This window comes from Delftia sp. WSY_12 (genome assembly GCF_043104645.1).
In the GTDB taxonomy this organism is placed as follows: Bacteria; Pseudomonadota; Gammaproteobacteria; order Burkholderiales; family Burkholderiaceae_C; genus Comamonas; species Comamonas tsuruhatensis.
In genome coordinates this window covers 225,982-283,233 of record NZ_JBICKW010000022.1, presented here as the reverse complement: position 1 = coordinate 283,233, position 57,252 = coordinate 225,982, and the positions used below count along the sequence as shown (strand labels likewise).

Here is a 57,252-nt window from a genome sequence, read left to right as displayed (position 1 = left end):
CATGAGCTGCAGCAGCGGGTTCACCAGGGCGGCAAAGCGCGCCTCGGCAGGCGGCGTGCCGGGAGCATCTTCGGGCAAGCCCAGCTTGCGCAGCATGAGAGAGCCATAGGCCTGCGGAAACACCTGCTTGTACGACTCCAGCGCCGCAATGGTCAGCTCCTCTTCGCCGATCAGCGGCAGCAGGGCCTGGCCCAGGCAGTAGAGGTTCCAGTACGCGACCTGGGGCTGGCGGTTGAAGGCGTAGCGGCCCTGGGTGTCGCTGTGGTTGCAGATGTGGCCGGGGTCGAAGGCATCGAGGAACTGGAAGGGACCGTAGTCGATGGTCAGGCCCAGGATGCTCATGTTGTCGGTGTTCATCACGCCATGGCAAAAGCCCACGGCCTGCCAGTGCGCCAGCAGCCGCGCCGTGCGCTCGCTCACGGCCTGCAGGAAGTTGGCGTAGGCGTTGCCGGCCAGTGCCTCGGCCGTGCGGCATTCGGGGTAGTAGCGGTCGATCACGTAGTCGGCCAGCTGGCGCAGCGGCGCCATCTGGTCGCGCGCCGCAAAGTGCTCGAAGTGGCCAAAGCGTATGAAGCTGGGCGCCACGCGCGCCACCACGGCGGCGGTCTCGATCTCTTCGCGGCGAATGGGGGCGGGCGATCCGGTCACGCTCAGCGCGCGCGTGGTGGGAATGCCCAGGGCGTGCATGGCTTCGCTGCACAGGAATTCACGGATGGACGAACGCAGCACGGCGCGTCCGTCGCCCATGCGCGAGTAGGGCGTGCGGCCCGCGCCCTTGAGCTGGATTTCCTGGCCCGAGGCGGTCTCGCCCAGCAAGATGGCACGGCCGTCGCCGAGCTGGCCGGCCCAGACACCGAACTGGTGGCCGCTGTAGACGCTGGCCAGCGGATGGCTGCCGGGCAGCACGGCATTGCCGGTGAGCGCCTGCAGGGCCTCATCGCAGGCCAGCCATTGCGGGTCCAGGCCCAGCAGCTCGGCGGTGCCGGTGCTGGTGGCGATCCAGTGCGGCTCGGGCAGCGGCGTGGGGCGCAGATGGGTGAAGAAGTCGGGGCCCAGGGCGGCAAAGCCATCCTGCCAGGAGATGGGAAGGCGCGGGGAGGTCGCCGGAGCCCGGCCTTCGGCGGCAGCGTGCAGGTTCATGCGGGAATTGTCCCCCAGCCCCTATGCCCCGTGGGGCGCAAGGTTCATGCGCGCATTCACCCCATGCATTCACGCACGCAGTTGCTGCCGGTACTGGCCCGGCGGCATGCCGAACCAGCGGCGGCAGGCGCGAAAGAGGTTGCTCTGGTCCACAAAGCCCAGCAGGTCGGCCACCTCGGCCAGGCTGCGGCGCGGCTCGCCCAGGTACTGCAGGGCCAGCTCGCGCCGGGTTTCGTCCAGCAGTTGCTGGTAGCTGGTGTCTTCGGCCTGCAGGCGGCGCTGCAAGGTGCGGTCGGTCAGGCCCAGCAGGCTGGCCACGTCTTCGCGGCGCGGCTCGCCCTGGGGCAGCAGGCGCGCAATCTCGTGGCGCACGCGCGCGCCCACGCCGGCCTGGCCCAGGTGGTCGAGTTCGGTTTCGACCAGCTTTTCGTGCAGTGCCAGCAGTTCGGGGTTGTGCGTGGGAATGGGGGCGAGCAGGTCGGCCTCGGACAGCAGGAAGCGGTTCGCGTCCTCGCCGAAGCGCGGCAGCAGTCCGAAGGCCGCGCGGTAGGCGGCCTCGTGCGAGGGGGCGGGCGCCTCGGCCATGAATTCCACGGCCAGCGGCCGGACATCGCGCCGCGTCAGCCAGTTGCACAGCACCAGCAGCGTGAGCACGGCGAACTCCACGCGCTGGCGCGGCACGGGCCGTGTGGCGCCGATGTGATGTATGGACAGCCAGTAGCCGCGCGCATCGCGCTCCAGCGTGAAGGACGTTGCGTCCGAGATCACGGCCATGTGGCGTTCCAGGTCGCGGAAGCCGGCCAGCAGGTGCGGGCCCGAAGCCAGCGAGTAGCCGACCAGATCGATGTTGCCGTGGCGCGCGGCCAGTTGCCGGTCCAGCCCCAGCGTGGGATTGGCGGACTGGGCCACGGCCAGCTCCCAGAGCCGGCTCACGCGGTCCACATCGGTACGGGCCTGCGAATGCTGCAGTGCGGCAAGGTCGATATCGGCTGCGGCGCACAGGCTTTGCGGGGCCAGCCCTTCGGTGGCCATCATGTCCAGGATGCCGCGCACCCAGGCGGCGGAGCTGCTGCGCTGCGTTGTCATGACCGGGTTTTCCTGGGCCATTCGGGGCGCTGTTTGCGTTCTGAAGTCACTGTTTTGGCGTGGTTGCGATAGCGGCGTTTTGCCGCGCTGTTCCTAGAATTTTTGCAGCGCGGCGAACGACTGCGCAGTGTGACCCATGGGCCCGGCGCGGCCCATACGGGAAACCCCAAAAACCATTCAGGAGACAAGCATGCGCACAGGACAGCGGTGGATGGCCGGCGGCATACGCCTGGCCGTGGCTTCAATGGCTTTGTGGCTCGCGGCCTGCGGCGGCTCGGGCGGCGGCGGCCCCGAGCTGCGCGAGACGGCCTACGGCCCCTTGCGCGGCGTGGACGACGGCGCCGCCACGGGCACCTATTACTGGAAGGGCGTGCCCTTTGCCCAGGCGCCCGTGGGCGCGCTGCGCTGGCAGCCGCCGGCCGAGCCCAAGGCCTGGGAGGGCGTGCGCGAGGCGCGCCAGTTCGGCAATGCCTGCCTGCAGATCGGGCGCATGTACGGCCCGGGCGCCAACAACCGCTTCGACGACACCATTGCCTCCACCCTGGGCCAGCCCGTGGGCAGCGAGGACTGCCTGACGCTCAACATCTGGCGCCCGGCCAGCGGCGCCGAGAAGCTGCCGGTGCTGGTGTTCATCCATGGCGGCAGCGCCATCTCGGGCTATACGGCCGATCCGCTGTATGACGGCGCGGCCCTGGCACGCGCTGCCAATGCCGTGGTGGTGACGGCCAACTACCGGCTGGACATCCTGGGCTACATGCACATGCCGCAGATGCAGGCCGGCGCGCCGGCCACGGGCAACTTCGCGCTGCTGGACAACCTGCAGGCGCTGCGCTTTGTGCAGCGCAATATCGCGGGCTTTGGCGGCGATCCGGGCAATGTCACGCTCATGGGCCAGTCGGCGGGGGCCACCAATGTGCTGGCGCTGCTGGCGGCCGAGTCGGCGCGCGGCCTGTTCCACAGGCTGGTGCCCATCAGCGGCGGGCTGTCGCTGCCGTCCAACCTGCCGGCCGGCGTGCTGGCCACGCTCAAGCCGGCTTCGGCCTACGCCACCCAGTCCGCGCTGCTGCTGGCCCATCTGATGGTGGCCGATGGGATGGCTGCCGATGTGGCGGCTGCGGCCACGGTGGCTGCCGGCTGGACACCGGCGCAGATTGCGGCCTACCTGCGCGGCAAGGATGCGCGCGTGCTGCTGCAGACCCTGGTGGCCAAGGGCCTGACGGGCGCGGGGCCGATTCCCGACGGCCTGCTGCTGCCCACCGACCCCATGGCCGCTCTGGCTGCGGGCCAATACAACCGCATGCCTGTGATGGCCGGCTACACGGCCGAGGAAGGCAAGCTGTTCGCACCCCTGCTGGCGGCGCTGGGCGGCAAGCCGGGCTTCAGGATCGATGATGCGGCGCGCTTTCGCATGATGCAGTCCTTCGACGCGCAGTCGCCCAACGCGCCGGGCCTGGCCGACATCATCGATGCCGCCTACCTGCCCGTCGATACGCCGGTCACCGGCTACAACGCCCGCATGGCGCAGCTGACCCATCTGTTCGCCGATCCCAGCCGCGACCAGTTGCTCAATACGCTGCGCACCCGGCAGGCCGAGGTCTGGAGCTACCGCTTCGACTGGGCGCGCCAGCCCGCGCCCTGGAACACGGTCTACGGTGCGGCCCATGCGTTCGATCTGCCGTTTCTCTTCGGCAACTTCGGGCCATCCGTGTTCTCCCGCGTGACCAACAGCACGGCCAATGCACCGGGGCGGCTGGCGCTGTCGAACGCCATGATGGCCAGCCTCAAGGCCTTCATGCAGACGGGCGACCCGCAGAACGCGGCCCTGGGCCAGACATGGAAGCCCTGGCCGTCAAGCCTGATCTTCGACGCCGAGCCGGGCGCGACCAGCATCCGGCTGCAGTGAGAGAGCCTATGAGCGAGTAGATGAGCGAGCAGATGAGCGAGCAGGGGCTTGCCGCGGCAAGCCCCGAGAGATAGCCAACAACAACGAAGGAGACAGGTACCCATGACAGCCAAGACCGTTTTCACACAGGCCTGGCGCTGGCCGCTGGCGGGGGCCATTGCCGCCGCCGCCGTGGGCCTGGCCGCCTGCGGAGGGGGATCGTCGGGCATGCCCGCGCCCATGGGGCCGGGCCAGCAATCGGGCTACATCACCCTGCCGGACGGCAACAGGATGCGCTATTCGCTGCTGCTGCCCGAGGGACAGGGTCCGTTCCCGCTGCTGGTCGAGTACGACGGCTATATCTCGGGCTCGTACCCCAACATCAGCAGTCCCTGGACCAAGGAAGGCTATGCGGTCATGGGGCTGAACGTGCCGGGCACGGGCTGCTCCACGGGGGATGACAAGGTGTTTGACGCCAGCGTAGGTGCGGCCGGAGCCTTCGCCATCGAGTGGGCCGGGCGGCAGGCCTGGTCCAACGGCCGCATCGGCATGATCGGCTACTCGTACTCGGGCTACAACCAGCTGTGGGTGGCGGCGCACCGGCCCAAGGGGCTGCTGGCGATCACGCCCAGCAAGAATGTGGGCGATCCCTACCGCGACGTGGGCTATCCGGGCGGCATTGCCAACATCGGTTTTCCGGCGCAGTGGTGGAACGGCTTCCCGCGCATCTGGCGCACGGCCGCCGACCTGGCGGTGAAGAACGGCGGCGACACGGAATGCGCCAAGACGGTGGCCGACAACATCGAGAAGATCAAGCGGCCCGAGCTGGACCTGATCAAGTGGCTGGACAACCCCTATGCCGATGGCCTGTACCTGGAGCGCAGCGCCATGCTGCAAAGCGGCAAGATCAATATCCCCACGCTGGGCACGCAGTCCTGGCAGGACGAGCAGATCGGCCCGCGCTCGGGCTACTACGAGGACACCATTGCGCCCGACAGGATGTGGCTGGTCAGCTCCAACGGCGACCACCACACGAACATCACCTCGGACCATATCGACCAGACGCTGAAGCACTTCCTGGCGCGCTTCGTCAAGGGCGAGGACAACGGCTTCGACAAGGAGCCGCGCGTGCGCCTGCTGCAGGAGATGCAGACCACGGACGCCAAGGCCCCCAATGGCGGCGCCAAGCTCATGCCCACGGGCGAGGCACGGTTTGACCGGCTGCCTGTCCAGGTCAAGCCCCTGCGCCTGTGGATGCAGCCGGGCCAGGCGCTGGGCGACAGTGCACCCACCTCAGGCACGGCTTCGTCCAGCTACCGCTATCCGGCCCTGAGTCCGCAGGTGAACAACCCGGCGGCCGAAGGCTGGCCCGCCGTGCCCGCGTCGGAAAAGGATGGCCAACTGGTCTTCACCACGGCAGCCCTGCCGCAGGACCTGAGTTTTTATGGCGAAGGCTCGGCCGACCTGTGGCTCAGCGCCACGGCAGCCAACACCGACATCCAGGTCACCGTGTCCGAGGTGCGGCCGGACGGGCAGGAGATGTTCGTGCAGCGTGGCTGGCTGCGTGCGTCCAAGCGTGCCCTGGACACGGCGCGCTCCACGACGCTGAGGCCGTGGGGCGCGTTCACGCGGGACAAGGACGTGCCCATGGTGTCGGGCAAGCCCGAACTGCTGCGCGTAGAGATCCAGAAATTCGCGCATGTGTTCCGCGCCGGCTCAAGCATTCGCGTGACAGTGGATTCGCCATCGCAGACCGGATACTGGATCTTCGGCAACGACAAGACGCCGTCCTCGAACACGCTGTGGCATGACGCGGCGCATGCCTCCAGCATCGTCCTAGGGTATATCCCATACGAGCATGCGAAGACGCTGCCGAGTTGCGACAAGACAATGCGTCAACCATGCCGGAAAAACGATGCGCCTGTCCCTGCGGGGATCGGACCCAGGGCGCCGGCCTGAGCCACCCTCCATGCGGGCAGCGGCATCGCGCACCAGGGCCTTGGCCTTGCGCGAATCCGCGGTCCGCAGTTCACGACGTTCACGAAGTTCAATCACCTTAGGAGCCTATAGATGCTGGGTCTGATGCAAAGCCAACCACTGTTGATCTCGTCGCTGATCGATTTCGCCGACCGCCACCATGGCGATGCGCAGATCGTCTCGCGCAGGGTGGAGGGCGATATCCATCGCTATACGTACCGCGACCTGGCACGGCGCTCGCGCCAGCTGGCGAACACGCTGGACGGCCTGGGCCTGCAGCCTGGCGACCGCGTGGCGTCGCTGGCCTGGAACGGCTACCGCCACATGGAGATGTACTTCGGCGTCAGCGGCTCGGGCCGCGTGCTGCACACGGTCAATCCTCGCCTGCACCCCGACCAGGTGGCGTGGATCATCAACCACGCGGAAGACCGCGTCATGTGCTTTGACCTGACCTTCCTGCCCATCATCCAGGCCGTGCATGCCAAGTGCCCCACGGTGCGCCAGTGGGTGGCGCTGTGCGATGCGGACCGCCTGCCTGCCGACAGCGGCGTTCCGGGCCTGGTCAGCTACGAGGCCTGGATTGCCGGCCAGTCCGACCAGTACCAGTGGCCCGAATTCGACGAGAACACGGCCTCCAGCATGTGCTACACCAGCGGCACCACGGGCAACCCGAAGGCGGTGCTCTACAGCCACCGTTCCACCACGCTGCACGCCTACGCGGCCGCGCTGCCCGATGTGATGTGCATATCGGCGCGCGACTCGGTGCTGCCCGTCGTGCCCATGTTCCATGTCAACGCCTGGGGCATTCCCTACTCGGCCGCGCTCACGGGCTGCAAGCTGGTGTTCCCCGGCCCGGCGCTGGACGGCAAGTCGCTGTACGAGCTGATCGAGGCCGAGGGCGTCACCTACGCGGCCGGCGTGCCCACGGTCTGGCAGATGCTGCTGGGCCACATCAGGCCGGGCGGCCTGCGGTTTTCCACGCTCAAGCGCACGGTCATCGGCGGCTCGGCCTGCCCGCCGGCCATGATCACGGCCTTCCAGGACGAGTTTGGCGTGGAGGTGCTGCATGCCTGGGGCATGACCGAGATGAGCCCGCTGGGCACGCTGTGCACGCTCAAGAACAAGCAGCTGCAGCTGCCCAAGGACGAGCAGATGAAGATCCTGCAAAAGCAGGGCCGCGCCATCTACGGCGTGGACATGCGCATCGTGGGCAGCGATGGAACGGACCAGCCCTGGGACGGCAAGAGCTACGGCGACCTGCTGGTGCGCGGCCCCTGGATCGTGGACAGCTACTTCAAGGGCGAAAGCCCGCTCATCAAGGACGCGCAGGGCCGCGGCTGGTTCCCCACGGGTGACGTGGCCACCATCGACCCGGACGGCTTCATGCAGATCACCGACCGCAGCAAGGACGTGATCAAGTCCGGCGGCGAATGGATCAGCTCCATCGACATTGAGAACATCGCCATGGCCCATCCGGCCGTGGCCATGGCCGCCTGCATCGGCATGCCGCATCCCAAGTGGGACGAGCGCCCCATCGTCGCCGTGGCGAAGAGGCCCGGTGCCGAGGTCACGCGCGAGGAACTGCTCAAGTTCTACGAGGGCAAGACCGCCAAGTGGCAGATCCCCGACGACGTGGTCTTCGTCGATGCCATTCCGCTGGGCGCCACCGGAAAAATGCTCAAGACCCGGCTGCGCGAGCAACTGGCCGGCTACCGGCTGCCGGGGCTGTGAGCCGCTGCGGGCCAGCCGCCGTGCCAGGGCATGCGGGGGCATGTGCTGATAGGGGCGGCCGGTCCGAGTCTCGTCGGCGATAGCCGCTAGGGGCAATCACCGATCGGTGCGGGGCAAGGGGACCATTACCCTGAGCCTCGCCCAGAAACCACCACAAGAGGAGACGCTTCATGAAGTTTGCGATCAAGGCATTGACGGCATCCCTGGCCCTGGCTTGCGCCACGGGCGCCATGGCCCAGAAGGGCGAGACGGTGAAGGTTGCGTGGATCGACCCGCTGTCCGGCCTCATGGCCGCGCTGGGTTCTAACCAGCTCAAGAGCCTGCAGTACATCGCCGAGGAGCTCAACAAGGGCACGGCCTCGGGCGTGAAGTTCGAGATCATCGGCATCGACAACAAGCTCAGCCCGCAGGAAACCACGGCGGCCCTGCGCTCGGCCATGGACCAGGGCGTGCGCTACGTCTTCCAGGGCAATGGCTCGGGCCCGGCCCTGGCCATCATGGACGCACTGGAAAAGCACAACGCGCGCAACAAGGGCAAGGAAGTCGTCTACCTGAACTATGCGGCGGTGGACCCGGACCTGACCAACAGCAAGTGCAGCTACTGGCACTTCCGCCTGGATGCGGACACCTCCATGAAGATGGAGGCCCTGACCACGTACATGAAGGACGTGCCCGAGGTCAAGAAGGTCTACCTGATCAACCAGAACTACTCGCATGGCCAGCAGGTCTCCAAGTACGCCAAGGAGATGCTCAAGCGCAAGCGCCCCGATGTGGAGATCGTGGGCGACGACTTCTCGCCGCTGGCCCAGGTGCGCGACTTCGCGCCCTACATCGCCAAGATCAAGCAATCGGGCGCCGACTCGGTGATCACGGGCAACTGGGGCTCGGATCTGGCGCTGCTGATCAAGGCCGCCAGCGACGCTGGCCTGAACAACGTCAAGTTCTATACCTACTACGCCATTGCCACGGGCGCGCCCACGGCCATGGGCGCGGCCGCCGCCGACAAGGTCTACATGGTGGGCTACGGCCACCTGAACCTGCCCGGCCCGCTGGACCGCATCACCAAGGGCTACAAGGCCAAGTTCAACGACGACATGTACACGGGCTCGCTGTACTCGGGCCTGACCATGCTGGACCAGGCCTTCCTGCGCGCCAAGACCACGGACCCGGCCAAGGTGGCGGCCACCATGGAGGGCATGAAGTTCAACAGCCTCAACGGCGAAGTCGAGATGCGCAAGACCGACCACCAGCTGCAGCAGGGCCTGTTCATCTCGCGCTGGGAAAAGGCCGGCGGCAAGTACCCGATGGACTCGGAGAACACCGGCTACACCTTTGTGCCCGTGAAATATTACGAGCCCTATGTGGCCAGTACCCCCACCTCATGCCAGATGAAGCGTCCTTCATGACGCCCAGGCAGGCAGGCTGACTTCGCAAGGGGCGCGAGGCGCCCCTTTCTTTTGCCTGAAATCGGTCAAAACACGGGTTCATGGGCTGATCGATGGCGATCTGTCGCCAATGTGTCCCGGACTGCGGCGAAGTCGCATGCGCGATAGTTTCTAAGGCATTCCCCGAAGGGAAATTGTCATTCAGGCGTTAGTCTGGCGCCAATACAGATATCCGAATCAACCGGAAAAAGGAGACAGAAAAATGAAGTGGATCGTGCATTCGGTGGCCGCCTCGGCCATGCTGGCCTGTGCCTCGGGCGCCTGGGCGCAAAAGGGCGAGACGGTGAAGATCGGCTGGATCGACCCGCTGTCGGGCCTGATGGCCGCCGTGGGCACGAACCAGCTCAAGACCTTCCAGCTGATGGCCGAGGAGTTCAACAAGAAAAATGCCTCGGGCGTGAAGTTCGAGATCATCCCGCTGGACAACAAGCTCAGCCCGCAGGAGACCACGGCCGTGCTGCGCTCGGCCATGGACCAGGGCGCACGCTACGTGGTGCAGGGCAACGGCTCGGGCCCGGCCCTGGCCATCATGGATGCGCTGGAAAAGCACAACGCGCGCAACAAGGGCAAGGAAGTCGTCTACCTCAACTACGCGGCCGTGGACCCGGACCTGACCAACAGCAAGTGCAGCTACTGGCACTTCCGCCTGGATGCGGACACCTCCATGAAGATGGAAGCGCTGACGACCTATATGAAGGACGTGCCGGAGGTCAAGAAGGTCTACCTGATCAACCAGAACTACTCGCACGGCCAGCAGGTCTCCAAGTACGCCAAGGAAATGCTCAAGGCCAAGCGGCCCGACGTGCAGGTGGTGGGCGATGACTTCGCGCCGCTGGCCCAGGTGCGCGACTTCGCACCCTACATCGCCAAGATCAAGCAATCGGGCGCCGATACGGTGATCACGGGCAACTGGGGCTCTGACCTGTCGCTGCTGCTCAAGGCGGCCAACGACGCGGGCCTGAACAACGTCAAGTTCTACACCTACTACGCCTTCGGCTCGGGCTCGCCCACGGCCATGGGCGCGGCCTCCGACGGCAAGGTCTACACCGTGGGCTACGGCCACTACAACATGGGGGGGCCCATCCAGCCGCTGATGGCCGAGTTCAAGAAGAAGATGAACGACGACCTCACGCAAAGCTCGATCTACCACGTGTTCGCGCTGCTGGATGCGGCCTTTGCCAAGACCGGCGGCACTGACCCCGTCAAGGTGGCCGCCGCGCTGGAGGGCATGAAGCTCAAGAGCTTCAACGGCGAAGTGGAGATGCGCAAGACCGACCACCAGCTGCAGCAGGGCCTGTACATCACGCGCTGGGAAAAGGCCGGCGGCAAGAACCCCTATGACGCCGAGAACACGGGCTACACCTTCGCCCCGGTGAAGTACTACGAGCCCTACGTGGCCAGCACGCCCACGTCCTGCCAGATGAAGCGCCCGTCCTGAGACCGGCACGCACCGCCTCCTGTCCCCAACGCACCGAAACCAAGGCCTTTCGATGACGCTTGAGTTCTTCACCATATCGCTGCTCAACGGCGTGAGCTATGGACTGCTGCTGTTCATGCTCAGCTCGGGGCTGACGCTGATCTTCAGCATGATGGGCGTGCTCAACTTCGCCCACACCAGCTTCTACATGCTGGGCGCGTACTTCGGATACACGCTCAGCGGCATCATCGGCTTCTGGGGCGCGCTGTTCGTCGCGCCCCTGCTGGTGGGCGCGCTGGGCGCCATGTTCGAGCGCTACAGCCTGCGCCGCGTGCACAAGTACGGCCATGTGCCAGAACTGCTCGTGACCTTCGGCCTGTCCTACCTCATCCTCGAGGTGGTGCAGCTGGTCTGGGGCCGGGGCACCGTGCCCTACGGCCTGCCGCCCGCGCTGCAGGGCCCGCTGTTCACGCTGTACGGCACGCAGTTCCCGCGCTCGCGCTCCTTCGTGATGCTGGTGGCAATGTTGATGCTCGTGGCCGTCTGGCTGCTGCTGACGCGCACGCGCATCGGCCTGGTCATCCAGGCCGCGCTCAAGAACCCCGAGATGGTGGAGGCGCTGGGCCACAACGTGCCGCGCGTGTTCATGATGGTGTTCGGCGGCGGCTGCGCGCTGGCGGGGCTGGCCGGCGTCATCGGCGGCAACACGTATGTGACCGAGCCGGCCATGGCCATGTCGGTCGGCTCCATCATCTTCGTGGTGGTGGTGGTCGGCGGCATGGGCTCGCTGGCGGGGGCCTTCGTGGCCTCGCTGCTGATCGGCGTCGTGCAGACCTTTGCCGTGGCCATCGACTGGTCGCTGGCCAGCCTGCTGACCTCGCTGGGCAGCCCGGTCGGCGAGCAGACCTTCGGCTGGCCGCTGCTCAAGCTCACCATTTCCCAGGTCGCGCCCATCCTGCCCTACCTGTTCCTGGTGCTGATCCTCATCTTCCGGCCCAAGGGCCTCCTGGGCACGCGGGGAGATTGACACCATGTCCTCGATCACCAAAACGACCATGACATCCACTGCCGCAAAAGGCGTTCCGGGCGCTTCGGGGGCTGCGGGCGCAGGGCGCCACTACAGCTTCCAGCCGCTCAACATCGGCCGCATCCTGATCTGGGGCGCCTTCGCCCTGGCGCTGATCGTCGCGCCGCTGGTGTTCACCAGCAGCCTGGCGCTGACCATGCTCAGCCAGATCGGCTATCTCATCATCATCTGCCTGTCCTACAACATCCTGCTGGGGCAGGGCGGCATGCTGAGCTTCGGCCATGCGGTCTACACGGGGTTGGGCTCGTTCATCGCCATCCATGCGATGAACCGGGCCAGCTCCGGCGACTGGGGCATTCCGCTGGTGCTGATTCCCATCATCGGCGGCCTGGGCGGCATGTTCTTCGCGGCCCTGCTGGGCTATGTGACCACCAAGAAGTCGGGCACCACCTTCGCCATGATCACCATGGGCATCGGCGAGCTGGTGGCGTCCATGGCGCTGATGTTCCCCGAGTTCTTCGGGGGCGAGGGCGGCATCACCACCGACCGCGTCTATGGCAAGCCCTTCTTCGGGCTGACCTTCGGCTCGGGCATGGAGGTGTACTACCTGATCGCCGCCTACTGCTTCATCTGCACGGCCGCCATGTTCGCCTTCACGGGCACGCCGCTGGGGCGCATGCTCAACGCCGTGCGCGACAACCCCGAGCGCGTGGAGTTCGTGGGCTACAACACGCAGCGCGTGCGCTACTTCTCCTTCATCATCGCGGGCTTCTTCGCAGGCGTGGGCGGGGGACTTGCGGCCATCAACTTCGAGATCATCACGGCCATGGACAGCGTGAGCGTGATGCGCTCGGGCTCGTACCTGCTGTTCACCTTCCTGGGTGGCGCCACCTTCTTCTTCGGACCCATCATCGGCGCCGTGCTGCTGGTGCTGGCCTCGGTGCTGCTGTCGGAGCTGACCAAGGCCTGGCTGCTGTACCTGGGCCTGGTGTTCCTGCTGATGGTGATGTACGCACCGGGCGGCGTTGCCAGCCTGATCATGATGAACCTGCGCGTGGCGCGCTTCGGCAAGTGGCGCCGGCTGGCCCAGCCCTACCTGGCCATCGCGGCCAGCGCCCTGGTCATGATCGTGGGCGGCGCGGCCATCGTCGAGATGATCTACCACCTGCAGCTCAATGCGGCCCTGGGTTCCCAGGTCTCGTTCATGGGCGTGCAGCTCGATACCAGCTCGGCCTCCACCTGGACTCTGGCCGTTGCCGTCTTCGTCGTGGGCCTGGGCCTGCTGGAAGTGGCCCGGCGCTGGTGCCTGCGGCGCTGGGAGCGTATCCAGGAAGAAATCGAAGAAGCCATCAAGCGCGGGGAGGGCTGAGCCATGTCCAGCATTGCAATCGAACGACCAGGCACTGCCGCCGCTGCCGCGACCGGCGAGGCCACCTACGCGCTGGAGCTGCGCGACCTGTACAAGCGCTTCGGCAAGGCCGAGATCATCCGCGGCGCCCAACTGGCCGTGAAGCCCGGCGAGCGCGTGGCCATCATCGGCCCCAACGGCGCGGGCAAGAGCACGCTGTTCAACCTGATCAGCGGCCGCTTCGAGCCCACCAGCGGCCAGGTGCTGCTCAACGGCCAGCGCATCGACGGCAAGAAGCCCTATGAAATCAACCGCATGGGGCTGTCGCGCAGTTTCCAGATCACCAACATCTTTCCCAAGCTCAGCGTGTTCGAGAACCTGCGCTGCAGCGTGCTGTGGAGCCTGGGCTACCGCTACAGCTGCTGGCGCTTCCTGTCCAAGCTGCGCGATGCCAACGCCCGCGCCGATGAGCTGATGGAGATGATCGGCCTGCACAGAAAGCGCGACACGCTGGCGGTGAACCTCACCTATGCCGAACAGCGCGCGCTGGAGATCGGCATCACCATCGGCGGCGGCGCCGGCGTCATCCTGCTGGACGAACCCACGGCCGGCATGAGCAACAGCGAAACGGCCCACTTCATCCAGCTGATCAAGAAGGTCACCGAAGGCAAGACGCTGCTGACCGTGGAGCACGACATGGGCGTGGTCTTCGGCCTGGCCGACAAGATCGCCGTCGTGGTCTACGGCGAAGTCATCGCCTACGACACGCCCGAGGCCGTGCGTGCCAATCCACGCGTGCAGGAGGCCTATCTGGGCTCGTCCGTGGCGGATCAACAAGCTGGTGCACATTGAGGAAGCCCGGATGCTGAACATCAACAACCTGCATGCCTATTACGGCAAAAGCCATGTGCTGCATGGCGTGGATTTCTCGGTGCAGCCCGGCGAGATCGTCGCGCTGCTGGGGCGCAACGGCTCGGGCCGCTCCACCACGGCCAAGGCCATCATGGGCCTGGTGCACTGGGAGGGCGCGCTGGAGTGGAAGGGCCAGAGCCTGACTGGCAGAAAGGCCTACGAGATCGCTCACCTGGGCCTGGGCTACGTGCCCGAGAGCCGCGACGTGTTCCCCAATCTCACCGTGCACCAGAACCTGCTGCTGGGACAGAAGGGAAAGGGCCGGGACAGCCGCTGGGGCTTCGACGACATGTACGCCATGTTCCCGCGCCTGAAGGAGCGCCAGCACACCGAGGCCGGTGTGATGTCGGGCGGCGAGCAGCAGATGCTGACCCTGTGCCGCACGCTGATGGGCGACCCCGACCTGATCATCATCGACGAGCCCACCGAGGGCCTGGCTCCCAAGATCGTCGAGCTGGTGGGCGAGTACCTGCAAAAGATCAAGCAGCGCGGCGTGTCCGTGCTGCTGATCGAGCAAAAGCTCACCATTGCCATGAGCATCTCGGACCGGGCCCTGGTCATGGGTCATGGGCGCATCGTCTTCGACGGCACGCCCGACGGGCTGCGCGCCGACCAGAAGGTGCGCAAGGAGTGGCTGGAGGTTTAAGAAAATCGCCTTGCGCCGGGTCTTCAATTGATGGCTTATGATGGATTTTCTGAAATGACATCCCCATGTCTATCAGGTTAAATTTAAAGAATCGACATCATGCTTTCAATTGAAGACTTGAAAAAGCTGCACGATGAAGCCAAGGCGGTTGCAGTGGATAGATCAACGGCGGAACCGGCTGAATGCATATTCATACACCGGACAGCGGTAATCATGGCCGATGGAGAGGTCGTGACTTGTGCGAACATGTACGCTGAAAATGTGGGCTATCTGAAGAAGGATGTCAATTTTTCTTCGCTATGGAACAACGAGCGCATGCAGTCGGTGCGCGGCACGCTCAATACGGAAGAAGAATGGGAGCAATGCAAGAAATGCTGGTTTCGTGAAATCAGATATGCCGAACAGAGAAATATCTGGGCGAACTTTGGAGGGGAAAGAACACAAGCTTCGCTGGCCAAGAAAGTTGAATATCAACCGATTGCCTGGGATTTCATAAAGGAGCAGGGGGAGAGAAATAAAAGTGAATAAAATCCGACCCCAGCTGAAGAATCTAGGATTGTTCCGTGTCAAAAAAGAGGATTTATACATAGAATTGGCGTTGCGCATCAAAAAGGCTCCCGTCAATCGATATGATTTCAGCAAACTGTATTTTTCAACCGGCATCCTGGGACGTTACAGCGAAGAGCGTGCCATTTGCTTTCGATTGCAAAACGTCCACCAGGTGGAGCGAATACGCGTATTGATTCCCGATGAAGCGCGTGAGGCGGGCTGGGTAAAGTTGCGGCTGGAAGCCTTTGTTCAGGGGCACGGAGAATTCGATGTGGTTTCCGCTGCACTTGTTCCTGAGGATGGAGACGAACTGTCAAGGCAGGCCTATCTGCTGGGGTTGAAGGAGTGGGTTCGCGCCCAGGTGGTGCACAGTGAGTCTCGCCAGCTGGCACAGGTGCCGCATCTGCCAGAGTCCCTGAGTCTTGAACTGACTGCAGCATGCAATCTTCACTGCTCGCATTGCAGCAGCCATGGAGATGAGAATGAGCACCGCATGAACAATCGGCGCCCGGCTTTTTCGCAAGATGTGCTGGAGTCTCTGGCACATGAAGTTTTCCCCTATCTGACGTTGATCAACCTGGTGGGCAGGGGCGAGCCGAGCATGGTGTCCATGCCCCTGTGGAATCGTTTGTTCGAGTTTTGCGAGGCATACAACGTGCTGGTCACCTGCGTAACCAATGGGACATTTGTGAAGCAGCGGTTTGACGAACGAAAGATTCGCTGGGTGGATACGCTCACCTTTTCCATAGACGGGATCACGGACGAGGTTTTTGCCGCCAATCGCACAGGCGCCGATTTGCCTACATTCAAGAAAAATCTGGACTATTACCAAACGCTGCGTCGCGGATCTGATCTGCTTCGCCGGCCACGGCTTGGATTGTCCTGGACACTGAAGCGCAACAATATCCACGAGTTTCCGGATTTCATCCGTTTCGCCATCGAGTCCGAGGCCGACCTGCTGTATGTGCGCCATCTGTTGCTGTTTCGGCCAGAAGATGCGGAGCAGTCTCTGGTTGGCGAACCAGAGTTGTGCAACCACTATCTGTCAATAGGGTATGCCTTGTTGGAGGGGCAGCAAATCAAGCTTGACGTACCTCCGCTGGCCGTTGCGGCCTAGGCCTGCATAGGGAATTTCCGGGTGAGTTAGACCGTGGTGAACAGGCTCCTATACGGCGTCTCGACACAATTTGTCCCGCCCGAGACAAGGGTGGATGGCAAAGGCGGAAGAACTCCCTACAATCAAAATCGCACGATCGTTCTTTTTCTATCGCATAGGGGACAACAGCATGACTGCTGAATACAAAGTGGACGGTGCCATCGCCGTCATCACCTTGAACAATCCGCCGGTCAACGGCCTGGGACTATCCACGCGTCGGGGCATCGTCGAGGGGCTGGACAAAGCGTACGCCGACCCAGCCGTCAAGGCCATCGTCATCACGGGCGCCGGCAAGGCTTTTTCGGGCGGTGCCGATATCAACGAGTTCGGCAAGGAAGAGGCGTATCGCGAGCCGCACCTGGTCTCGCTGATCAACTCCCTGGACCAGGGCAGCAAGCCCGTGGTGGCCGCCATCCATACCGTCTGCATGGGCGGCGGGCTGGAGCTGGCGCTGGGCTGCAACTACCGCGTGGCCGCTCCCGGCACCCTGGTGGCCCTGCCTGAAGTCAAGCTGGGCCTGCTGCCCGGTGCAGGCGGCACGCAGCGCCTGCCGCGCGTGCTGGGCGTGGAGACCGCGCTGAACATGATCGTCAGCGGCGAACCCGTCAAGAGCGAGCTGCTGGCCTCCATCCCCGGCCAGAAGCTGTTCGACAAGATGGCCGCCTCGCCCGAGTCCCTGCTGGACGAGGCCAAGGCCTTTGCGTTGGAAGTGGCCGACAAGCACGCGGCGGGTGCCCAGCTGCCGCGCGTGCGCGACCTGCCTTGCAAGCATCCCCAGGGCGATGCCTACTTCCAGTTCGCACGCAACATGGTCAAGGGCATGGCCAAGAACTACCCGGCCCCGGCCCGCTGCGTGGACACGGTGGAGAACGCCGCGCGCAAGAAGTTCGACGAAGGCATGGCTCTGGAGCGCGAAGCCTTCATGCAACTGATGTGGTCGCCCGAGTCGCGCGCACTGCGCCACCTGTTCATGGCCGAGCGCGCGGCCTCCAAGATCGCCGACGTGCCCTCGGACACGCCAGTGCGCGACATCAAGACCGTGGGCGTCATCGGTGCCGGCACCATGGGCGGCGGCATCTCCATGAACTTCCTGAACGCGGGCATCCCCGTGACCATTCTGGAGACCAAGCAGGAAGCGCTGGACCGTGGCGTGGCCACCATCCGCAAGAACTACGAAGCCCAGGTCAAGAAGGGCAAGCTCACCCAGGAAAAGTACGACCAGCGCATGGCCCTGCTGAGCACCACGCTGTCGTATGACGCGCTCAAGAACGCCGACCTCATCATCGAGGCGGTGTTCGAGGAACTGGGCGTCAAGGAAACCGTGTTCAAGCAGCTGGACGAAGTGGCCAAGCCCGGCGCCATCCTGGCCTCCAACACCTCCACGCTGGACGTGGACAAGATCGCCGCCTTCACCAAGCGCCCGCAGGACGTGGTGGGCATGCACTTCTTCAGCCCCGCCAACGTGATGAAGCTGCTGGAAGTGGTGCGCGGCAAGCACACCGCCAAGGACGTGCTGGCCACCGTGATGAAGCTGGCCAAGAAGATCAAGAAGACCGCCGTGGTCTCGGGCGTGTGCGACGGCTTCATCGGCAACCGCATGATCGAGCAATACTCGCGCCAGGCCGGATTCCTGCTGGACGAAGGCGCCACGCCCGCCCAGGTGGACAAGGCCATCGAGAAGTTCGGCTTCGCCATGGGCCCGTTCCGCATGGGCGATCTGGCCGGCAACGACATCGGCTGGGCCATCCGCAAGCGCCGCGCCGTCGAGCGCGCCGACATGAAGTACAGCCGCACGGCCGACAAGCTGTGCGAGCTGGGCCGCTTCGGCCAGAAGACCGGTGCGGGCTGGTACGACTACCAGGCGGGCAAGCGCGACGCCATCCCGTCCGAGCTGGTCAACCAGATGATCGAGTCGCATCGCAAGGAGCTGGGCATCACCCCGCGCAAGATCTCCGATGAGGAAATCGTCCAGCGCCTGGTCTTCGCCCTGGTCAACGAAGGCGCCCACATCCTGGAAGACGGCATCGCCGGCAAGTCGGGCGATATCGACATGGTCTACCTGACCGGCTACGGCTTTCCCATCTGGCGCGGCGGCCCCATGCACTACGCGGGCGAGGTCGGGCTGTTCAACGTGGTCCAGGCCATGAACCGCTTCGCCAGGAACCCCAACGACGATGCCCAGTTCTGGCAGCCCGCGCCGCTGCTGGCGAAGCTGGCGGCCGAAGGCAAGCAATTCAGCTGAGACGTGCGGCGCACGAACTTTTTGCGAACCACCGCAAACCCGCCATACAAGGAATATCCATGACATCCGCCGTGATCGTTTCCACCGCCCGCACCCCCCTGGCCAAGAGCTGGAAGGGTGCCTTCAACATGACCCATGGCGCCACGCTGGGCGGCCATGCCGTGCAGCACGCCGTGCAGCGCGCAGGCGTTGACCCCGCCGCCGTCGATGACGTGATCATGGGCTGCGCCAACCCCGAAGGCGCCACCGGCATGAACATCGCGCGCCAGATCGCGCTCAAGGCCGGCCTGCCCATCACTGCGTCGGGCATGACCATCAACCGCTTCTGCTCCTCGGGCCTGCAGACCATTGCCACCGCATCGCAGCGCATCATCGCGGGCGAGGGCGATGTCTACGTGGCCGGCGGCGTGGAATCCATCTCCTGCGTGCAGCAGGAAATGAACCTGCACATGATCCAGGACCTGGCCCTGGCCAAGCAAAAGCCCGAGATCTACTGGAGCATGCTGCAGACCGCCGAACAGGTCGCCAAGCGCTACGGCATCGGGCGTGACGCCATGGACGAATACGGCGCCGCCAGCCAGCAAAAGGCCTGCGCGGCCCAGGCCGCCGGCCTGCTGGATGCCGAGATCGCCCCCATCACCGTGACCATGGGCGTGGCCGACAAGGTGCGCGGCCTGATCACCAAGGAAGTGACCTGCAGCAAGGACGAGGGCGTGCGCGAGGGCACGACCAAGGAAGGCATCTCGGGCATCCGCCCCGCGCTGCCCGGCGGTGTGATCTCGGCCGGCAATGCCAGCCAGTTCTCCGACGGCGCAGGCGCCTGCGTGGTGGTGAGCGAGGACTATGCATCGCGCAACAACCTCAAGCCCATCGGCCGCTTCCTGGGCTTTGCCGTCGCCGGCTGCGAGCCCGACGAAATGGGCATCGGCCCCGTCTTCGCGGTGCCCAAGGTGCTCAAGAAGCTGGGCCTGACGGTGCAGGACATCGACCTGTGGGAGCTCAATGAAGCCTTTGCCGTGCAGGTGCTGTACTGCCGCGACAAGCTGGGCATCCCCAACGACCGCCTCAATGTCAACGGCGGCGCCATCGCCCTGGGCCATCCCTACGGCGTCTCGGGCCAGCGCCTGACCGGCCACGCCCTGATCGAAGGCAAGCGCCGCGGTGCCAAGCGTGTCTGCGTGACCATGTGCATCGGCGGCGGCATGGGTGCCGCCGGCGTGTTCGAAGTGCTGTAAGTACAGGTGGCGGCTGCGGCCGCCACCGCCTGTTCCCGTTACTCCTGTTGGCCGCACGCGCTCCCTCTGGCGGCGCCTGCGGCTTCTTTTTTGATTCCGGACCCCACCATGCGCCTGCGTTCCACCATCGATTTCCTGCTCTATGAATGGCTGCGCGCCGATGCGCTGGGCGAGCGCGAGCGCTTTGCCGACCATTCGCGCGACACCTTCGATGCCGTGCTCGACACCTGCGAGCGCATCGCCCGCGAGAAATACGCCCCCTTCAACCGCACCGTGGACACGCAGGAGCCGCAGTTCGACGGCGAGAAAGTCATCCTGCCCCGGTGCACCCACGATGCGCGCCAGGCCTATGCCGACTCGGGCATGCTCAGCGCCGCCCAGGACTACGACATTGGCGGCATGCAGCTGCCCTACACCGTGGAGGCGGCGGCCAACAGCTTCTTCGCGGCGGCCTCCATCAGCATCGGCTCCAACATGCTGACCTCGGGCAATGCCAACGCCATCATGGCCCACGGCACGGACATGCAAAAACAGGTCTTCGCCGCCAACGAATTCAATGGCCGCTGGGCCGGCACCATGTGCCTGTCGGAGCCCCAGGCCGGCTCCTCGCTGAGCGATATCGCCACCCGCGCCGAGCCCGATGGCGCCGACTTCGAGAGCGATGCGCTGGGCCCGCGCTACCGCCTCAAGGGCAACAAGATGTGGATCAGCGCGGGCGATCATGAGCTGACCGAGAACATCGTTCACCTCGTGCTGGCCAAGATCCCGGGGCCGGACGGCAAGCCCGTGCCCGGCGTCAAGGGCATCTCGCTGTTCATCGTGCCCAAGAAGCTCGTGGACACCGAAGGCCAACTTACCGGCGAGCGCAACGACGTGGCCCTGGCCGGTCTCAACCACAAGCTGGGCTGGCGCGGCACCACCAACACGCTGCTGAACTTCGGGGAAGGGCGCTTTCCCGTGCGCGGCGGCGCCGGGGCCGTGGGCTACCTGGTCGGCAAGCCCGGCGAGGGCCTCAAATGCATGTTCCACATGATGAACGAGGCCCGCATCTCCATCGGCATGGCCGCCACCATGCTGGGCATGGCGGGCTACCACGCCAGCCTGGAGTACGCGCAGAACCGCCCGCAGGGCCGGCCGATCAAGGGGGCGCTGGGTGCAGCCGGCAAGGATGCCACGCGCCCCCAGTCGCGCATCATCGAGCACGCCGACGTCAAGCGCATGCTGCTGGCGCAGAAGTCCTATTGCGAAGGCGCGCTGGCGCTGAACCTGTTCTGCGCACGCCTGGTCGATGAGCAGCACACCGGCACGCCCGAATCCGTGGCCGAGGCCCGGCTGCTGCTGGAAGTGCTCACCCCCATCTCCAAGAGCTGGCCCAGCGAGTTCTGCCTGGAGGCCAACTCCCTGGCCATCCAGATCCACGGCGGCTACGGCTACACGCGCGACTTCCCCGTGGAGCAATACTGGCGCGACAACCGCCTGAACATGATCCATGAAGGCACGCACGGCATCCAGGCCATGGACCTGCTGGGCCGCAAGGTGCTCATGGACGGCGGCAAAGGCCTGCAACTGCTGGCCACGCGCATCAACGACACCATCCAGCGCGCCATGGCCCGGCCCGAGCTGGCCGGTTACGCCAATGAACTGGCCAAGGCCCTGCAGGAAGTCGGCGCCACCACCAAGGCCGCATGGGCCACCGACGATCCTCAGCAGGCCCTGGCCAATGCCGTGCCGTACATGCAGGCCTTTGGCCACACGGTACTGGCCTGGACCTGGCTGGACGTGTCCCTGGCCGTGCTCGCCAAGGACGCCGCCCTGGCCGAACCCGCCAACGCTGGCCGCATGGCCGCCATGCGCTATTTCTTCGGCTACGAGCTGCCGAAGATCGGCGCCTGGCTCAAGGTCGTGCGTGAGCGCGACATGACTTGCGCGCAGATGAGTGAAGAGGCGTTCTGAGGGAGTTGGCAGCACGGCTGCCGGAGGATGCAAAAAAGCGCGGACCATGTGGTCTGCGTTTTTTTTTATTTCAGGGATTTTCAAGGTTGCCGGAGAGCCTGGCCTGCTCTTTGACCCATTCCCTGGTTTTTCCGCGAACGCACCATTCGGGGTTTTTGACCCAGTCCGTGAAATATATGGTGGGGTGCCCTTCCAGGATATTGCAGCGTGTATAGCCAAGTTTGGGCATTGCATAGTATTGCAAGGGAGTTATGAGGGCAAGGCAAGAAGCCATGATTATTAATCCTGCCAGCATGGCTGCGTTAAAGCTGCGTTCGGTTACCTTTAAAATTGATGTTTTGCATGGTATTGCCTTGGATAATGAAGAAATTAGACCAACTGCCAATATTACGGGAAAATATGCTACGACTGGTGCTCCGGGTGTTATTCTTATTGATGCTGATAATTCAACGAGATCCTTAATGTCATTAAATATTGCATGCTTAATGTACCAAATGCAAAGAATAAAAACGAAAATATCTAAAGGGATGCACCAAATCAAGGTTTTCCTTATTTTTTTTGCGTCCAACATTTTATTGATTAGTTTTTGCGATTTGTGCGGCACATAAATTCATTTCTGAAAATTTCTGTGGAACACTCGTTAAGTTTATACTCTATCTGATGATTTGTTTTATGATTTTCCAGATTAAGTTTGTCGATATTTATTCGATATATTCCTTGAGGCATGCTGCTTGTAAAAATGCGTAGCATGTTGATCACATGTTGTTTGATTTTTAAATCATCGTCTATTTGATTCAAGATGATTCCTGTGACAAGTACGGCCACTGCCACAGCAGCCAAAGGAAGAATTGCAAGGGACGTTGCCGTTGCAAGCTTTATTCCCAAGCCAAGGCCTACCATCGTCGCCAATCCCGCCTTGACCGCCTCCACTCCAATCCCACCCACAAGATCATGCATTGTCTTCTCGTCATTGAAGATGAAGTCCAGTGTCTCTATCCCGGTGCCCACCACCAGGCTCAGAAGAAACCCGCCCTTGGCCACATTCTGCAGACCGCGAATACCCAAGCCCATCTGGACCATGCGTGGATTGGCGGCAAGGAATCGCGTGCCTTGCAGCAGCTGGCGGCGAAGTCCCGCGTAGCCTGTGATGATGATATAGGTGCCTGTGGCGGTTGTCTTGATATAGGAGCGGGCACCGGCCAGGCCCAATGCAATCAGCGTTTTGGTGATCAGGTACGCGTCGCTGACCATCAGGGAGGCGGGAGCGACCCAGGGTTTGCCTGCATTCGGGCTGGCGGTGTCTGTCCAATATTGTCCAAGCGCACTGTGGGCCAGCATGGCATGGAGCGTGGCCGCCAGGCGAGGATTGTTACGCGCCTTGTCGCTCAGTATGTCCGCGTATTCCTGTGGCGTGAGCACAATGGCATCTATCTGTTTTTGCTCCATTTGGCGAGCAAGCATGTCGGCATAGCCAATCTGATAGAAGGTGGCGGCAATGGAGGCTGGCATGGTGTATGGAGACGCTGGATCGGAAGCGGAATCGATGATTCCAGCCAATGCGCCTTGATCAATAAAGGCAATTTGACGGAAATGAGTGGTTGCAAGCAGGCGAATAATCCGCTGTCAGTGTCCAAGCGGGTTTCTGATGTTTGCTGTGCCAAGAGTCCTCATTTGATTTCATGGCCTGCACGAGGTCAATCAAAGAAGTCGCCCGCAGATCATTTTCAGAATTATCCTTAGGACAATTCCTAAAATCAGGTTTGAAATGCCAGGTGAATAGATATGCTGCCAATGAGCGTTTGGTCCCAGGCAGCGCCATTCGCCATGGGCGGTATTCACGGGGCACAAGCACAGGCTGCCCGGCTCGGCCACGGGCATTTGCGGATGAAGGATGCGGGGAGAGGGTGGTCCGTACCGCCGCTGCGCTTGCGGGCAGGCTGTTGGACCGGGGTATGGGCTACGGTCTCACCGTGCTGAATGCTTGCAGACGAGGACTCAGGGACCAGGTGTCAGCGCATCGGAAGCCGTGCAGGCGCTGAAGGCCGCCTGCCGGAGGGTGCATGCCTCAAAGATCCAGTCCGAGATAACGCGTGCCCGGCACGGGATTGAAGCTCACCGGTTCCGCATCCACAAAACCCAGGTTTTCATACAGCCGCTGCGCAGCCTGGAACTCGGGCAGCACGTCCAGGCAGATGCGGGTGTAGCCCGCATGCCGTGCGGCGTCCAGGATGCCTTCCACCAGGCGGCGCCCCAGGTTCTCGCCGCGTACCGTGGGGCGCACGTAGACACGCTTCATTTCGCCTGTCTGCGCATCCACCTGGCGCAGGGCGGCGCAGCCCACGGGCTGGCCGTCTTTCCAGGCCAGCAGCACGCAGCCCTCGGGTGCGGCGTACTTGCCGGGCAGGGCGGCGAACTCGGTCTCGAAGTCCTGGAAGTCCAGGCTCACGGTGGGGCTGGCCACGTATTCCCGGAAGATGCGGACCACGGCGTCGAGGTCTTCGGGAAAGTGGGCGGGGCGGATATCGGTCATGGGGGCAAGGGGTCGAGCCCTGTTCAAGGGCGCTGCTCAGTTGGAATGAAAGCGCACAAGGATAGGGCAAGACGCCCGGGCCGCCGCCGATCCGCTACAGCATGGGCACCACGCCCAAGCACAGGGCATCGTCGTGCGCCAGGCTGGCAACGGTATAGCCCGCAAGTCACTCCTTCAGGGGCGCCTGTTCAGTGCTTTCGCACCTGCCGGTTTGCCTGGAGATCTGTGCTCCAGCTTTCAGGCATTTGTCTTTCTCCACATGGTTCAGGATCAGCGGCGCCAGCCACGCTGCCAGCAAGGCAAGCGCCGAGGGCAGCACGCCAAGCACCCACAGCATCCACTTCGCCTCACGCCGGAAATGCCCGGAGACTCCTGCGTTGGGCGATGCGGGATCTTTCATGGCGATGGCTCCGCTCAACTGCACAAGCGCAGATTGGTGCGCGCAGCCTTGAGCATGGGCAGCACCACATCGGCATCGGTGGGCGGATAGACCTCGCGCAGTTCCTGATCCGTCTTGCCGGCTTCCTCGGCCAGCGGGGCCAGGGTCTGGCGGCAGGCGGCTGCGTCGCCCGAGCGAAGCTGCGCCAGCGCCAGGTCGTTGCGCAGCCAGCCCTTGGTAACGCCGGTCAGCACCTCATCGCAGTCCTGCAGCACCGGCGCCAGCGTGGTCAGCGCCAGGCGGTAGTCCTTGGCGTCGTACGCGCGCTTGAAGTTTCTGCGCGATGCGGCAATGGCCTTGTCCGTGCAGCCGGGTGTGGGCCGAAGGTAATCGCCGCCAAACCAGGCCCGCATGCCGCAGAAGTCCCGGCATGCATCGCCGGTGGCCGTGTCGACCCCGACGCGCTGGCCTGCAGGCGTGAAGTCCACGGCGCAGGCCGAATTCGCCATCCTGGCCCGGCCGTTGGTGATGGTGCCTTCCAGCTCACAGGTATGGCCGTTGGCTCCCACGGTCTGGATGTGGAACTTGCCGCCAGCCTGCACCACCAGATCGCCGCCCCCGCCTTTGCGGACATAGGTGCCCGGTGATGGTGTGGTTTGCTGTGCACTGGCTACGCCGATGTGGCAGGCAAGAACCAAGGACGGCAGGCGTAGCAGGTGGACAGCGAGTTTCATGGGCAGGGGCTTGGGAGTTGCGGTGTAGATGGCCAGCGCCGGAATTGCAGCGAGTGTATCGATGAAGACCATTGGTCTTGGCAACGCCGTTTGTCTGGTGTCCGTGTGGTGCGGCGCACAGTTACATTGCTCCTCCATAAAGCCTTGGTCATTCATGGAAACCACAAAGCACATCAATCCAGACCACTATTTGGAAACCGAACAAGGTCGCCTGTTCTCCCCGAACGCAGTGCTGCCGCATGGGAGTTGGCGTACCGGGACTTGGACAAAGCACTGTCTGCCGGCTCGCCCGCGACCAAGCTCTATGTGGTGGTGGGGGTGCAAGCTGCAGGCAAGAGCAGCTGGATTCAACAGAACGCCGCAGCGTTGGGTGGTGATGCGGTGTTCTTTGATGCCGCCCTTCCGAAGACGGTGCATCGTGAGCGTGCCATTCAGATCGCCAGATCACATGGGGTGCCCGTAGTCTGTATTTGGCTCAAAGCCGATTTGCAGACGTCCTTGCAGAGAAACGCGCAGCGGCGGGCCGATCACCAAGTGCCGGAGCAGGCCATTCGCAGCGTGTTTGCCATGTTCGAGCCGCCGAGTGAGCAGGAAGGGTTCGCGGTAGTCCATATCGACGACACCGAGCCGGCCTCCGGGAGCTCCATCCAGCCCATGGGGCCGCGCCAGTTCCCGTCCCTTCAGGATCTCGACCAGCAGGTGATTGTGGGCTGGCGAGCTTGCGAGATGGCGTTGGCCGTAGGCGGCCGCTGGGATATGGATGAATCAGGTCGGCAGCACTGGGTACCTGGCGAAGCAGTCTGGAGCCATCCGCAGGTGCCCTATCTCCAGTTCATCGAGATTTGGATCCAACTGGTGGACGGACGTGTCTGGTCAATGCTTTCCCGTATCGACGATGGCAGCGGGTTTCACGGCCTGTACCTTGTGACTCCAGAGGCGTCTGAGTCGGGTCCCGGCGTGCCTGCATCCATTGGTTACCGTGACCGACTGCTGGCTGAGTTGCCCTTGGGTCTTGTGCGGATAAAAGACATGCGCCGGGATGCAGATGGCTTTGTCGTGGAGATGTGCATGCACATCGGCCAGAAAGTGGTTCGGTTCCTGTCAGGGGAGGTCTATGAGCGGGGTCAGGGCCTGTTTGAAGTCATAGAGCTTGATGAATCGATACTCGTCCAGATAGAAAGCTAGATGCAGCGAGGCATTGGGCAGCAATCGCTGATGTGCCTTTTGCCGTCGGTATGTCCTGATGTGGAAAGCGCGCAGAGACAGGCTCCTCACAACGCCAGATGCAAAGCCTCCCCCGGCCCCTGCGCAGGCACGGCGCAGCAGATCAGGGCCTCGCCCGCTGGCACGGCGAAGGAAGGTGGCGAGGCATAGGTCACCCCGCCCTGCAGCACACGCGTGCGGCAGTCGCCGCAGCTGCCGCCCCGGCAACCGAAGGCGGGCTCCAGGCCTCGCGCCTCGGCCACTTCGAGCAGGTTGCCGTCGCCGGGCTTCCAGCGCGCTTCCTTGGCCGAGTCGGCAAAGATGATGCGGACAGGCTGCGTGGCGGGTGCCGGCAGTTCGGCGGCGGGGGCTGCACCGGCCATGGATCGCTTCAGGGCCGAGGGACCGAAGGCTTCTGCGTGGATGCGCTCGTCGGGCACGTTGCGTTCGCGCAGGCCGTCATAGGTGGCCTGCATGAAGGCGTCTGGGCCGCAGAGGTAGAAGTCGTAGTCGTCCCAGGGCAGGGTGGCTTTCAGCAGGGCCATGTCGATGTGGCCCTCATGGTCGTAGTCGCGGCCGGCCTTTGCCGTGCCGGGCTGGCTGAGCGTTCGCACCCAGTGCACCTCGGCATTGCCGGCCTTCACCAGTTCGGCAATCTCCGTGTCAAAGGCCCGTTCGCTGCGCGTGCGAGCCGCCTGGAACAGCCAGGTGGGCCGCAGGCTGCGGGTGCGCCGGCCTTCGTGGACGATGTGGCGCAGCATGGCCAGCAAGGGCGTGATGCCTATGCCCGCGGCCAGCAGCACGGCGGGGCGGCGCAGGGCCGCATCGGCGGTGAAGCTGCCAGCGGGCGGGCGGGCCTCGACCAGATCGCCGGGCTTCAGGCCATGCAGATGGCTGGATGCGCGGCCTTGCCTCTTGACGCTGATGCGCAAGCGCCCGTCCGAAGGCGCCAGCGACAGCGTATAGGTGCGCTGCAGATGGCTGCCGTCCGCCAGCGTGAGGCGCAGCGGCAGGTGCTGGCCGGCCAGGGGGGCCACCGTGGCCATGCCATCGGCCGGCTCCAGGTAGAGCGAGCGGATGGTGGAACTCTCATCCACGGCCTGCGCCACCCGGAACGGTCGCCACTGCCGCCCCAGCCGCGCGGCGGCCAGGCGCTGGCTGGCATCGGCCCAGCTTCCGGTCATCTGCAGGTGGGGCGACCAGCCGTCGGCCGCCATGCTCCAGCGCAGCGGCAGGGCGTCGGGCCGGCGCACGATGCGGCGGGGCTTGAAGGTCCACAGGCGCTCGGCGCCCTCGAAGGCGGCGATTTCCGGGGAGTCAAGGATGACGCTGGCCTCGCCCGTCATCTGCAGCATTTCCCCGGTTTCGGAGTCGATGAACAGCAGGCCCGCCTTGGGATTGACCAGGAAGTTGCCCAGGGTCATGAAGAACAGGTTGCCCGAGAAGTCGGGGATGGTCAGCGTTCCATCGGCGTCGATCCGCACAAAGCCCGGCTTGCCGCCACGGTGGGAGACATCGACCTGGCGCAGGCCATCCTCCCCATCAACGTAGGACGCCACGTAGAACGTATCCGCCTGCGTAATCAGGGCCTGTGCGCGCGGGTCCAGCGATGCCAGTTCGATCGCCGGCACCTGCGTGGGCTCGTCCGCAGGCCGGACGAACCGGACGCTGCGGTTCTGGATATAGCGCGGGCAGTTGCCGAAGCTCTGGACCACGCCGATGTCGAAGGCGCCCGCCCCATCAACGCCCGCCTTGCGCCGCACCGTGCCGTTGAGTCGGTTGCGCCGGCGCGTCATGGGGTCCATGCCCAGCAGGCCCACGGCATGGCCGTCGCCCAGGCCCGGCTCGGCCGGGTCGGCCGCATCACGGCCCGCCGCCACATGCAGGGTCGATGGATCGGGAGAGTGCAGGAAGCCCGGCTCGCCGGCCCGTACCGTGGCCCAGGCGTCGCCTTGCGCATCCACGCTGCCCAGCATCACGAAATGCAGCAGCGGGTAGAACTCGCGGTGCTGGTCCAGCAGGAAGGGGCGCACAAACTTGCGGCCCGGCATGTCCATGCGGTCCACGACGCCAACGCTGTGCTGGATTGCCAGTTCGCCCGCATGCCAGGGCGAGGCGGGGTTTTGCAGGGGTTGCGGGTGCATGGTGCGCTCCTTTGCCGGGGTTTCAGGGGAGGTGTGGCTCAGGCGCTCAGGCCCGCAGGCCCGCCGGTGTCTGGGCGAATGCCACGAAGCCCGGCAGCGCCTCGATGCGGCCCAGCCAGGCGCGCACTTCGCGGTAGGGTTGCAGGTCCACATTGCCCTCGGGCGCGCTGGCGATGTAGCTGTACAGGGCCACGTCGGCAATCGTGGGCGTGTTGCCGGTGAGGAAGGGGCGGGTGGTCAATTGCGCCTCGATCTTGCCGAGGATGGCGTGGGCGCGGGCTATCACTTCCTCGGCCTGGAAGGAGGCCTTGAACACCGTGACCAGCCGGGCCGCCGCCGGGCCGAAGGCAATGGGGCCGGCGGCGATGCTCAGCCATTTCTGGATCTCGGCCTCGGCCCGGGCGCCCAGGGGCATCCAGTCCTGGCGGTCCAGCTTGCGCGCCAGGTAGACCAGGATGGCGTTGGAGTCGGCAATCACCGTGCCGTTGTCGTCCAGCACCGGCACCTGGCCCAGCGGGTTCAGCGCCAGGAATTCGGGCTTCTTCTGCGCGCCGTTGGCCAGGTCCACATGGACCAGCTCATGCTCCACGCCCAGCAGGCCGAGGAAGAGGCGGGCGCGGTGGGCGTGGCCGGACAAGGGGAAGTGGTAGAGCTTCATTGCGGTTCCTTTGGGTTGGTGAAGGCGCCGGTTGTCGGTGCCACGGGACGTATCCTCCTTCCCCGCCCGCATCTTTAGAATCCCTGGCGGCGGCAAGTCACTCTTGCCGGAACGCGAACAAAGCGCCGGCGCCAACCTGGGCAGGCCTGCGCGGGCCGCTCGCAGCCGGGCAGACACACGACAAAGACAAGGCAGGCACAGATGGATCGCTTCCAGTCCATGACGGCATTTCTCGCGGTGGTGGACACGGGCGGCTTCGCCTCGGCCGCACGGCGGCTCAAGGTCTCGCCCTCGGTGGTGACGCGGGCCGTCTCCGACCTGGAGGAGCGCCTGGGCGTGCGCCTGCTCACGCGCACCACACGCTTCGTGCGCGTGACCGAGGCCGGCACGGCCTACGCCGACAGCTGCCGCCGCATCCTGGCCGAGCTGGAAGAGGCCGACGAGCATGCCGCAAGCGCCCATGCCGCACCGCGCGGCCGGCTCACGCTCACGGCGCCGGTCAATTTCGGGCGCATGCACGTGCTGCCCGTGGTGCACGACTACCTGGGCCGGTTTCCCGAGGTGGACGTCAACTGCTGGTTTGTGGACCGCGTGGTCAGCCTGGTGGACGAGGGCGTGGACGTGGCCGTGCGCATCGGCGAGCTGCCCGACTCCTCGCTGCAGGCCATCCGCGTGGGCAGCGTGCGGCAGGTGCTGTGCGCCTCGCCCGCATACCTGGCCAGCCACGGCGTGCCCCAGCGGCCCGAGGAGCTTGCGCAGCACACCACTATCACCGCATCCGGCCTCACCTCCACGCCCGAATGGCGGTTTCTCGAAGGCGACAAGGCACTGGCCGTGCGCCTGCAGCCGCGCCTCATGTCCATGACCAACGAGGCTGCGGCAGACTGCGCCCTGGCCGGGCAAGGCATCACGCGCCTGCCGCTCTACCAGATCGCCAAGCCCGTGCAGGAGGGCGCACTGCGCCTGGTGCTGGAGTCCTTCGAGCGGCCACCGCTGCCGATTCATGTAGTGCACAGGGAAGGGCGGCATGCCGCGCACCGGGTGCGGGCGTTCATCGATATGGCGGTGGATGCGCTGCGGGTGGCGGCGTTGAAGTGGTAGCGGGGCCGAGACTTCGCTACCGCACGGCCGTGGCCTCGACCCAGACCGTCTGCCCCGGATGGTGTTCCTCAATGGTGGACACGGCATCGTCGATCAAAACGCGGTCCTCCAGTGAGTAGGCAAAGCGGCTGAGGTTGGGCCATTGTCGGGCGGCGTAGTCGGCTTCGGAAATCGCATCGCTGCCGCACCAGACGGAGTCGTTTTCGGTGGCGGCGCGAAGTGCCTGTGCCAAGCCGGTAGACGTGATCGCCAGGAAGATCATGGGCATGTGGTCCGGATGTTGACGGGTGGACAGTTTGCCTTCGATGGCCAGTCCGCCGAGCCAGCCTGGATCAAACAAAATTAGAATGATAGTCATTCTCGTTATCGATTCATCACCTCCCCCCGGCCATGCCCACCCCTTCCGCTTCTTGGACCGCTGCGCGCTGGCACCAGCTTTTCTGTGCCTGCCAGCAGCAACTGGTGTCCTATCTGGCCGGCAAGACCGGCAGCCGTGATGAGGCGCAGGAGCTGGCCCAGGAAACCTGGCTGCGCCTGGCCGATGCGCCGCCGCAGCTGCCCGATGGCAGCTCGCCCACGCTCGAAGCCGCGCGGGCCTACCTGTTTGCCACGGCCAAGCATCTGGCGATAGACAGGCTGCGCCAGCGCGGTGCGCAGCAGCGCTGCATGGACGACTGGGCGCAATTGCAGCCCGAGGCCGAAGGCGATGTGGCCGACCGAGCCATGTACCGGCAGGCACTGGCTGTGGTGGAGCGCACGATTGCAGACCTGCCCGAGCGCATGCAGGCCGCCTTGCTGGCCCACCGCCTGCATGGCGAGCGGCAGGCCGACATCGCCCGGCGCCTGCAGGTCTCCCTGAACACCGTGGAGCGTGACCTGATGCAGGCCGATGCCTGCCTGGAAGCCGCCTTGCTGCGCTGGCGCGGCGGGGTGGATGCGGGCTTGCAGGCCTCTTCCAGAAAGCGGCGGCGGCGTGCCCTTGGCGCACTGCTGGGCGTGGCCGGCATGGCCTGCGCGGCCTGGCCCGCCTGGCAGATGTGGAGCCGCCGCGTGCTGTGGCAAGGTGAACTGGCCAGCGCCACGGGCGTGCAGCGCAGCCTGGAGCTGCCCGATGGCAGCGTGCTGCGCGTGGACGCCGCCAGCCGCGTGGCGCTGACCTACCGTGCCGACCTGCGACAGGCACAGCTGCTGGAAGGCGCTGCCTTCTTTGCCGTGGCCCGCGATGCGGCACGGCCCTTTGTGGTGGAGGCCGGCCCCCTGCGCGTGACCGTGCTGGGCACGCGCTTTGGCGTGGAACTGGAGCCCGATGCGGTGCGCGTGCAGGTGGAGTCGGGCCAGGTGCGGGTGGAGCATGCGGCCACCGGACGCAGCCAGTTGCTGCAGGACAGCCAGTCGCTGCGCATTCCCCTGGACGGCGGGGCAGGAGATGCCGACGGCGCTGCCTGGCAGCCGCAGCTCCAGCAACGGCCCGCGGCCTGGCGCGAGGGCGAGCTGGTCTTCGAGCAGGAACCGCTGGGCCGCGTCGTCCACCGTCTGGGCCGCTACACGCGGCGCCGACTGGTGGTGGAGGAGGGCGCGGCGCAACTGGCCATCAGCGGCCATGTGCGCATTGCCCAGACCGAGCGATGGTTGCGCGGGCTGCCGCAGTTCGCGCCAGTTCAGGTCAGCGTGCTGGACGACGGCGGCCTGCGGATTGCGCGGCGCGGCGGGCGCGCGGAGCCGTGAGGTTTTTTTCAGGGTTTTTGGGAGTGACTCGTATTTGCATATGAAAGGCCGGGCGCCCTGCCTGAGCCGGCGATTCGCAATGAGCCTGTCTTCCAGAAAGTCCTTATGTCCGCTCCCAAGTCCTCCCGATTCCGATTCCGCCTCCGCCGCACAGCGGTTTTTCATGCATGTGCAGGCCTGGTGCTGGGCCTGCAACTGCAGTTGGCCGCCGCGCAATCGGTGTCCTTCGACGTGCCGGCCCAGCCGCTGGCCCAGGCGCTGAGCCTGTTTGCGCGCCAGGCGGGGCTGCAGCTCACCTACTCCTCCGAACTGGTGCAGGGCCGGCAGGCCCCGGCGCTCAACGGCAGCCACGATGTGCGCCAGGGCCTGGCGGCATTGCTGCAGGGCAGCGGCCTGCAGGGGCGCATCGAGGGCGGCACGCTGACGCTGCTTCCCGCTGCGGCCAACGCGCCTGAGAATGCACACCGCCTGTCCGAGATCACCGTGACGGCCGGTGACCAGTATGTGAGCCTGCTGCCCGCACCCTACGCCGGCGGGCAGGTGGCCAAGGGCGTGCGCCTGGGCGTGCTGGGCAATACCGGCAACATGCAGGCGCCGTTCAGCACCACCAGCTACACGTCCGAGGCCGTGCGCAACCAGCAGGCCGGCACCATTGCCGAGGCGGTGAACCGCGACCCTTCCGTGCGCTACACCGTGCTGCCGGGCGGCAACGTGGACAACCTCTATATCCGGGGCTTTCCGATCTGGGAGGGCAACTCGGGCGAGATCGCCTTTGACGGCATCTACGGCATTGCCCCCAACTACCGCGTGCGCACCGAGTACGTGGACCGTATCGAGGTGGTCAAGGGGCCGGGCGCGCTGCTGTTCGGCATGTCGCCCAACGGCTCGGTGGGCGGCGTGATCAACATCGCTCCCAAGCGCGCCAATGAAGATGTGGCGCGGCTGACCACGGGCTGGACTTCGGACAGCCTCTGGCGTGCCCATGCCGACGTGGGCCGGCGCTTTGGCGACGAGGCCCAGTACGGCATCCGTGTGAACGCCAGCAAGTACGGCGGCGATACGTCCATGGACCATCAAAGCACCGACGGCCATGTGCTGGCCGTGGCGCTGGACTACGAGGTGGAGCGCTTCCGCGCCACGTTGGACCTGCTCTCGCAGGACGAGCGCATCGACGGCGTGGGCCGGCCCATCATGCCCACGGGGCTCTCCTCCATGCCTGCTGCGCCCGACGGCACACTCAACGTGACCCAGCCCTGGGAATGGTCCAGGAATCGCGAGCGCGCCGTGCTGCTGCGCACCGAGCTGGACCTCACGCAGCAGCTCACGCTGTTCGCCAACATCGGCCAGTCGCGCGCCAATGTGGACCGCATCTATGACTCCGCCCCGCGCCTGACCAGTGCGGCGGGTGCCACCAGCATCACGCCCACCTATGCGGTGTTCGACGTGGACCGCAGCACCATCGACGCTGGCCTGCGCTCGCGCTTTGCGCTGGCCGGTGTCAAGCATTCGGTCACGCTGCAGCTGGCCAGCTACCGCGAGGATTTCCATCGTGCGCTGCAGGCGGGCTCGGCGGTGGCGTCCAACATCTATGCGCCTGTTGCCCATGCGCCGCAAAGCATTGCGCGGCCTTCGGCCATTCCGCGCATTCATGACAACCGCAACACCAGCCTGGCCCTGGTGGATACGCTCTCGCTGCTGCAGGACCGGCTGCAACTGTCGCTGGGCCTGCGCCACCAGGCCATCAAGTCCACCAACTACAACGTGCTCACAGGCGGCACCGCCAATGTCTACGACGAGAGCGTGACCACGCCCGCCGTGGGCGTGGTCTGGCGCCAGGCGCCCAACTGGAGCCTCTACGCCAACTACATCGAAGGCCTGAGCAAGGGCGACATCGCCCCGCCCGCCGCCAGCAACTACGGCGAGGTGTTGCGCCCCTACAAGAGCCGCCAGTACGAAGTGGGCAGCAAGTACGACTTCGGCAGCTTCATGGCCACGGCCGCCCTGTTCAGCATTGAAAAACCCAGTGGCGGCCTGGATCAGGGCGTCTACAAGACCAACGGCGAGCAGCGCAACCTGGGCATGGAGCTGTATGCCTACGGCGAGGCCGCGCGCGGCCTGCGCCTGCTCGGTGGCGTGACCTGGCTCAAGCCCGAGATCACGCGCTCGGCCACGCCTGCGCTGGTGGGCAACCGGCCCATCGGCACTTCGCGCCTGCTGGCCAACCTGGGCGTGGAATGGGATGTGCCCGCCGCGGAAGGCTTGACCCTGGTCGGCGACCTTGCCTACACCGGCGCCCAGTTCGTGGACCAGGCCAACCGCCTGCGCATCCCGGGTTGGACACGCACCGACCTGGGCCTGCGCTACGCCACCCGCATCGCAGGCCGCAAGACCACGCTGCGCGCCACGGTGCAGAACGTGGCCGACCGCAAGGCCTGGGCCGGTGTCACGTCCTGGGGCGCTGTCTCGCCGATGATTCCGCGCACCTTCGTGGTGTCGGCATCGATGGATTTCTGAGGTCGGCGCGGTGGCTGGGCGGGCCGCGCTCTATGCTTGAGGCATGAACGCAAGCAAGACCCTGCTGATCGTCTACCACTCCATGACCGGCGGCACCCGCCAGATGGCCGAGGCCGCGCGCGACGGCGCAGCGGCCGAAGGTCAGGGCGTGCAGGTGCGCCTGCTGCACGCCTGCGAGGCCGGCCCGGACGATGTGCTGTCCGCCGACGGCTACCTCTTCGCCACCCCGGAAAACCTGGCCGCCATCAGCGGCCAGCTCAAGGACTTCTTCGACCGCAGCTACTACGCGGCGCTGGACCGCATCAACGGCCGGCCCTATGCCAGCCTCATCTGCGCCGGCAGCGACGGCCAGAATGCGGCCCGCCAGATCGCCCGCATCGCCACCGGCTGGCGCCTCAAGCCCGTGGCCGAGCCCCTGATCATCTGCACCCACGCCCAGACCACCGAAGCCATCCTGGCGCCCAAGCAGATTGCCGCAGCTGAGCTGGAGCAGTGCCGGGCGTTGGGGGAGGCGATGGGGGCCGGGCTGGCGCTGGGAGTCTTTTGAGGGTTGCCAGCATCTTGGGTGCCCTACATCTCTTGGTGGCCCGGTCGCCCGGTGTGGTTCAGCCGAACAGGCGCGACCAGAATCGGCCTTTTCCACCCACCTGCTGCCGGGCTCCCTGCATGTGGGCGCGTATGCCGAGCAGTTGGGCGTCGTCCGGATCGTGGCGCAGGGCGATCTCGACCAATTCAGGCTGAAGGTGCGAGGCCTTGAGCTGGCCCAGGGCCCTGAGGGCGGTGACCTTGTGCGCATGAACGAAGCTCATGCTGCGAACTTCCCATGGCGCTTGCTGTTGCTGCGGCGAAAGCTGCGCATAGCGGCGCTCGGCTTCGGCCACGATGTCGAGGACGTCCTGGTGGTGGCTGGTCTCGTTGAGATAGGCGCATGCGGTCTGCGCGCAGTCCAGATACAGGCCGGTATCAAGCGCGTAGTCCTCCATCAGCAGCAGGGACAGGTCGGTGGCTTGCTTGCGGTTCCCCAGTTGCCGATAGGCATGGCGCAGGTTTTCCAGCAGGGCCCGGAAACAGGTCTGCTGCAGCCCGGCTTCGAGGACGGCGGCCGCCTGCTCGTACTGTTCCTGCGCGTTGTACAGCACGCCCAGGTTGTTGCAGCACATGGCATAGGTGTGGATGTCCAGCGCGGCGGGCGCGGCCTCCTGGCCGTTTGCCGGCGTGCCGGCGCTGGCGAAGCGCTCCAGACAGCGTTCGTAGAGTGTGGTCTGCAGGCGCTCGATTTCCTGCAGGGCCGCTGCATCCGTGTCGGGGCGCTTCCACTTGCCCACGGTCACGCCGGCCGTGTAGTAGTCGGGTGCCGCCGGGCTATCAGCCAACTCGGGATAGGAAAAGATGCTGCGCCAGGGCACGGCATGCTCCATCTCGAAAATGCGGGCTTGCAAGTCCACCTGGGGCTGCAAGGCATGAGACTTGCGGTAGGCGGCCAGCGCGGGCTCGGGTTCGTCCAGCCAATAGTGGGCACTGCCCAAATAGCGGTGTCCATAGGCATTGCCTGGTGACATTGCCAGTGCGCGCTGCGCCCATTCGCCGACCTGGCGCAATGCCATACCGCGGTCCTCGGTGAATTGGTCACTGGAATCGAGATACACCAGGCACAGCATCAGCCATGACCATTCGCTACCCTGGCCTGATTCGGCAGTGGCCTGAATGCTGGTCAAGAGGCTGGCAATCGCTTCATTGTCCAGATGGCTGAAAACCGTGGTGCCAGACCATAGCGCATGCATTCGCGCGTGGTCGCCCTGGCTGAAGGCATGCATTCCTTGGGAAATCAGTCGTTCCATGGTCTGTTGGGAATATTGTGGGAGGCGCCATCGTATCCGCTGTGTTTGACAGGAGGATGTGGCACCACTCAATGGGAGCGATAAGACGCCCGTGCAGACAATGTCTGAACAACAGGTCAAAGCCCCGTCAACTGCGGCAATGCCTTCTCGCAGGCCTTGCGGCACAGGTAGCGCAGGTCCTGTTCACCATCTTCACTGCGCAGGTAGCCGGCGCCGGCGGCGTTGATGTTCCATTCATAGACCTTGCCCGAGCGCAGCAGCCGTCCGCTGAAACTGCAGGGCAGGATGATGGATTCCTCGTGGAAGCTGCCAGCCGAGACTTGCCTTGCCGTCGCGAAATAGCGGGCCACGTCGGCGGCGTCCAAGCTGACTTTCTCGCAGCCCATGGTCTCGCCCGAGCCTACGGAACGGGTGACCGGGCCGATGACGGAAATGGGTGCCGCCTTGGCCGCGTGTTTGGGCGTGGATGCGGAAGTAGATGAGGCTTGCAACGGCGCATGCAGGCACAGCATCACGGCAGCCCAGGCGGCAATGCGCAGGCTGCGAGAGGGATTGTTGAAAAGCTGGCTGGATGGCATGGCTCAGGCTCCCGTGAAGATGTAGCGCAGCAATTGGGCGCCTTCGGTCGCTTCCTTGCGGGCAATGGCGCCGTGGGAGTAGACATCGGACAGCAGCTTGAGCTTGTAGTGGTCCACCAATTGCTGGGTCAGCCATTTGGTCTGGAACAGCTGCGATTGGGTGGGCGCCTCGTAATCCTTGGTCGATGGCAGGAAGCGGCCCACCACCTCGATGCCCACGGAGTCGCTGTTGGCCGGATAACGCAACGGATAGGCCTTTGTGTTCTCGTGCGATGACACATTCTTGGCCCGCTTGCTGAAGCTCAGGCCCTTTTGGTGCAGCAGGGCATTGATGTTCTTGAGTTCCGTGGGATCGCAGGTGCTCTCGTTGACGCAGCGCGGCTGAAGAATTCCCACATGCCAGCAGATGCGCTCAAGGCTGGCCGTCTGGTAGATCTTGCCGTCCTTCTCGATCAGAAAGTGCGCCCCCGTCTTCTGGCCGCTCTTGTAGGCATTGAGCACGCTGGCGGCCGTGGACGAGTCAGTGCGGTGCAGCACGATGGAGGTGACGGACAGCAAGGCGCCGTGCTCTATGGACGGATAGGTCTTGACTTCGACGCTTTTGTCTACCATCAATCCTTTTTCGATAGTGGCCAATTATTTCTCCCTCTGTATTCCGGCTGAATGAATGCGAATGGCGGAAAGCCGGGAGAGCATACGGGCGGAAGGGATAAAAATAATTCGAAATGTACTGTGCACCTCTTTGTTGGAAATATATTGAAACAATTGAGTGGAGTTCATGAAGGATGTATGAATTCCGGAAATCCCCGGAATTCACAGGGGCTCAATGGCGACGCAATGCAATGCCTGCGCGATGGCCCACGACTGCGACAAGGATGCAGCCCATCCCGACCCACTGCGCCGCCGACGGCACGGCGCCAAACCAGGCCAGGTCCACCAGCAAGGCCATGGCGGGGTAGACGAAGGACAGTGCCGCAATGGCGGGCGCCGGTAGCCGCTGGAATGCGGCATACATCACCGTGTACATGAAGGCCGTATGGACCAGTCCCAGGGTCAGCACCATGGAGGCGGCGCGCGCTGACAGCAATTGAGGGCTGGCTGCGGCGATATGGGTGAGCAGCGGCAGGGCCCACAGGCTCAGCACCAGTCCGCCCGCCAGCATCTGCAGCATGGCGATCTGGGCCGAGGGCATGTGGCCCAGGCGGCGCGTGGCGACCGTGGTGCCTGCGTAGAGAGCGGCGGCCAGCAGGGCCAGGGCGACGCCTATCCAGGCGCCTGTTCCAGCATGCGATGCATCCACGCCATCCAGCCCGACCAGGCCGCTGCTCAGCGCCACCCCCAACAGGGCCAGCAGCAGCCAGGGCAGCTTGCGGCGTTCAACGGGCTCGCCCTGCAGCGCCGAAAGAGCCAGCAGCATGAAGGGCTGCACGTGGTAGACCACGGTGGCCACGGCGATGGAGCTGTAGTGGTAGGCGCTGAACAGGGCGACCCAGTTCAATACCAGGGCGATGCCGCCGCCGGCCAGCCACAGCCATTCACGGCCTTGAGGGGCGACCCATTCGCGCCGCCAGGCCAGCCACAGGCCCAGGCCCAGTGCGCCCAGCACGCACCGGGCGAATACGACCAGCAGCGGCGGCAGCGCGCTTTCCACGACGAGCAGGCCGATGGTGCCCGACAGCGCCATGGCCAGCAGCATGCGCCAGGTGCCGCCCTGGCTGGTTCGGGGCCTTGTGGGTGATGTTGCAGAGGTGAGGCTGGGGCTGTGGGACATGGTGTCGATTCCTGGGCGCGCTTCGGTATGGAGCGCATGGCCGTATCTTGCGGACCCTTCAATCAATCAACAATCCACCAGTCATTCAAATTAATATTGCCTGCCATGCAACAAATACCGGAGTAGCGCCTTGCCCGATACCGCCATGCCCCTGGATGAAATGCTGGTCTTCGCCCGCGTGGTGGAGCACCAGAGCTTTGCGGGCGCGGCCCGGCAATTGGGGCTGACGACCTCGGCCGTGAGCCGCAGCGTGGGGCGGCTGGAGGCGCACTTCGGGCTGCGGCTGCTGCAGCGCACCACGCGCTCGCTGTCGCTGACCGAGGCGGGGGCAGAGATCCATCAGGCCTGCCTGCGGCTGGTGGAGGATGCCCAGGCCGTGCAGGCGCTGGCCGGCCAGCTGCGCCAGCAGCCGCGCGGACTGCTGAAGATCAGCGCGCCGGCCGTGCTGGGCGATCTCTGGCTGTCACCACTGCTGCCGGGCTTTTGCGCGCGCTGGCCCGAGGTACAGGTGCAGGTGGACATGACGGACCGCATGGTGGACCTGGTGGCCGAGGGGCTGGACCTGGGCCTGCGCATCAGCATGCCGGGCCAGATCGCGCCGGGGCTGGTGGCGCGGCCGCTCAAGACCATCCGCTATGTGCTGGTCTCCACGCCCGGCTACCTGGCGCGGCATGAGGCCATCGGTGCGCCCGAGCAGTTGCTGGCGCATCCCTTCATCAGCCTGGGCTACGGCCAGTTCCAGAACGAGGTCGAATTGCGTCCGCAGCGCGCTGGGCACCAGCCGGCTGCGCCCGCTACGCGTCTGCTGGTGAATACGCCCATCACCATTGCCAGCAGCCTGGGCATCATCCAGGCGCTGCAGCAGGGGCAGGGCATCGGCGTGGTAGCGGACTTTGCGGCGCAGGCGGCGCTGCAGGCCGGGCAGCTGGCGCCCGTGCTGCCGGGCTGGGCGCTGTGCGGCAAGTACGCGCCGCGCGTGGTGCATGCGGTCTATGCGCCCACGCGCCATGTGCCGCTGAAGCTGCGGGCGCTGATCGACTACCTGGTCGAGGTGGAGGGTGACGGCGCCGCGGCCCCCGCCACCTAACCCATGCGCCTTCGCAGCGCCGCGCTGGCCCAGTCCACGGCCACGGACAGCGCCAGCATGGCGATGATGACGGTGCTGGCCTGGGCATAGTGGAACAGCGACAGCTCGAAGTACAGCAGCTGCCCCAGCCCGCCCGCGCCCACGAAGCCCAGGATGGCGGCCATGCGGATGTTCATCTCCCAGCGGTACAGCGTATAGGCCAGCAACTGCGGCGCGGCACCGGGCAGCGTCGCGTAGAGGAAGGCCATGGCACGGCCGCTGCCGGACAGGCGCAGCGCTTGGGTGGGGGCGGCGGGCTGGTTCTGCAGGGCCTCGGCATACAGGCGCCCCAGCACGCCGGCCGTGTGCAGCGCCAGCGCCAGCGCGCCTGCGAACGGGCCCAGGCCCACGGCCAGGGCGGTGATGGTGGCCCAGACCAGCTCGGGCACGGAGCGCAGCACGTTGAGCACCAGGCTCCAGGGGGCGCGCCAGCGCGGCAGCGCCAGCAGCAGGCCCAGCACGGCCGCCAGCAGGGTGCCGACCACGGAAATGGCCAGCGTCTCCCACACGCCCACGGCCACCTTGCGCAGCCATTCGGCGCTGGTGTCGGGCGGGAAGAAGCTGATGACGAATTCCAGCATGGACCGGCCCGCCGCGCCGGTGAACAGCGAGGGCAGGTCCATCTCCAGCATGGCAAAGCTGGCGGCCACGCCCAGCGCCAGGGCGGCGCAGGTGAGGGCGCTGCGCCAGCCCCAGGCGCTGGCGCGTGCGGCGGGTGGCGTGTCCAGCGCGCGGCGCAGGCCGCGCGAGAGCAGGTCGGCACCCCAGACCAGCAGCATGAAGGTCAGCAAGATGGTGGAGGCCTCGCCGCCGTTGAGCATCTTCATGGCCTGGTCCATGAGCTGGCCCAGGCCGCCCGCGCCCACAAAGCCCATGACCACCGAGGCGCGTATGGCGCACTCCCAGCGGTAGACGGTGTACGAGGTCAGCTCGCGCGCGGCCTGGGGCAGCAGGCCGTACAGCATGGCCAGCGGCCGGCGCGCGCCGGCCTGCGCCAGGGCACGCGCGGGTGCGGGGTCGGCCGATTCCAGGATTTCCGCATAGACCTTGGCCAGCATGCCGCCATAGGTCAGGCCCAGGGCCAGCACGCCAGCGGCCGGCCCCAGGCCGAAGACGCGCACGAAGACCAGGGCCCAGACCAGTTCGGGCACGCCGCGCAGGATGGTGAGCAGGCCGCGCGTGACGGGGTTGAGCGCCCGCCGCTCGCGCGCGGCGCCCGTGACCAGGTAGGCCAGCGGCACGGCCAGCACAAAGGCCAGGGCCATGCCGGCCGTGGCAATGGCCAGGGTCTCCAGCGTGGCGCGGCCCAGGTAGCCGAGGAAGTCGCGCCCGGTCTCGGGCGGAAGAAACGTGGCCAGAAAGCGGCCTATGACCTGCAGGTTGCCGGGATCGAACAGCGCGCCCAGGCTGAAGCCCGCGCCCTGGAACAGCGGCCACAGCACGACGGCGGCCAGCACCAGGGCGCCGAGGCGGCGGGGCGCGGCGGGGTCACGCAGCGCGTGCAGATCGGAACTCAACGGCATGCGGATGCGGACAGCGGTGCGGCAAAGGCGGCGGGCGCGGGTGTCCACGCAGGGCCGGAGGGATCATCGCCAGGATGCTCGGACCCATACAGCGCACGCAGGTGTTCCTGCGTGACTTCAGCCGCCGGCAGGTCGAAGGCGATGGCGCCATCGCGGATGCCCACGATGCGCGCAAAGCAGGCCAGCGCCAGGTCCACGGCATGCAGGCTGGCCACCAGGGTGGCGCCGCGCGCTGCGGCTTCGTGCACCAGCAGTTGCACGGTGGATAGGGCCAGGGCCGGGTCCAGCGCGGCCACGGGCTCGTCGGCCAGGATGAGCTCGGCCTGCTGGTAGAGCACGCGGGCAATGCCCACGCGCTGCAACTGCCCGCCAGAGAGCTGGTCGCAGCGCGCGAACAGCTTGTCTGCCAGCTGCACGCGGGCCAGGGCCTCGCGCGCGCCAGCGGTGTCCTGTGGGTACAGCAGCGAGGCCAGCGCCTTCCACGCCGGCCACCGGCCCAGGCGCCCGGCCAGCACCGCCGTGACCACGCGCTGGCGCGGCGGTATGGGTGGCGCCTGGTGCACCGTGCCGATGCGCGCGCGCAGCAGCCGCGGGGCGCCCGCGCTGGACGCAGGCACCTCGTTGCCCAGCACGCTGCGCCGGCCCTCGCTGGGCGCCAGCGCCGTACCGATGACGGACAGCAGCGTGGTCTTGCCCGCGCCCGAGGGGCCGATCAGCGCAATGGCCTCGCCCTGGCGTGCGGCCAGCGTCACGCCGCGCAGCGCAATGCCGCCGCCGGCGTGGGTCAGGCCCACGCCTTGCAGTTCAAAGCTCATGGATTGCGCCTGCCGCGGCTTACTTGAGCAGGCCGGCCGACTTGGCGGCGGCCTCGATGCCTTCGTAGTTCGAGGCCTGGGTGGGAATGAAGCGCGCGGCACGCTGCAGCTCCAGGATGGCCTTGTGCTCTGGCTTGGCCGGGTCCAGCGCCAGGAAGGCGTCGGTCAGCTTCTTGACCAGGGCCGGGTCCAGGTCGCCGCGCACGGTCCAGTTGTAGTCGAAGTAGGGCGGCGTGGTGGCGAACACGCGCACCTTGCTGGTATCGACCTTCTTGGTCTCCACCAGCTTGTCCCAGACCGATGCGTTGAGCACGCCGGCCTCGGCCTTGCCTGCGGCCACGAAGGCCACGGTGGCGTCATGCGCGCCGGAGAAGGCCACGGTCTTGAAGTCCTTCTCGGGGTTGATGCCGTCCTGCTGCAGGAAAAAGCGCGGCATCAGGCTGCCCGAGGTGGACGAGGGCGCGCCAAAGGCAAAGCTCTTGCCCTTGAGGTCGGCCAGGGTCTTGATGGCGGGGTTGGCCGTGATGAACTTGGAGATGAACCTGGCGTCTTCCTCGCGCTGCACGATGGGGATGGCCGTGCCGTTGGTGCGGATCTTGGCCTGCACGAAGGTGAAGCCGCCCAGCCAGGCCAGGTCCAGCTTGCGCGTGGCCAGCGACTCGACCACGGCGGCGTAGTCGGTCACGGGCGTGAACACCACCTTCATGCCGGTCTGTGCCGAGAGGTACTTGCCCAGCGGCTCGAACTTGCGCTGCAGCTCGGTGGGAGCTTCATCCGGGATGGCCGAGACGCGCAGCACGGAGGGTTCGGCGGCCAGCGCAGGCAGGCTGGACAGGGTGGAGGCGGCCAGCACGCAGGCAGCCGCCTGGCGCAGCGCCGAGCGGCGCGCAGGAATGTGGTTCATGGATGGGCTCCGTTCAATCAGCCACCGCCGTCCGGATACACGGCGGTTTAATAAGGCGCCCGGGGTTGACACGGGCGCCGAAGGTACAAGGGCGGTACACCGACCGCTGAGGCTGCATTGTAGGGAGCGGGCTTTTCCGTTGGGGAGCGTCAGGCTTGAGCGCCGGACCTGCCGGCACAGCGCGGCCGCCGATCTTTTTCCCGCGTGCGCTGCGTTTGTGCACCGCCTGGGACCTTGCTTGGTCGGGGACTTGAACATGCGTTGCACCAAAATATCCATTATTGGTATGACCAATAAATATCCTGGTGCATTATCTGCACTCTTTTAGGTGTTTACCCTGTTCATCTGTCCACTTGAAAGCTCTGAGAATCGCACCACTTCGCGCAATGGTCTGAATTTTGGTTTAATTGGTTGGACCAATTTGCCAATGGCCCACAAGGCGCCAGCGCGGGGAACACTCCCGGTCACCGTTGCAGCCATCCAGCAGACATCCAGTGCGGATCGCACCGCGTGCCAACGCTGCAACGAGAGGGAGTGGCCGACAAGGGGCGCTTACCGCGCCCTCCCCATCATCTAGAGACACGGTCATGCAAACCATCTGGCAGCAGAACTACGATCCCGCCGGGAACATCTGGATCTCGGCGCTGATCGCGCTGATTCCCATCATCTTTTTCTTCCTGGCGCTGACCAGGTTCCGTCTCAAGGGCTACCAGGCTGGCACCGTCACCGTGGCGCTGGCGCTGGGCGTGGCGCTGCTGTTCTACAAGATGCCCGTGAGCGCGGCACTGGCCTCGGCCGTGTACGGCTTCTTCTACGGCCTGTGGCCCATCGCCTGGATCATCGTGGCGGCCGTGTTCCTCTACAAGATCTCGGTCAAGACGGGGCAGTTCGACGTGATCCGCTCGTCCATCCTGTCGGTCACTCCCGACCAGCGGCTGCAGCTCATCCTGGTGGGCTTTTGCTTCGGCGCCTTCCTGGAGGGCGCGGCCGGCTTCGGCGCGCCCGTGGCCATCACTGCCGCGCTGCTGGTGGGCCTGGGCTTCAAGCCGCTGTACGCGGCCGGGCTGTGCCTGATCGCCAACACGGCGCCCGTGGCCTTCGGCGCCATGGGCATTCCCATCATCGTGGCAGGGCAGGTCTCGGGCGTGGATGCATTCGCCATCGGCCAGATGGCCGGCCGCCAGTTGCCCTTCATGACCGTGCTCGTGCTGTTCTGGCTGATGGCCATCATGGACGGCTGGCGCGGCGTCAAGGAAACCTGGCCTGCGGTGCTGGTGGGCGGCGGCTCCTTCGCCGTGGTGCAGTTCCTCACCGCCAACTACATCGGCCCCGAGCTGCCGGACATCACCTCGGCCATCGTCTCGCTGGTGGCGCTGACGCTGTTCCTCAAGGTCTGGCAACCCAAGCGCATCTTCCGTTTCGACACGGAAGGCGAGGGCGGCAAGGCTGCGGCAGTTGCAGCACCGGCCATCACCTCCGGTGCGCCGCTGACAGCAGGCGCCGTCATCAAGGCCTGGTCGCCCTTCATCATCCTCACGGCCATGGTGACGATCTGGAGCATCAAGCCCTTCAAGGCGCTGTTCGCCGCAGGCGGCCCGCTGGCCTCCACCGTCATCAACATCCCCGTGCCCTTCCTGCACAACCTGGTGGAGAAGACGCCGCCCGTCGTGGCCGCAGCTGCGCCCTACGGCGCGGTCTACACCTTCAACTGGCTGCTGGCCACCGGCACGGCCATCCTGATCGCGGCGCTGATCACCATCACCTTCACGCGGCTGTCGCCCGCCAAGGCCGTGGCCACGCTGGGTGAGACCTTCAGGGAACTGGCCGTGCCGATCTACTCCATCGGCATGGTGCTGGCCTTCGCCTTCGTGGCCAACTACTCGGGCCTGTCGGCCACGCTGGCCCTGGCGCTGGCGCACACGGGCCAGGCGTTCACGTTCTTCTCGCCCTTCCTGGGCTGGATCGGCGTGTTCCTCACGGGCTCGGACACTTCGGCCAACGCGCTGTTCGCCGCGCTGCAGGCCACGACGGCGCAGCAGCTGGGCCTGCCCCAGGTGCTCACGGTGGCGGCCAACACCACGGGCGGCGTGACGGGCAAGATGATCTCGCCCCAGTCCATCGCCATTGCCTGCGCGGCCGTGGGCCTGGCAGGCCGCGAGTCGGACCTGTTCCGCTTCACGGTCAAGCACAGCCTGATGTTTGCCGTGATCATCGGGGTGATCACCACGCTGCAAGCCTATGTGTTTACGTGGATGATTCCGGGGTATTGACATGAAACACCCCCTGAGTCGCTGCGCGCCTTCCCCCTCTCTACCCGCTTCGCGGGGGAGGGGGACGACACCCTCGCGGCGGGGCGGCCCTTGCTCGGTGTCCCTGGCTTGGGCAGTGCGGGTTTCATGCGATGAGGCTGGCGCATAGCGCCGTGAATCACTGAAAACCAATTCTGAGAATCCCCATGCGCGTTGCCGATCAAGTTGTCGAGAAATTGCTTGCCCTGGTGCAGGCCAGCGGAGTGCAGCCCGGACAGCGGCTGCCCGCGGAGCGGCAACTGGCGGCCGAGCTGGGCGTCTCGCGCACCTCGGTGCGCGAGGCGATACAGAAACTCACCAGCCAGGGCGTGCTGGTGGCGCGGCGCGGCGATGGCACCTACCTGCAGGAGCCGGCGCCGGCTGCCGAGCCTGCGGACTGGCTCAAGGACGCCATGCGGCCGCTGGCCGGCCTGATGGAGTCCGACTCCCACTACCGCTACGACGTGCTGGAAACCCGCCACGCGCTGGAGACCAGCACGGCCTGGCTGGCCGCCCAGCGCGCCACGCCGCAGGACAAGGACCATATCCAGCGCTGCTTCGAGGTGATGATCCAGCACCAGCAAAGCGGCCACGCCGAGCTGGCGGCGCGCGCCGACGCGCAGTTCCACCTGGCCATTGCGGAGGCTTCGCACAACCTGGTGCTGGTGCAGGTCATGCACAGCCTGTTCACCGTGGTGCTGTCCACGGTGGAACGCAACCGCCACGACATGTTCCGCCTGAGCGCGCCCCAGACCCTGCAGGAGCTGACCGTGCAGCACCAGAGCCTCATGCAGGCCATCCTGGACGGCGACCCGCAGCGCGCCCGCGAATGCATCGGCGAGCACCTGGAGCATGTGCGCACCACCATCCAGCGCCTGGACGAGGACCGCGCGCGGCGCGAGCGCTCCATGCGGCTGCCTCTGGACGCCGCGCCCGCGCTGCTGCCCACTTCAGACCTGATACGAAAGACATGAGACACCCATCATGATCATCTCCTCCACCTCCGACTACCGTGCGGCGGCGCAAAAGCGCCTGCCGCCTTTCCTGTTCCACTACATCGACGGCGGCGCCTATGCCGAGCAGACGCTGCGCCGCAATGTCGAGGACATGGCCGCCGTGGCGCTGCGTCAGCGCGTGCTCAAGGACATGAGCCGGCTGGACACCAGCATCGAGCTGTTCGGCGAGAAGCTGTCCATCCCCGTGGCGCTGTCGCCCGTGGGCCTGACGGGCATGTACCGCCGCCGCGGCGAAGTGCAGGCCGCGCGCGCAGCCGACGCCCATGGCATTCCGTTCACCATGTCCACGGTCTCGGTCTGCCCCATCGAAGAGGTGGCGCCCAAGATCAAGCGCCCCATGTGGTTCCAGCTCTATGTGCTCAAGGACCGGGGCTTCATGCAGAACGCGCTGGAGCGTGCCCAGGCGGCCGGCTGCTCCACCCTGGTCTTCACCGTGGACATGCCCGTGCCCGGCGCGCGCTACCGCGATGCGCATTCGGGCATGAGCGGCCCGAATGCCGCCATGCGCCGCTACTGGCAGTCGGTCACGCATCCGGCCTGGTCCATGGACGTGGGCCTGCTGGGCCGCCCGCATGACCTGGGCAACATCTCGGCCTACCGGGGCAGCCCCACGGGCCTGGCCGACTACATCGGCTGGCTGGGCGCCAACTTCGATCCCTCCATTTCCTGGAAGGACCTCGAATGGATACGCGCCTTCTGGAAGGGGCCCATGGTCATCAAGGGCATCCTGGACCCCGAGGACGCCAAGGACGCCGTGCGCTTTGGCGCCGACGGCATCATCGTCTCCAACCATGGCGGCCGCCAGCTCGACGGCGTGCTGTCCTCGGCCCGCGCGCTGCCGGCCATTGCCGATGCGGTCAAGGGCCAGATCAAGATCCTGGCCGACTCCGGCATCCGCAACGGCCTGGACGTGGTGCGCGCCATCGCCCTGGGCGCCGACTGCGCCATGATCGGCCGCGCTTTCATCTACGCGCTGGCCGCTGCCGGCGAGGCCGGCGTCAAGCACCTGCTGGAGCTGCTGGAAAAGGAGATGCGCGTGGCCATGACGCTGACCAGCGTCAGCAAGGTGGCAGACATCACCGGTGACCTGCTGGTGCGCGAAGCATGAGCGCGCCGTCCATCTCCGCCATGCCCCAGGTGTCCCGCGAAACCCTGCTGCAGCAGCTGCGCCAGGCCGTGGGCGCGGCCCATGTGCTCACCGACGACCAGGCCACGCGCCGCTTCCGCAAGGGCCACCGCACGGGCGAGGGCCCGGTGCTGGCCGTGGTGCGGCCCGCGACGCTGCTGGAGCAGTGGAAGGTGGTGCAGGCCGCCGTGGCGGCCGGGCGCATCGTCATCATGCAGGCCGCCAACACGGGCCTGACGGGCGGCTCCACGCCCGACGGCGCGGACTACGACCGCGAGATCGTGCTCATCAACACCTTGCGCATCACCGGCGTGCAGGTCATTGGCGGCGGCGCCCAGGTGGTCTGCCTGCCCGGCGCCACGCTGGACCGGCTGGAGCAGGCGCTGGCGCCGCTGGGGCGCGAGCCGCATTCGGTGATCGGCTCGTCGTGCATCGGCGCCTCGGTGCTGGGCGGCATCTGCAACAACTCGGGCGGCGCCCTGGTGCGGCGCGGCCCGGCCTATACCGAACTGGCGCTGTACGCGCGCGTGTGCGGCGACGGCTCGCTGGAACTCGTCAACCACCTGGGCATCGCCCTGGGCCGCACGCCCGAGGAAATCCTCACGCGGCTGCAAAACGGCGACTACACCGAGTCCGACATCGCCCACGATGCGCAGCGCGCCGCCTCCGACCCGCGCTATGCCGATGCCGTGCGCGCCGTGGACGAGGACACGCCCGCGCGCTTCAATGCCGACCCCTCGCGCCTGTTCGAGGCCTCGGGCTCGGCCGGCAAGCTGTGCCTGTTCGCCGTGCGGCTGGACACCTTCCCCAAGGAGCCCAGCACCGTCTTCTATATAGGCAGCAATGCGCCCGACGACCTCACGGCCGTGCGCCGCGAGCTGCTGACCGCGCTGCCGCGCCTGCCGATCGCCGGCGAGTACATCCACCGCACGGCCTACGACATCGGCGAGAAATACGGCAAGGACACCTTCCTGCTGATCGACCGCTTCGGCACGGCCAGGGTGCCGGCCGCCTTCGCCCTCAAGAGCCGCATGGACGGCTTCTTCGAACGCTTCGGCCTGCGCGGCGTCACCGACCGCGTGATCCAGGCGCTGACCAACCTGCTGCCCAGCCACCTGCCCGCGCGCATGCGCCAGTGGCGCGACCGCTATGAGCACCACCTGCTGGTGCGCGTGTCCAACGACACGGCCGAGGCCACGCGTGAATTCCTCACGCGGCACTTCAGCGGCAGCACCACGGGCGGCTGGTTCGAGTGCGATGCCGACGAGGGGCGCAAGGCCTTCCTGCACCGCTTCGCCATCGCGGGCGCGGCCATCCGCTACCGCGAGGTGCACCGCGCCCAGGTGGAGGACATCGTGGCGCTGGACGTCGCCCTGCGCCGCAACGACCGTGAATGGGTGGAGCAACTGCCCGCCGAGGTCGAGCGCGACATGGTCCACAAGCTCTACTACGGCCACTTCTTCTGCCATGTCTTCCACCAGGACTACATCGTCAAGAAGGGCGTGGACCCGCTGGCCATGGAGCACCGCATGTGGGAACTGCTGGACGCGCGCCGCGCCGAGTACCCGGCCGAACACAACGTGGGCCACTTGTACGTGGCCAAGCCCGCGCTGGCAGGCTTCTACCGTGAGCTGGACCCCACCAACACCTTCAACCCCGGAATAGGCCACACCTCGCGCAAGCTGGGCTGGGAGGAGTGTTGCGACCGGCCGGGGGGATGGCCCAAGGGGTATTCGGAAACGCCGTAGAGCAGGAGCAGGCGGGCCCGGGGGCAGCCCGCCGCACCCCCTCACAGATTGATGAACACCGACTTGGTCTCCAGGTAGGCATCCAGCGCGGTGCGGCCCATGTCGCGGCCCATGCCGGACTGCTTGTAGCCGCCGAAGGGCATGCCCGGGTCCAGGGTGCTGTGGCAGTTGACCCAGACCGTGCCGGACTGGATCTTGGGGATCAGCCGGTGGACCTTGGACAGGTTGTTGGACCAGATGCTGGCGCCCAGGCCATAGGGCGTGTCGTTGGCCCAGGCGGCGACTTCGTCGAGGTCGTCATAGGGCATGGCCACGAGCACGGGGCCGAAGATTTCCTCGCGTGCCACGCGGTGGTCGTGCTGCACGCCGGTCATCACCGTGGGCTGCACGAAGTAGCCGCGCTGGCCTGCGCGGGCGCCGCCCGTCACCACCTCGGCGCCCTGGCTGCGGCCTATGTCGATGTAGCTGCAGACGCGCTCCATCTGCTCCTGCGAGACCAGCGGGCCCATCTGCGCGCTGGGGTCCAGGCCATGGCCCAGGGTGAGTTGGGCGGCCTGGTCGGCCACGTCGGCCACCACGCGGTCGAACATGCTTTTGTGCACGTATAGGCGCGAGCCCGCGCAGCAGACCTGGCCGTGGTTGAAGAAGATGGCATTGGCCGCGCCCGCCGCCGCCGTGGCGGGGTCGCAGTCATCCAGCACGATGACGGGGGACTTGCCGCCCAGCTCCAGCGTGATGCGCGTCATGTTGTCCATGCAGGCATGGCCGATGAGCTTGCCCACCTCGGTCGAGCCCGTGAAGCTGACCTTGTTGACCAGCGGGTGCGAGACCAGGGGCGCGCCGGTACCGGGGCCGTCGCCCGTGACCACGTTGAACACGCCGGGCGGAAAGCCCGCTTCCTGGATCAGCTCGGCCAGCATCAGCGCGGTCAGCGGCGTCTGTTCGGCGGGCTTGAGCACCAGGGTGCAGCCTGCGGCCAGCGCGGGCGCCAGCTTCCAGCTGGCCATGAGCAGGGGGAAGTTCCAGGGCACGACGGCGGCGACCACGCCCACGGGCTCGCGCCGGGTGTAGGTGAACATCTGCGCCTCGGGCGCGAAGGGCACGGAGTGCTCGTGCGTCATGCCCTCGATCTTGGTGGCCCAGCCGGCCATGTAGCGGATGGAGTCTATGGCCATGGCGATGTCCACGGCGCGCGCAATGGCGGCGGACTTGCCGTTGTCCAGCGATTCGACCTCGGCCAGGGCCTGGGCATGGGTCTCCATGAGGTCGGCCAGGCGCAGCATCAGGCGCTCGCGCTCCACGGGGCGCATGCGGCCCCAGGGGCCCAGGTGCAGCGCGCGGTGGGCGGCGCGCACGGCCAGGTCCACATCGGCCGGGCCGGCGCTGGCGACTTCGGCGAGCACGGCCTCGGTGGCCGGGTTGACGGTGGACAGGCGCTGGCCGGTCCGGGCCGCCACCCATTGGCCGTCGATGAAGAGGTCATGCGTGCCCCGGTTGAGGAAGGCGCTGGCGCGCTCGGTGATCTGGTGCTGGATGTCGCTGAGGTTCATGGTGTGCTCCTTGGGGGTGAACGGGAGAAAGGGGGGTGTGGGATCAGAAAACCTGCAGCAGGCGCAGGTTGATGCGGGCGTTCTCCTTGAAGCCCTGGCGCACATGCAGGTCGCGGCCCACGGTGGCCAGCAACTGCGTCTTGGGCGCGACAAAGACCGCGCCGCCGAAAGAGACCTTGGTGGTGGACTGGCGGTCGCCTTGCGACACGCCGTTGACCTGGGTCTCGCCGCCCGTCAGGTGCGACAGGCCCAGGCGCAGGTCCGAGGTCTCCGACAGGTGGTAGCGCAGCAGGCCCTGGAACTGGAACTGCGCCTTTTGCTTGAGCGTGGCGCTTTGGGCGCCGAAGTCGTCGTTCTTGCCGAAGACGGTGACATCGGCCGCCAGGTCCATGGTCACGCGCTTGCCCAGCGGCTTGATCCAGCCGGCCTGCAGGGCGGCCTTCCAGCGGTTCTCGCCCAGGCTCAGCGGGTCGTTGCGGCTGTACTGGCCCGTGGGCAGCCAGACAAAGGGGGTGATGCCGAAGTGCTCCTTGTCGCCGGGCTTGGTCAGCCACAGGGTGGCGGCCAGCATCAGGTCGCCCACGCCGGTATTGCTGCCCATGGCCGCGATATCGCGCGAGGCCGACAGGCGCCCGAAGGGCAGCAGGAACTGCGGGTCGATCACGTAGTCGCCCAGCTTCATGAAGTGCACGCCGCGCGCTATGCCGATGTCCGAGGTCAGCCTCGGCCGTATGGGCGCCTGGTCGCCATTGGCATAGAGGCTGTCCCGCGTGGCGTGCTGGTAATAGACCATGCCCAGCGTGGTGCCGGGCGGCAGGGCGGTGTAGTCGCCCGCGTCGATATCGACGGCGTGGGCATTGAAGGTGGCGCATGCGGCCATGGCTGCCAGGGCCAGGGATGCGCGGGTGAAGGGCTTGGATGGCATGGCGAAGAGTCCGGTCCGGTGTTTTCAGGCAAAGCCCTGCCCAGGCCTGCTGCAGGACAGCAGGGCCGGGGAGGGGAATGGGAGGTTGGGGGAGGGGGAGGGCGGCTCGCGCTGGCTACTTGGGCCGCACCGCGTCAGCCGTGCCCTGGATGAAGGCCTTGATCTTTTCCACGTCGTCCATGCTCAGCTTGCCCGTGAAGTCGGGCATGCCGCGCGACATGGCCGGGCCCTTGAAGATGAACTTGTCCAGGTGCTCGATATAGGCCGGGTCCAGGTAGCCCAGGTTGGGCAGGTTGCCCCCCCGGTCCACGCCGGGCACGCCGTGGCAGAAGGCGCAGTTGCTGACATACAGGGCCGTGCCTTCGGCCACCAGGCTCTTGTCGTAGGGCACGCCCTGCAGCAGCTTGCCCTGCTGGTAGGCGACGAAGGCAGGCGCCTCGGCCTTGCCGTCCAGCGCGAAGGTGTAGACCGTGCCCGGGCCCTTGCGCTCGGTGTGGCGCGCGGCCAGGCCGTAGACGCCACCCCAGCCCACGGCGATGGAGACGTACTGGCGGCCATCGACCTCATAGGTGATGGGTGCGGCCACCACGCCCGTGCCCGTGGGCTTTTCCCAGAGCTTCTTGCCGTTGCGCGCGTCATAGGCCACGAAGCGGCCGTCGGCCGTGCCCTGGAACACCAGGTTGCCCGCCGTGGCCAGCGTGCCGCCGTTCCAGGGCGAGGCATGCTCCACGCGCCAGCGCTCCTTCTGTGCCACCGGGTCCCAGGCGATCAGGCGGCCGAAGGGCGTGCTCTTGGGCGGCTCCATGTTGACCAGCGTGGCCGTGTTCCAGCCGATATTGCTGTGCGGCTCGGGCAGGGAGCCGCCGTTGAACTTCCAGTTCTTGTTGTCCTGCAGGGTCAGCGGCACATGCTGGGCCGGCAGGTAGGCCAGGCCCGTGTCGGGGCTGTAGGACATGGAATGCCAGTTGTGGGCGCCGAAGGGGCTGGGAATCACGTCGCGCGCGCGGTCGCCGCTGCGCGCAATCGGTGTCTCGATGGGGCGGCCCTTGGCGTCGTAGCCGCTGGCCCAGTTCACGTCGACGAAGTTCTTGGCCGAGATGAACTGGCCGTTGGTGCGGTCGATGACGAAGAAGAAGCCGTTCTTGGGCGCATGCAGGATGACCTTGCGCGGCTTGCCGCCGATCTTGATGTCGGCCAGCACCATGGGCTGGGTGGAGGTGAAGTCCCAGCTGTCGCCCGGCGTCTCCTGGTAATGCCAGACGTACTCGCCCGTATCGGGGTTCAGCGCCACGATGCTGGCCAGGTACAGGTTGTCGCCACCGGCCGGGCTGCGCTTGGCTTGCGCCCAGGGCGAGCCGTTGCCCGTGCCGATGTACATGAGGTTGAGCTCGGGGTCATAGGCCATGGTGTCCCAGGCCGTGCCGCCGCCACCGGCCTCCCACCACTTGCCGGCCGGGTCCCAGGTCTTGGCGGCGCGGGCCATGGCCTCGTTCTCGAACGGCTTGGACGGATCGCCGGGCACGGTGAACCAGCGCCACTGCTGGGCACCGGTCTCGGCGTCATAGGCCGTGACATAGCCGCGCACGCCGTACTCGGCGCCGCCGTTGCCGATCAGCACCTTGCCCTTGATGACGCGCGGTGCGCCCGTGATGGTGTACGAGAAGGCGCGGTCGATGATGGTGTCCTGCTCCCAGACCTTCTGGCCCGTGGCCGCGTCCAGCGCCACCAGGCGGCCATCGAAGGCGCCCACATACACCTTGCCCTTGTAGACCGCCACGCCCCGGTTGACCACGTCGCAGCAGCCCTTGAAGCCGTTGGCTCGGTCCACGCCGGGGTCGTAGCTCCACAGGCGCTTGCCGGTGCGCACGTCCACCGCATGCACCACGCTCCAACTGGCCGTGACGTACATGATTCCATCGACCACCACGGGCGTGGACTCCACGCCGCGCGTGGATTCCAGGTCATACGACCAGACCAGGCCCAGCCGCTTCACGTTGGCCGTGTCCAGCTGCCTGAGTTTGGAAAAGCGCGTCTCGCTGTAGTCCATGCCGTAGCTGGGCCAGTCCTTGGAGCTGCGCGCGTTGTCGCGGATGCTCTGCGAGTCGATGCGCGAGGTGACGGCGCGTATGTGCTCGGGCGAGCCTTTGCTTGGCAGGCCTGCCTGCGCCAGCGCGGCGCCCGGCAGGGCCAGCACCAGGCCGGCGGCCAGCAGCGTGGAGGAAAGCACGTGGGTCTTCATGTTGTCTCGTCTCCTGTGTGGTTTGTTTTTGCGTGCATGGCGCTGGGGGCAAGGGCACCATGTGGGAGACGATAAAAAAAGCGACCTCGGGTCACAACATTCGGATTTACCCGGGGGCGGATCTGTACCGCCGTGGAACAGCTCAGAACGTCCGGCTGACCGTCACCCCGGCCGACAGCCCGCGTCCCGCACCCGGTTCGAAGAACCGCTGGTTGCCCTCGTTGACGATGACCGACCCTGCAAAGCGCCGGTCGAACAGGTTGTCCAGCCGCACAAAGGTCTGGGCGCTCCACTGCTGCCATTGCCGCGACCAGCGCAGGCTGGAGCCCCAGACGGTGTAGCCGGCCGCGCGGTCGGTGTTGCGGTCGTTCACGGCCACGGGGCCGCTGTGCAGCATGTCCACGGTCCAGGTCCATTGCGGCGACAGCTGCCAGGCCAGCTCGCTCCACAGGCGGCGCGGCGCGGTGCCGGCCAGGCGCGCGCCGGCATCCACCGGGGCGGTGGGCGTGGTGCAGGGCGTGGCCTCGCAGGTCAGGAAGCTGTCGCGGTAGCGGGCCTGCAGCAGGGTCAGGGCGGTGCTGGCCGTGAGCGATCCCCATTGGGCGTTGCCCGAGAATTCCAGCCCCCGGCGCAGCGTGCGGCCTGCGTTCTGGTAGGTGGCGCGCCCTCCCGTGTTGGACAGTACGGTGAGTTCGCGCTGGGTATGGGTCTCGAACAGCGTGAGGTTCCAGCCCGCGTTGCCGTGGCGCCCGCGCAGGCCGACCTCGACGGTGTTGTGGGCGCTGGCGGCCAGGCCGGTGTTCAGGCCGCTGTTCATGCCATTTTGGCCACCGGGCCGGTAGGCCACTTCGTTGAGCGTGGGCGTTTCCATGCCCCGGCCCACCGATGCGTGGGCCACCAGCTCCGGCAGCAGGTTCACGCGCAGGCCCAGCGAGGGCAGCCAGCCGCGCCAGGCCATGCTGCCGCTGTCGTCGCCATTGCCGGCTGCGATGTAGTGGTCCTCGGAGCGGTAGCGCACGCGCGCCTGGCGCAGGCCGGCGCTCAGGGCCACGCTCTGCGTGCTCCACTCGGCCTGCAGATAGGGGTCGGCGGAGCGCGCCTGGTTGCGTTCGTCGCGGCGCAGCCGGCCCTGCACGCCGAGCTGGCTGCCGATGAAGTTCTCGTAGCCGCGCCGGGTCTCGCCCTGCCAGTCGTAGGCCAGGCCTGCCGACCAGTCCAGCCGGCCGCCGGCCACGTCCTCATGGGTGCTGCGCCAGCGCAGGTTCATGCCCGCGTAGTCGCGGTCCAGGTCGATCACGCCGCCTGAATGCGAGGGCGGCGCCTGCGTGGCCACGGGAATGGACTGGGACTGCAGCACGGAGCGCGTGCCCGCATAGGCCATGAGTTCCAGGCGCTGGCCCGCGCCGAACTGGTGCTGCCAGGCGGCGCCCAGCTGGCGCTGGCGCACGCTTTTGCGCGTATTGAAGCGCAGCGCGCTGGCCGTGGTCTGGCCGGGGTCGGCCTCGAACTCGGCGCGTGTCAGGCCCAGCGGGTCCTGGGCGCTGGCGCGCTGCTCCTGGTACTGCAGCAGCCATTGGTCATCTCCTTGCTGGCGCGACAGTTTCATGTGGGCCGTACTGCGGTCTGCGGCCGATTGGGGGCGCATGCCGTCAGTGGCGAAGCGCTCGATGTGGATGGCATAGCGCCATGGGGCGGAGCCGCCATCCGCCTGGTCCGGCTTTCTGCCCCCGATCGTGCCGCGCAGCTGGGTGGACAGGCGCCACAGCCCGTCCGGCCCCATGGCCATGCCGCTGCGCCACAGGCCGGGCTCCTCGCCGTCTTCGGTGTACAGCAGCAGTGCACCGCCTGCGCTGTTGCCGTAGAGCACGGCGGCCGGGCCGCGCACCACGTCCAGGCGCGCGGCGTTGCCCAGCGTGAAGTTGGCGGCTTGGCCCTGGCCGTCGGGCGCGCCGGCCGGGATGCCGTCCACGTACAGGCGCAGCCCGCGCACGCCAAAGGTGGAGCGCGCACCGAAGCCGCGCACCGAGATCTGCAGGTCCTGGGCGAAGTTCTGGCGGTTCAGCACCACCAGGCCCGGCACGCGCGCCAGGCTTTCGGACAGGTTGACCTGCATCTGCCCCTCGCGCAGCACCGTGCCGTCCACGCTGTCGATGGCGGCGGTGGCGCGCCACAGGTCGGGGCCGGCGCCGGGCTGGCTGGCCGTGATGACCACGGGGGCGAGCAGGGCCTCGCTGGAGTCCTGCGCTGCGTTTGCCGCCTGGGCGGGCAGGGCGTGCAGCGTGCAGGCCAGTGCGGCGCCCAGGGTGGGCAGGGCGGGCCGGGGGTGTCTTGTGCTGTGGGGGGAGCGTGTCATTGCGGGCGGGCCTGTGGCGATGCCCGAGGTTACCGAGCCCGGCAAGCCGTTCCAACACGGGTGATTTCCCTAGTGCTGTCCTGTGCCGTGGCGGAACAACAATCGCGGCAGTTTTGATGTCCGTCATGCAACAGCCGCCTCCCGCCCCACTGCCCTCCAACCCCTTCTATGCCTCGCGCCAGGACCGGGTGGCGCTGGCGCGCGAGCGCTATTTCGAGCGCGGCGAGCGCCCATCGGGCCTGGTGTCCGAGCCCGTGCTGCAGTCCTGGACGCGCTGCCTGGGCGCCAGCCGCAGCCCCGACGAGAAGATCAGCTTCGACCCGGTCAGCAAGATCCGCACGGCCACCTTGCTGACCCACAACCGCGCGCTGATCGAGGCGGCGCGCGACCCCATCGCCGAACTCGAAACCGTGATCGCGGGCAGCCAGGCGCGCGCCATGCTCACCTGCAGCGAGGGCGTGGTGCTGATCGCCTCGCGCCCCACGCCGGGCGACGGCCCGCTGCTGCTGACGGCCGCGCGCGTGGGCGTGAACATTGCCGAGGATGCCGTGGGCACGGGCGCACCCGGCGTGGCCGTGCGCACGGGCGAGGTCTGCCATGTGCGTGGCGGCGAGCATTTCTTTCGCTGCCTGGCCTCGCTGCACTGCGCGGCCGCGCCCGTGCGCGATGCCAGCGGGCGCACCGTGGCCATGCTGGACCTGAGCAGCGAGGCGGGCCC

The 57,252-nt window shown here is 66.2% G+C and carries 46 protein-coding genes (2 of these 46 cut by a window edge); 26 read left to right on the top strand and 20 right to left on the bottom strand.

The genetic code is table 11. The features are described 5' to 3' along the window. Both ACF8LI_RS13625 and ACF8LI_RS13620 read right to left on the bottom strand, forming a co-directional pair. Positions 1-1,140: the 5' portion of a YdiU family protein gene (locus ACF8LI_RS13625; RefSeq protein WP_016446745.1), read on the bottom strand. 393 nt of this gene lie to the left of the window's left edge; 1,140 of the gene's 1,533 nt are visible here — the first part of the coding sequence; it begins with the start codon at positions 1,138-1,140; its stop codon lies beyond the left edge, outside the window. Between the two features lie 69 nt (positions 1,141-1,209). Continuing rightward, positions 1,210-2,226: an AraC family transcriptional regulator gene (locus ACF8LI_RS13620; RefSeq protein WP_012205141.1), complete on the bottom strand. Its 1,017-nt coding sequence runs from the start codon at positions 2,224-2,226 to the stop codon at positions 1,210-1,212. A 190-nt stretch (positions 2,227-2,416) separates the two neighbouring features. Between ACF8LI_RS13620 and ACF8LI_RS13615 the strand changes: the two genes are divergently transcribed. The 15 genes from ACF8LI_RS13615 to ACF8LI_RS13545 all read left to right on the top strand — a co-directional run bounded on the left by ACF8LI_RS13615 (position 2,417) and on the right by ACF8LI_RS13545 (position 22,354). Continuing rightward, on the top strand, positions 2,417-4,129 hold the full coding sequence (locus ACF8LI_RS13615; protein WP_392413065.1) for a carboxylesterase/lipase family protein: 1,713 nt from the start codon (positions 2,417-2,419) through the stop codon (positions 4,127-4,129). Between the two features lie 102 nt (positions 4,130-4,231). Beyond that, complete coding sequence (locus ACF8LI_RS13610; RefSeq protein WP_392413063.1) at positions 4,232-6,067, top strand: CocE/NonD family hydrolase; 1,836 nt, start codon at positions 4,232-4,234, stop codon at positions 6,065-6,067. Positions 6,068-6,178: 111 nt separating this feature from the next. Further along, on the top strand, positions 6,179-7,816 hold the full coding sequence (locus tag ACF8LI_RS13605; RefSeq protein ID WP_016446749.1) for a 3-(methylthio)propionyl-CoA ligase: 1,638 nt from the start codon (positions 6,179-6,181) through the stop codon (positions 7,814-7,816). 170 nt (positions 7,817-7,986) lie between these two features. After that, on the top strand, positions 7,987-9,222 hold the full coding sequence (locus tag ACF8LI_RS13600) for a branched-chain amino acid ABC transporter substrate-binding protein (RefSeq protein ID WP_016452910.1): 1,236 nt from the start codon (positions 7,987-7,989) through the stop codon (positions 9,220-9,222). 241 nt (positions 9,223-9,463) lie between these two features. Beyond that, positions 9,464-10,699: a branched-chain amino acid ABC transporter substrate-binding protein gene (locus ACF8LI_RS13595; protein ID WP_074922819.1), complete on the top strand. Its 1,236-nt coding sequence runs from the start codon at positions 9,464-9,466 to the stop codon at positions 10,697-10,699. Between the two features lie 52 nt (positions 10,700-10,751). After that, positions 10,752-11,705, top strand: coding sequence for a branched-chain amino acid ABC transporter permease (locus tag ACF8LI_RS13590; RefSeq protein WP_017405244.1), 954 nt, complete (start codon positions 10,752-10,754; stop codon positions 11,703-11,705). Between the two features lie 4 nt (positions 11,706-11,709). Then, positions 11,710-13,074 carry a branched-chain amino acid ABC transporter permease gene (locus ACF8LI_RS13585; RefSeq protein ID WP_392413061.1) on the top strand — a complete coding sequence of 455 codons (1,365 nt, stop codon included), beginning with the start codon at positions 11,710-11,712 and terminating at the stop codon, positions 13,072-13,074. A 3-nt stretch (positions 13,075-13,077) separates the two neighbouring features. Beyond that, complete coding sequence (locus tag ACF8LI_RS13580; protein ID WP_013802770.1) at positions 13,078-13,905, top strand: ABC transporter ATP-binding protein; 828 nt, start codon at positions 13,078-13,080, stop codon at positions 13,903-13,905. Positions 13,906-13,915: 10 nt separating this feature from the next. Continuing rightward, positions 13,916-14,611: an ABC transporter ATP-binding protein gene (locus tag ACF8LI_RS13575; protein WP_313281368.1), complete on the top strand. Its 696-nt coding sequence runs from the start codon at positions 13,916-13,918 to the stop codon at positions 14,609-14,611. A 99-nt stretch (positions 14,612-14,710) separates the two neighbouring features. Then, positions 14,711-15,139, top strand: coding sequence for an SPASM domain-containing protein (locus ACF8LI_RS13570; protein WP_043790375.1), 429 nt, complete (start codon positions 14,711-14,713; stop codon positions 15,137-15,139). Further along, positions 15,132-16,277, top strand: a complete 1,146-nt coding sequence (locus ACF8LI_RS13565; protein WP_392413059.1) for a radical SAM protein — start codon at positions 15,132-15,134, stop codon at positions 16,275-16,277. Before ACF8LI_RS13570 ends, ACF8LI_RS13565 begins: the two co-directional genes overlap by 8 nt. A 169-nt stretch (positions 16,278-16,446) precedes the next feature. Then, the gene (locus ACF8LI_RS13560) at positions 16,447-18,558 is read left to right on the top strand and encodes a 3-hydroxyacyl-CoA dehydrogenase NAD-binding domain-containing protein (protein WP_392413058.1); all 2,112 of its coding nucleotides are present in this window, start codon (positions 16,447-16,449) and stop codon (positions 18,556-18,558) included. Positions 18,559-18,617: 59 nt separating this feature from the next. Beyond that, positions 18,618-19,793, top strand: a complete 1,176-nt coding sequence (locus tag ACF8LI_RS13555) for an acetyl-CoA C-acyltransferase (protein ID WP_016446755.1) — start codon at positions 18,618-18,620, stop codon at positions 19,791-19,793. Between the two features lie 108 nt (positions 19,794-19,901). Further along, the gene (locus ACF8LI_RS13550; protein WP_392413056.1) at positions 19,902-21,746 is read left to right on the top strand and encodes an acyl-CoA dehydrogenase; all 1,845 of its coding nucleotides are present in this window, start codon (positions 19,902-19,904) and stop codon (positions 21,744-21,746) included. 272 nt (positions 21,747-22,018) lie between these two features. Then, positions 22,019-22,354: a hypothetical protein gene (locus ACF8LI_RS13545; protein ID WP_392413054.1), complete on the top strand. Its 336-nt coding sequence runs from the start codon at positions 22,019-22,021 to the stop codon at positions 22,352-22,354. Here the strand turns inward: ACF8LI_RS13545 and ACF8LI_RS13540 are convergent. The 4 genes from ACF8LI_RS13540 to ACF8LI_RS13525 form a co-directional block, all read right to left on the bottom strand. Further along, positions 22,326-23,255 carry a hypothetical protein gene (locus tag ACF8LI_RS13540; RefSeq protein WP_392413053.1) on the bottom strand — a complete coding sequence of 310 codons (930 nt, stop codon included), beginning with the start codon at positions 23,253-23,255 and terminating at the stop codon, positions 22,326-22,328. The two genes, ACF8LI_RS13545 and ACF8LI_RS13540, sit on opposite strands and share 29 nt — an antisense overlap. 556 nt (positions 23,256-23,811) lie before the next feature. Next, positions 23,812-24,276, bottom strand: a complete 465-nt coding sequence (locus ACF8LI_RS13535; RefSeq protein ID WP_043790368.1) for a GNAT family N-acetyltransferase — start codon at positions 24,274-24,276, stop codon at positions 23,812-23,814. 166 nt (positions 24,277-24,442) lie between these two features. Next, complete coding sequence (locus tag ACF8LI_RS13530; protein WP_016452903.1) at positions 24,443-24,676, bottom strand: hypothetical protein; 234 nt, start codon at positions 24,674-24,676, stop codon at positions 24,443-24,445. Between the two features lie 14 nt (positions 24,677-24,690). Next, positions 24,691-25,389 carry a hypothetical protein gene (locus tag ACF8LI_RS13525; protein ID WP_034349093.1) on the bottom strand — a complete coding sequence of 233 codons (699 nt, stop codon included), beginning with the start codon at positions 25,387-25,389 and terminating at the stop codon, positions 24,691-24,693. Between the two features lie 261 nt (positions 25,390-25,650). Between ACF8LI_RS13525 and ACF8LI_RS13520 the strand changes: the two genes are divergently transcribed. Continuing rightward, positions 25,651-26,574, top strand: coding sequence for an AAA family ATPase (locus ACF8LI_RS13520; protein WP_392413050.1), 924 nt, complete (start codon positions 25,651-25,653; stop codon positions 26,572-26,574). Positions 26,575-26,660: 86 nt separating this feature from the next. Here ACF8LI_RS13520 and ACF8LI_RS13515 read toward each other — a convergent pair whose 3' ends face one another. Beyond that, a complete protein-coding gene (locus tag ACF8LI_RS13515) occupies positions 26,661-28,736 on the bottom strand; it encodes a pyridoxamine 5'-phosphate oxidase family protein (RefSeq protein WP_392413048.1) in 2,076 nt (691 codons plus the stop codon). Between the two features lie 46 nt (positions 28,737-28,782). After that, entirely contained in the window at positions 28,783-29,394 is a 612-nt protein-coding gene (locus ACF8LI_RS13510; RefSeq protein ID WP_392413047.1) for a glutathione S-transferase family protein, read from the bottom strand. 201 nt (positions 29,395-29,595) lie between these two features. Here ACF8LI_RS13510 and ACF8LI_RS13505 point away from each other — a divergent pair, with 201 nt between their 5' ends. Further along, positions 29,596-30,495, top strand: a complete 900-nt coding sequence (locus tag ACF8LI_RS13505; RefSeq protein WP_392413045.1) for a LysR family transcriptional regulator — start codon at positions 29,596-29,598, stop codon at positions 30,493-30,495. Positions 30,496-30,511: 16 nt separating this feature from the next. Here the strand turns inward: ACF8LI_RS13505 and ACF8LI_RS13500 are convergent, their stop codons facing one another. Continuing rightward, positions 30,512-30,853 (bottom strand): hypothetical protein, encoded by a 342-nt coding sequence (locus tag ACF8LI_RS13500; protein ID WP_392413043.1) that lies wholly within the window; start codon positions 30,851-30,853, stop codon positions 30,512-30,514. A 32-nt stretch (positions 30,854-30,885) separates the two neighbouring features. On the opposite strand from ACF8LI_RS13500, the gene ACF8LI_RS13495 reads away from it, so the two are divergent. From ACF8LI_RS13495 to ACF8LI_RS13485, 3 genes are all read left to right on the top strand, one after another. Continuing rightward, on the top strand, positions 30,886-32,220 hold the full coding sequence (locus ACF8LI_RS13495) for a sigma-70 family RNA polymerase sigma factor (RefSeq protein WP_016452896.1): 1,335 nt from the start codon (positions 30,886-30,888) through the stop codon (positions 32,218-32,220). Positions 32,221-32,400: 180 nt separating this feature from the next. Continuing rightward, a complete protein-coding gene (locus tag ACF8LI_RS13490; RefSeq protein ID WP_267178359.1) occupies positions 32,401-34,734 on the top strand; it encodes a TonB-dependent receptor in 2,334 nt (777 codons plus the stop codon). A gap of 43 nt (positions 34,735-34,777) precedes the next feature. Then, the gene (locus ACF8LI_RS13485) at positions 34,778-35,281 is read left to right on the top strand and encodes a flavodoxin family protein (RefSeq protein ID WP_017405227.1); all 504 of its coding nucleotides are present in this window, start codon (positions 34,778-34,780) and stop codon (positions 35,279-35,281) included. Positions 35,282-35,339: 58 nt separating this feature from the next. On the opposite strand, the gene ACF8LI_RS13480 is transcribed toward ACF8LI_RS13485, so the two are convergent. The 4 genes from ACF8LI_RS13480 to ACF8LI_RS13465 all read right to left on the bottom strand — a co-directional run bounded on the left by ACF8LI_RS13480 (position 35,340) and on the right by ACF8LI_RS13465 (position 38,921). Then, positions 35,340-36,338, bottom strand: coding sequence for a hypothetical protein (locus tag ACF8LI_RS13480; protein ID WP_392413041.1), 999 nt, complete (start codon positions 36,336-36,338; stop codon positions 35,340-35,342). A gap of 350 nt (positions 36,339-36,688) precedes the next feature. After that, positions 36,689-37,150, bottom strand: coding sequence for a hypothetical protein (locus ACF8LI_RS13475; RefSeq protein WP_392413039.1), 462 nt, complete (start codon positions 37,148-37,150; stop codon positions 36,689-36,691). A gap of 3 nt (positions 37,151-37,153) precedes the next feature. Beyond that, positions 37,154-37,762, bottom strand: coding sequence for a peptidoglycan recognition family protein (locus ACF8LI_RS13470; RefSeq protein WP_016446773.1), 609 nt, complete (start codon positions 37,760-37,762; stop codon positions 37,154-37,156). A gap of 211 nt (positions 37,763-37,973) precedes the next feature. Beyond that, on the bottom strand, positions 37,974-38,921 hold the full coding sequence (locus tag ACF8LI_RS13465; RefSeq protein WP_392413037.1) for a DMT family transporter: 948 nt from the start codon (positions 38,919-38,921) through the stop codon (positions 37,974-37,976). 145 nt (positions 38,922-39,066) lie between these two features. Between ACF8LI_RS13465 and ACF8LI_RS13460 the strand changes: the two genes are divergently transcribed. Next, entirely contained in the window at positions 39,067-40,008 is a 942-nt protein-coding gene (locus ACF8LI_RS13460) for a LysR family transcriptional regulator (protein WP_252651799.1), read from the top strand. Here ACF8LI_RS13460 and ACF8LI_RS13455 read toward each other — a convergent pair. From ACF8LI_RS13455 to ACF8LI_RS13445, 3 genes are read right to left on the bottom strand one after another with little or no spacing between them, the layout of a single operon-like run. Continuing rightward, positions 40,005-41,570, bottom strand: a complete 1,566-nt coding sequence (locus tag ACF8LI_RS13455; RefSeq protein ID WP_016446777.1) for an ABC transporter permease — start codon at positions 41,568-41,570, stop codon at positions 40,005-40,007. The genes ACF8LI_RS13460 and ACF8LI_RS13455 overlap by 4 nt on opposite strands. Continuing rightward, a complete protein-coding gene (locus tag ACF8LI_RS13450) occupies positions 41,561-42,385 on the bottom strand; it encodes a phosphonate ABC transporter ATP-binding protein (protein ID WP_392413035.1) in 825 nt (274 codons plus the stop codon). The genes ACF8LI_RS13455 and ACF8LI_RS13450 overlap by 10 nt, the downstream gene beginning before the upstream one ends. A 19-nt stretch (positions 42,386-42,404) precedes the next feature. Beyond that, positions 42,405-43,289, bottom strand: coding sequence for a putative selenate ABC transporter substrate-binding protein (locus ACF8LI_RS13445; RefSeq protein ID WP_392413033.1), 885 nt, complete (start codon positions 43,287-43,289; stop codon positions 42,405-42,407). Between the two features lie 587 nt (positions 43,290-43,876). Between ACF8LI_RS13445 and lldP the strand changes: the two genes are divergently transcribed. The 4 genes from lldP (at position 43,877) to dld (ending at position 49,467) form a co-directional block, all read left to right on the top strand. Continuing rightward, positions 43,877-45,559 (top strand): L-lactate permease, encoded by a 1,683-nt coding sequence (gene lldP / locus ACF8LI_RS13440; protein WP_192367802.1) that lies wholly within the window; start codon positions 43,877-43,879, stop codon positions 45,557-45,559. A 185-nt stretch (positions 45,560-45,744) separates the two neighbouring features. Beyond that, complete coding sequence (gene lldR / locus ACF8LI_RS13435) at positions 45,745-46,551, top strand: transcriptional regulator LldR (RefSeq protein WP_016446781.1); 807 nt, start codon at positions 45,745-45,747, stop codon at positions 46,549-46,551. A gap of 10 nt (positions 46,552-46,561) precedes the next feature. Next, on the top strand, positions 46,562-47,701 hold the full coding sequence (gene lldD, locus ACF8LI_RS13430) for an FMN-dependent L-lactate dehydrogenase LldD (RefSeq protein ID WP_016452885.1): 1,140 nt from the start codon (positions 46,562-46,564) through the stop codon (positions 47,699-47,701). Continuing rightward, positions 47,698-49,467 carry a D-lactate dehydrogenase gene (gene dld / locus ACF8LI_RS13425; protein ID WP_392413031.1) on the top strand — a complete coding sequence of 590 codons (1,770 nt, stop codon included), beginning with the start codon at positions 47,698-47,700 and terminating at the stop codon, positions 49,465-49,467. Before lldD ends, dld begins: the two co-directional genes overlap by 4 nt. 41 nt (positions 49,468-49,508) lie before the next feature. Here the strand turns inward: dld and ACF8LI_RS13420 are convergent, their stop codons facing one another. The 4 genes from ACF8LI_RS13420 to ACF8LI_RS13405 form a co-directional block, all read right to left on the bottom strand. Then, positions 49,509-51,017, bottom strand: coding sequence for an aldehyde dehydrogenase family protein (locus tag ACF8LI_RS13420; RefSeq protein ID WP_392413029.1), 1,509 nt, complete (start codon positions 51,015-51,017; stop codon positions 49,509-49,511). Positions 51,018-51,060: 43 nt separating this feature from the next. After that, complete coding sequence (locus tag ACF8LI_RS13415) at positions 51,061-51,942, bottom strand: transporter (RefSeq protein ID WP_016446785.1); 882 nt, start codon at positions 51,940-51,942, stop codon at positions 51,061-51,063. Between the two features lie 115 nt (positions 51,943-52,057). Further along, the gene (locus ACF8LI_RS13410) at positions 52,058-54,181 is read right to left on the bottom strand and encodes a PQQ-dependent dehydrogenase, methanol/ethanol family (protein WP_392413027.1); all 2,124 of its coding nucleotides are present in this window, start codon (positions 54,179-54,181) and stop codon (positions 52,058-52,060) included. 142 nt (positions 54,182-54,323) lie between these two features. Continuing rightward, positions 54,324-56,534, bottom strand: a complete 2,211-nt coding sequence (locus ACF8LI_RS13405) for a TonB-dependent receptor domain-containing protein (RefSeq protein ID WP_392413025.1) — start codon at positions 56,532-56,534, stop codon at positions 54,324-54,326. A 125-nt stretch (positions 56,535-56,659) separates the two neighbouring features. Here ACF8LI_RS13405 and ACF8LI_RS13400 point away from each other — a divergent pair, with 125 nt between their 5' ends. Beyond that, positions 56,660-57,252, top strand: partial view of a helix-turn-helix domain-containing protein gene (locus ACF8LI_RS13400; RefSeq protein ID WP_241150364.1) — the 5' portion only. Its footprint extends 574 nt past the window's final position; the window shows 593 of its 1,167 coding nt (coding positions 1-593); the start codon lies at positions 56,660-56,662; its stop codon lies beyond the right edge, outside the window.

Excerpts from the sequence above, each read along its gene's own strand:
- ACF8LI_RS13450 (WP_392413035.1), bottom strand. The coding sequence starts at position 42,385 with ATGAGCTTTGAACTGCAAGGCGTGGGCCTGACCCACGCCGGCGGCGGC.
- ACF8LI_RS13505 (WP_392413045.1), top strand. The coding sequence starts at position 29,596 with ATGGATCGCTTCCAGTCCATGACGGCATTTCTCGCGGTGGTGGACACG.
- ACF8LI_RS13585 (WP_392413061.1), top strand. The coding sequence starts at position 11,710 with ATGTCCTCGATCACCAAAACGACCATGACATCCACTGCCGCAAAAGGC.
- ACF8LI_RS13555 (WP_016446755.1), top strand. The coding sequence starts at position 18,618 with ATGACATCCGCCGTGATCGTTTCCACCGCCCGCACCCCCCTGGCCAAG.
- ACF8LI_RS13485 (WP_017405227.1), top strand. The coding sequence starts at position 34,778 with ATGAACGCAAGCAAGACCCTGCTGATCGTCTACCACTCCATGACCGGC.
- ACF8LI_RS13510 (WP_392413047.1), bottom strand. The coding sequence starts at position 29,394 with ATGAAGCTCTACCACTTCCCCTTGTCCGGCCACGCCCACCGCGCCCGC.
- ACF8LI_RS13405 (WP_392413025.1), bottom strand. The coding sequence starts at position 56,534 with ATGACACGCTCCCCCCACAGCACAAGACACCCCCGGCCCGCCCTGCCC.
- dld (WP_392413031.1), top strand. The coding sequence starts at position 47,698 with ATGAGCGCGCCGTCCATCTCCGCCATGCCCCAGGTGTCCCGCGAAACC.
- ACF8LI_RS13590 (WP_017405244.1), top strand. The coding sequence starts at position 10,752 with ATGACGCTTGAGTTCTTCACCATATCGCTGCTCAACGGCGTGAGCTAT.
- ACF8LI_RS13550 (WP_392413056.1), top strand. The coding sequence starts at position 19,902 with ATGCGCCTGCGTTCCACCATCGATTTCCTGCTCTATGAATGGCTGCGC.
- ACF8LI_RS13530 (WP_016452903.1), bottom strand. The coding sequence starts at position 24,676 with ATGAAAGATCCCGCATCGCCCAACGCAGGAGTCTCCGGGCATTTCCGG.
- ACF8LI_RS13465 (WP_392413037.1), bottom strand. The coding sequence starts at position 38,921 with ATGTCCCACAGCCCCAGCCTCACCTCTGCAACATCACCCACAAGGCCC.
- lldP (WP_192367802.1), top strand. The coding sequence starts at position 43,877 with ATGCAAACCATCTGGCAGCAGAACTACGATCCCGCCGGGAACATCTGG.
- ACF8LI_RS13420 (WP_392413029.1), bottom strand. The coding sequence starts at position 51,017 with ATGAACCTCAGCGACATCCAGCACCAGATCACCGAGCGCGCCAGCGCC.
- ACF8LI_RS13515 (WP_392413048.1), bottom strand. The coding sequence starts at position 28,736 with ATGCACCCGCAACCCCTGCAAAACCCCGCCTCGCCCTGGCATGCGGGC.
- ACF8LI_RS13560 (WP_392413058.1), top strand. The coding sequence starts at position 16,447 with ATGACTGCTGAATACAAAGTGGACGGTGCCATCGCCGTCATCACCTTG.
- ACF8LI_RS13525 (WP_034349093.1), bottom strand. The coding sequence starts at position 25,389 with ATGAAACTCGCTGTCCACCTGCTACGCCTGCCGTCCTTGGTTCTTGCC.
- lldR (WP_016446781.1), top strand. The coding sequence starts at position 45,745 with ATGCGCGTTGCCGATCAAGTTGTCGAGAAATTGCTTGCCCTGGTGCAG.
- ACF8LI_RS13575 (WP_313281368.1), top strand. The coding sequence starts at position 13,916 with ATGCTGAACATCAACAACCTGCATGCCTATTACGGCAAAAGCCATGTG.
- ACF8LI_RS13605 (WP_016446749.1), top strand. The coding sequence starts at position 6,179 with ATGCTGGGTCTGATGCAAAGCCAACCACTGTTGATCTCGTCGCTGATC.
- ACF8LI_RS13615 (WP_392413065.1), top strand. The coding sequence starts at position 2,417 with ATGCGCACAGGACAGCGGTGGATGGCCGGCGGCATACGCCTGGCCGTG.
- ACF8LI_RS13595 (WP_074922819.1), top strand. The coding sequence starts at position 9,464 with ATGAAGTGGATCGTGCATTCGGTGGCCGCCTCGGCCATGCTGGCCTGT.
- lldD (WP_016452885.1), top strand. The coding sequence starts at position 46,562 with ATGATCATCTCCTCCACCTCCGACTACCGTGCGGCGGCGCAAAAGCGC.
- ACF8LI_RS13475 (WP_392413039.1), bottom strand. The coding sequence starts at position 37,150 with ATGCCATCCAGCCAGCTTTTCAACAATCCCTCTCGCAGCCTGCGCATT.
- ACF8LI_RS13495 (WP_016452896.1), top strand. The coding sequence starts at position 30,886 with ATGCCCACCCCTTCCGCTTCTTGGACCGCTGCGCGCTGGCACCAGCTT.
- ACF8LI_RS13470 (WP_016446773.1), bottom strand. The coding sequence starts at position 37,762 with ATGGTAGACAAAAGCGTCGAAGTCAAGACCTATCCGTCCATAGAGCAC.
- ACF8LI_RS13620 (WP_012205141.1), bottom strand. The coding sequence starts at position 2,226 with ATGACAACGCAGCGCAGCAGCTCCGCCGCCTGGGTGCGCGGCATCCTG.
- ACF8LI_RS13500 (WP_392413043.1), bottom strand. The coding sequence starts at position 30,853 with ATGACTATCATTCTAATTTTGTTTGATCCAGGCTGGCTCGGCGGACTG.
- ACF8LI_RS13480 (WP_392413041.1), bottom strand. The coding sequence starts at position 36,338 with ATGGCATTGCGCCAGGTCGGCGAATGGGCGCAGCGCGCACTGGCAATG.
- ACF8LI_RS13580 (WP_013802770.1), top strand. The coding sequence starts at position 13,078 with ATGTCCAGCATTGCAATCGAACGACCAGGCACTGCCGCCGCTGCCGCG.
- ACF8LI_RS13545 (WP_392413054.1), top strand. The coding sequence starts at position 22,019 with ATGATTATTAATCCTGCCAGCATGGCTGCGTTAAAGCTGCGTTCGGTT.
- ACF8LI_RS13600 (WP_016452910.1), top strand. The coding sequence starts at position 7,987 with ATGAAGTTTGCGATCAAGGCATTGACGGCATCCCTGGCCCTGGCTTGC.
- ACF8LI_RS13570 (WP_043790375.1), top strand. The coding sequence starts at position 14,711 with ATGCTTTCAATTGAAGACTTGAAAAAGCTGCACGATGAAGCCAAGGCG.
- ACF8LI_RS13410 (WP_392413027.1), bottom strand. The coding sequence starts at position 54,181 with ATGAAGACCCACGTGCTTTCCTCCACGCTGCTGGCCGCCGGCCTGGTG.
- ACF8LI_RS13455 (WP_016446777.1), bottom strand. The coding sequence starts at position 41,570 with ATGCCGTTGAGTTCCGATCTGCACGCGCTGCGTGACCCCGCCGCGCCC.
- ACF8LI_RS13445 (WP_392413033.1), bottom strand. The coding sequence starts at position 43,289 with ATGAACCACATTCCTGCGCGCCGCTCGGCGCTGCGCCAGGCGGCTGCC.
- ACF8LI_RS13415 (WP_016446785.1), bottom strand. The coding sequence starts at position 51,942 with ATGCCATCCAAGCCCTTCACCCGCGCATCCCTGGCCCTGGCAGCCATG.
- ACF8LI_RS13610 (WP_392413063.1), top strand. The coding sequence starts at position 4,232 with ATGACAGCCAAGACCGTTTTCACACAGGCCTGGCGCTGGCCGCTGGCG.
- ACF8LI_RS13535 (WP_043790368.1), bottom strand. The coding sequence starts at position 24,276 with ATGACCGATATCCGCCCCGCCCACTTTCCCGAAGACCTCGACGCCGTG.
- ACF8LI_RS13540 (WP_392413053.1), bottom strand. The coding sequence starts at position 23,255 with ATGCCAGCCTCCATTGCCGCCACCTTCTATCAGATTGGCTATGCCGAC.
- ACF8LI_RS13460 (WP_252651799.1), top strand. The coding sequence starts at position 39,067 with ATGCCCCTGGATGAAATGCTGGTCTTCGCCCGCGTGGTGGAGCACCAG.